The sequence below is a fragment of the Mesorhizobium sp. Pch-S genome, assembly GCF_004136315.1.
In the GTDB taxonomy this organism is placed as follows: domain Bacteria; phylum Pseudomonadota; class Alphaproteobacteria; order Rhizobiales; family Rhizobiaceae; genus Mesorhizobium.
Genome location: NZ_CP029562.1, coordinates 799881 through 853531 on the forward strand (window position 1 = coordinate 799881; position 53651 = coordinate 853531).

60 protein-coding genes (2 of these 60 cut by a window edge) are annotated in these 53651 nt (G+C 63.8%); 31 read left to right on the forward strand and 29 right to left on the reverse strand.

Translation table 11 applies throughout. The annotated features are described in order from the left end of the window. The 15 genes from C1M53_RS03750 to ureG form a co-directional block, all read left to right on the forward strand. On the forward strand, positions 1 to 174 hold the end of the coding sequence (locus C1M53_RS03750; protein ID WP_129411014.1) for an ABC transporter permease. The gene continues 810 nt to the left of window position 1, outside the view; 174 of the gene's 984 nt are visible here — the last part of the coding sequence; its start codon lies beyond the left edge, outside the window; it ends in the stop codon at positions 172 to 174. A 17-nt stretch (positions 175 to 191) separates the two neighbouring features. Beyond that, positions 192 to 1172: a sugar-binding transcriptional regulator gene (locus C1M53_RS03755; protein WP_129411015.1), complete on the forward strand. Its 981-nt coding sequence runs from the start codon at positions 192 to 194 to the stop codon at positions 1170 to 1172. Continuing rightward, positions 1169 to 2164, forward strand: a complete 996-nt coding sequence (locus C1M53_RS03760; RefSeq protein WP_129411016.1) for an aldo/keto reductase — start codon at positions 1169 to 1171, stop codon at positions 2162 to 2164. Before C1M53_RS03755 ends, C1M53_RS03760 begins: the two co-directional genes overlap by 4 nt. A 19-nt stretch (positions 2165 to 2183) precedes the next feature. Beyond that, the gene (locus C1M53_RS03765; protein WP_129411017.1) at positions 2184 to 3902 is read left to right on the forward strand and encodes a glycerol-3-phosphate dehydrogenase/oxidase; all 1719 of its coding nucleotides are present in this window, start codon (positions 2184 to 2186) and stop codon (positions 3900 to 3902) included. Continuing rightward, a complete protein-coding gene (locus C1M53_RS03770) occupies positions 3893 to 4732 on the forward strand; it encodes a class I fructose-bisphosphate aldolase (protein WP_129411018.1) in 840 nt (279 codons plus the stop codon). The genes C1M53_RS03765 and C1M53_RS03770 overlap by 10 nt, the downstream gene beginning before the upstream one ends. Positions 4733 to 4782: 50 nt before the next feature. Further along, complete coding sequence (locus C1M53_RS03775) at positions 4783 to 6297, forward strand: FGGY-family carbohydrate kinase (protein ID WP_129411019.1); 1515 nt, start codon at positions 4783 to 4785, stop codon at positions 6295 to 6297. Further along, complete coding sequence (locus tag C1M53_RS03780) at positions 6294 to 7901, forward strand: GMC family oxidoreductase (RefSeq protein ID WP_129411020.1); 1608 nt, start codon at positions 6294 to 6296, stop codon at positions 7899 to 7901. Before C1M53_RS03775 ends, C1M53_RS03780 begins: the two co-directional genes overlap by 4 nt. 259 nt (positions 7902 to 8160) lie before the next feature. Beyond that, positions 8161 to 8997 (forward strand): urease accessory protein UreD, encoded by an 837-nt coding sequence (locus C1M53_RS03785; protein ID WP_129411021.1) that lies wholly within the window; start codon positions 8161 to 8163, stop codon positions 8995 to 8997. Between the two features lie 24 nt (positions 8998 to 9021). Then, positions 9022 to 9324 carry an urease subunit gamma gene (locus tag C1M53_RS03790; RefSeq protein WP_054313566.1) on the forward strand — a complete coding sequence of 101 codons (303 nt, stop codon included), beginning with the start codon at positions 9022 to 9024 and terminating at the stop codon, positions 9322 to 9324. Between the two features lie 34 nt (positions 9325 to 9358). Further along, the gene (locus C1M53_RS03795) at positions 9359 to 9949 is read left to right on the forward strand and encodes a HupE/UreJ family protein (RefSeq protein WP_129411022.1); all 591 of its coding nucleotides are present in this window, start codon (positions 9359 to 9361) and stop codon (positions 9947 to 9949) included. 7 nt (positions 9950 to 9956) lie between these two features. Further along, on the forward strand, positions 9957 to 10262 hold the full coding sequence (locus C1M53_RS03800) for an urease subunit beta (protein ID WP_129411023.1): 306 nt from the start codon (positions 9957 to 9959) through the stop codon (positions 10260 to 10262). Positions 10263 to 10317: 55 nt separating this feature from the next. After that, a complete protein-coding gene (gene ureC / locus C1M53_RS03805; RefSeq protein ID WP_129411024.1) occupies positions 10318 to 12030 on the forward strand; it encodes an urease subunit alpha in 1713 nt (570 codons plus the stop codon). Positions 12031 to 12051: 21 nt separating this feature from the next. After that, positions 12052 to 12561: an urease accessory protein UreE gene (gene ureE, locus C1M53_RS03810; protein WP_129411025.1), complete on the forward strand. Its 510-nt coding sequence runs from the start codon at positions 12052 to 12054 to the stop codon at positions 12559 to 12561. After that, complete coding sequence (locus C1M53_RS03815; RefSeq protein WP_129411026.1) at positions 12506 to 13219, forward strand: urease accessory protein UreF; 714 nt, start codon at positions 12506 to 12508, stop codon at positions 13217 to 13219. The genes ureE and C1M53_RS03815 overlap by 56 nt, the downstream gene beginning before the upstream one ends. After that, complete coding sequence (gene ureG, locus C1M53_RS03820; RefSeq protein WP_129411027.1) at positions 13216 to 13854, forward strand: urease accessory protein UreG; 639 nt, start codon at positions 13216 to 13218, stop codon at positions 13852 to 13854. Before C1M53_RS03815 ends, ureG begins: the two co-directional genes overlap by 4 nt. Before the next feature lie 8 nt (positions 13855 to 13862). On the opposite strand, the gene C1M53_RS03825 is transcribed toward ureG, so the two are convergent. Then, the gene (locus tag C1M53_RS03825) at positions 13863 to 14732 is read right to left on the reverse strand and encodes a LytTR family DNA-binding domain-containing protein (protein WP_165358031.1); all 870 of its coding nucleotides are present in this window, start codon (positions 14730 to 14732) and stop codon (positions 13863 to 13865) included. A 200-nt stretch (positions 14733 to 14932) separates the two neighbouring features. Between C1M53_RS03825 and C1M53_RS03830 the strand changes: the two genes are divergently transcribed. Continuing rightward, a complete protein-coding gene (locus tag C1M53_RS03830; RefSeq protein WP_129411029.1) occupies positions 14933 to 16729 on the forward strand; it encodes an FAD-binding oxidoreductase in 1797 nt (598 codons plus the stop codon). A gap of 15 nt (positions 16730 to 16744) precedes the next feature. Here C1M53_RS03830 and phnN read toward each other — a convergent pair whose 3' ends face one another. The 13 genes from phnN to phnG all read right to left on the reverse strand — a co-directional run bounded on the left by phnN (position 16745) and on the right by phnG (position 27471). Further along, entirely contained in the window at positions 16745 to 17317 is a 573-nt protein-coding gene (gene phnN, locus C1M53_RS03835) for a phosphonate metabolism protein/1,5-bisphosphokinase (PRPP-forming) PhnN (RefSeq protein WP_129411030.1), read from the reverse strand. Next, entirely contained in the window at positions 17310 to 18449 is a 1140-nt protein-coding gene (locus tag C1M53_RS03840) for an alpha-D-ribose 1-methylphosphonate 5-triphosphate diphosphatase (protein WP_129411031.1), read from the reverse strand. Before C1M53_RS03840 ends, phnN begins: the two co-directional genes overlap by 8 nt. A gap of 1 nt (position 18450) precedes the next feature. After that, positions 18451 to 19056, reverse strand: a complete 606-nt coding sequence (locus C1M53_RS03845; protein WP_348630025.1) for a DUF1045 domain-containing protein — start codon at positions 19054 to 19056, stop codon at positions 18451 to 18453. 118 nt (positions 19057 to 19174) lie between these two features. Further along, entirely contained in the window at positions 19175 to 19993 is an 819-nt protein-coding gene (gene phnE, locus C1M53_RS03850) for a phosphonate ABC transporter, permease protein PhnE (protein ID WP_129411032.1), read from the reverse strand. 174 nt (positions 19994 to 20167) lie between these two features. Further along, positions 20168 to 21160, reverse strand: coding sequence for a phosphonate ABC transporter substrate-binding protein (gene phnD, locus C1M53_RS03855; RefSeq protein ID WP_207213066.1), 993 nt, complete (start codon positions 21158 to 21160; stop codon positions 20168 to 20170). A 27-nt stretch (positions 21161 to 21187) separates the two neighbouring features. Further along, on the reverse strand, positions 21188 to 22039 hold the full coding sequence (gene phnC, locus C1M53_RS03860) for a phosphonate ABC transporter ATP-binding protein (protein ID WP_129411033.1): 852 nt from the start codon (positions 22037 to 22039) through the stop codon (positions 21188 to 21190). 126 nt (positions 22040 to 22165) lie between these two features. Continuing rightward, positions 22166 to 22864, reverse strand: coding sequence for a DapH/DapD/GlmU-related protein (locus C1M53_RS03865; protein WP_129411034.1), 699 nt, complete (start codon positions 22862 to 22864; stop codon positions 22166 to 22168). Positions 22865 to 22866: 2 nt separating this feature from the next. After that, positions 22867 to 23574, reverse strand: coding sequence for a phosphonate C-P lyase system protein PhnL (gene phnL, locus C1M53_RS03870; protein ID WP_129411035.1), 708 nt, complete (start codon positions 23572 to 23574; stop codon positions 22867 to 22869). Positions 23575 to 23583: 9 nt separating this feature from the next. Then, positions 23584 to 24399, reverse strand: a complete 816-nt coding sequence (gene phnK, locus C1M53_RS03875) for a phosphonate C-P lyase system protein PhnK (protein WP_129411036.1) — start codon at positions 24397 to 24399, stop codon at positions 23584 to 23586. Beyond that, positions 24396 to 25295 carry an alpha-D-ribose 1-methylphosphonate 5-phosphate C-P-lyase PhnJ gene (locus tag C1M53_RS03880; RefSeq protein ID WP_129411037.1) on the reverse strand — a complete coding sequence of 300 codons (900 nt, stop codon included), beginning with the start codon at positions 25293 to 25295 and terminating at the stop codon, positions 24396 to 24398. The genes phnK and C1M53_RS03880 overlap by 4 nt, the downstream gene beginning before the upstream one ends. Next, positions 25292 to 26401, reverse strand: a complete 1110-nt coding sequence (locus tag C1M53_RS03885) for a carbon-phosphorus lyase complex subunit PhnI (RefSeq protein WP_129411038.1) — start codon at positions 26399 to 26401, stop codon at positions 25292 to 25294. Before C1M53_RS03885 ends, C1M53_RS03880 begins: the two co-directional genes overlap by 4 nt. Before the next feature lie 3 nt (positions 26402 to 26404). Beyond that, a complete protein-coding gene (gene phnH, locus C1M53_RS03890) occupies positions 26405 to 27016 on the reverse strand; it encodes a phosphonate C-P lyase system protein PhnH (RefSeq protein WP_129411039.1) in 612 nt (203 codons plus the stop codon). Continuing rightward, a complete protein-coding gene (gene phnG / locus C1M53_RS03895) occupies positions 27016 to 27471 on the reverse strand; it encodes a phosphonate C-P lyase system protein PhnG (RefSeq protein ID WP_129411040.1) in 456 nt (151 codons plus the stop codon). The genes phnH and phnG overlap by 1 nt, the downstream gene beginning before the upstream one ends. Before the next feature lie 103 nt (positions 27472 to 27574). On the opposite strand from phnG, the gene phnF reads away from it, so the two are divergent. The 3 genes from phnF (at position 27575) to C1M53_RS03910 (ending at position 30798) form a co-directional block, all read left to right on the forward strand. Beyond that, positions 27575 to 28312 carry a phosphonate metabolism transcriptional regulator PhnF gene (gene phnF / locus C1M53_RS03900; RefSeq protein ID WP_129411041.1) on the forward strand — a complete coding sequence of 246 codons (738 nt, stop codon included), beginning with the start codon at positions 27575 to 27577 and terminating at the stop codon, positions 28310 to 28312. A gap of 450 nt (positions 28313 to 28762) precedes the next feature. Further along, positions 28763 to 29701, forward strand: coding sequence for a 2-hydroxyacid dehydrogenase (locus C1M53_RS03905; RefSeq protein WP_129411042.1), 939 nt, complete (start codon positions 28763 to 28765; stop codon positions 29699 to 29701). Positions 29702 to 29898: 197 nt separating this feature from the next. Further along, entirely contained in the window at positions 29899 to 30798 is a 900-nt protein-coding gene (locus tag C1M53_RS03910; protein WP_129411043.1) for an alpha/beta hydrolase, read from the forward strand. Positions 30799 to 30856: 58 nt separating this feature from the next. Here the strand turns inward: C1M53_RS03910 and C1M53_RS03915 are convergent, their stop codons facing one another. Next, a complete protein-coding gene (locus C1M53_RS03915; RefSeq protein WP_129411044.1) occupies positions 30857 to 33178 on the reverse strand; it encodes a Tex family protein in 2322 nt (773 codons plus the stop codon). Between the two features lie 192 nt (positions 33179 to 33370). Between C1M53_RS03915 and C1M53_RS03920 the strand changes: the two genes are divergently transcribed. After that, the gene (locus C1M53_RS03920) at positions 33371 to 34237 is read left to right on the forward strand and encodes an ABC transporter ATP-binding protein (protein ID WP_165358032.1); all 867 of its coding nucleotides are present in this window, start codon (positions 33371 to 33373) and stop codon (positions 34235 to 34237) included. Between the two features lies 1 nt (position 34238). On the opposite strand, the gene C1M53_RS03925 is transcribed toward C1M53_RS03920, so the two are convergent. The 5 genes from C1M53_RS03925 to C1M53_RS03940 form a co-directional block, all read right to left on the reverse strand. After that, a complete protein-coding gene (locus C1M53_RS03925; protein WP_129411045.1) occupies positions 34239 to 34625 on the reverse strand; it encodes a hypothetical protein in 387 nt (128 codons plus the stop codon). Positions 34626 to 34687: 62 nt separating this feature from the next. Further along, positions 34688 to 35752, reverse strand: coding sequence for a DNA topoisomerase IB (locus C1M53_RS03930; RefSeq protein WP_245488436.1), 1065 nt, complete (start codon positions 35750 to 35752; stop codon positions 34688 to 34690). 208 nt (positions 35753 to 35960) lie between these two features. Next, positions 35961 to 36137, reverse strand: coding sequence for a hypothetical protein (locus C1M53_RS31590; protein ID WP_165358033.1), 177 nt, complete (start codon positions 36135 to 36137; stop codon positions 35961 to 35963). Positions 36138 to 36154: 17 nt separating this feature from the next. Continuing rightward, positions 36155 to 36319 carry a DUF3309 family protein gene (locus tag C1M53_RS03935; protein ID WP_129411046.1) on the reverse strand — a complete coding sequence of 55 codons (165 nt, stop codon included), beginning with the start codon at positions 36317 to 36319 and terminating at the stop codon, positions 36155 to 36157. A gap of 86 nt (positions 36320 to 36405) precedes the next feature. Beyond that, complete coding sequence (locus C1M53_RS03940; protein WP_129411047.1) at positions 36406 to 36834, reverse strand: low affinity iron permease family protein; 429 nt, start codon at positions 36832 to 36834, stop codon at positions 36406 to 36408. A gap of 161 nt (positions 36835 to 36995) precedes the next feature. Here C1M53_RS03940 and C1M53_RS03945 point away from each other — a divergent pair, with 161 nt between their 5' ends. Further along, positions 36996 to 37433 (forward strand): CBS domain-containing protein, encoded by a 438-nt coding sequence (locus tag C1M53_RS03945; protein ID WP_129411048.1) that lies wholly within the window; start codon positions 36996 to 36998, stop codon positions 37431 to 37433. Positions 37434 to 37522: 89 nt separating this feature from the next. Here C1M53_RS03945 and ligD read toward each other — a convergent pair whose 3' ends face one another. Together ligD and C1M53_RS03955 are read right to left on the reverse strand one after the other, a co-directional pair. Further along, on the reverse strand, positions 37523 to 38392 hold the full coding sequence (gene ligD / locus C1M53_RS03950) for a non-homologous end-joining DNA ligase (protein WP_348630026.1): 870 nt from the start codon (positions 38390 to 38392) through the stop codon (positions 37523 to 37525). A gap of 95 nt (positions 38393 to 38487) precedes the next feature. After that, a complete protein-coding gene (locus tag C1M53_RS03955) occupies positions 38488 to 39015 on the reverse strand; it encodes a DUF4142 domain-containing protein (RefSeq protein ID WP_129411050.1) in 528 nt (175 codons plus the stop codon). 63 nt (positions 39016 to 39078) lie between these two features. On the opposite strand from C1M53_RS03955, the gene C1M53_RS03960 reads away from it, so the two are divergent. Then, complete coding sequence (locus C1M53_RS03960) at positions 39079 to 39591, forward strand: DUF982 domain-containing protein (RefSeq protein WP_165358034.1); 513 nt, start codon at positions 39079 to 39081, stop codon at positions 39589 to 39591. Positions 39592 to 39614: 23 nt separating this feature from the next. Here the strand turns inward: C1M53_RS03960 and C1M53_RS03965 are convergent, their stop codons facing one another. Next, positions 39615 to 40526 (reverse strand): cytochrome c3 family protein, encoded by a 912-nt coding sequence (locus C1M53_RS03965; RefSeq protein ID WP_129411052.1) that lies wholly within the window; start codon positions 40524 to 40526, stop codon positions 39615 to 39617. A gap of 205 nt (positions 40527 to 40731) precedes the next feature. Between C1M53_RS03965 and C1M53_RS03970 the strand changes: the two genes are divergently transcribed. From C1M53_RS03970 to C1M53_RS04000, 7 genes are all read left to right on the forward strand, one after another. Continuing rightward, entirely contained in the window at positions 40732 to 41751 is a 1020-nt protein-coding gene (locus C1M53_RS03970) for an AraC family transcriptional regulator (RefSeq protein WP_165358035.1), read from the forward strand. Positions 41752 to 42040: 289 nt separating this feature from the next. Next, positions 42041 to 43198, forward strand: coding sequence for an amine dehydrogenase large subunit (locus tag C1M53_RS03975; RefSeq protein WP_165358036.1), 1158 nt, complete (start codon positions 42041 to 42043; stop codon positions 43196 to 43198). Positions 43199 to 43203: 5 nt separating this feature from the next. After that, positions 43204 to 43770, forward strand: coding sequence for a MauE/DoxX family redox-associated membrane protein (locus tag C1M53_RS03980; RefSeq protein ID WP_129411055.1), 567 nt, complete (start codon positions 43204 to 43206; stop codon positions 43768 to 43770). Then, entirely contained in the window at positions 43770 to 44369 is a 600-nt protein-coding gene (gene mauD, locus C1M53_RS03985; protein ID WP_129411056.1) for a methylamine dehydrogenase accessory protein MauD, read from the forward strand. Before C1M53_RS03980 ends, mauD begins: the two co-directional genes overlap by 1 nt. Positions 44370 to 44400: 31 nt before the next feature. Next, complete coding sequence (locus C1M53_RS03990; protein ID WP_129411057.1) at positions 44401 to 44940, forward strand: methylamine dehydrogenase light chain; 540 nt, start codon at positions 44401 to 44403, stop codon at positions 44938 to 44940. Beyond that, positions 44933 to 45439: a cytochrome c gene (locus C1M53_RS03995; protein WP_129411058.1), complete on the forward strand. Its 507-nt coding sequence runs from the start codon at positions 44933 to 44935 to the stop codon at positions 45437 to 45439. Before C1M53_RS03990 ends, C1M53_RS03995 begins: the two co-directional genes overlap by 8 nt. A 2-nt stretch (positions 45440 to 45441) precedes the next feature. After that, positions 45442 to 45885, forward strand: coding sequence for a cytochrome c (locus tag C1M53_RS04000; RefSeq protein WP_245488565.1), 444 nt, complete (start codon positions 45442 to 45444; stop codon positions 45883 to 45885). A gap of 61 nt (positions 45886 to 45946) precedes the next feature. On the opposite strand, the gene C1M53_RS04005 is transcribed toward C1M53_RS04000, so the two are convergent. The 5 genes from C1M53_RS04005 to C1M53_RS04025 all read right to left on the reverse strand — a co-directional run bounded on the left by C1M53_RS04005 (position 45947) and on the right by C1M53_RS04025 (position 50820). Next, on the reverse strand, positions 45947 to 46213 hold the full coding sequence (locus tag C1M53_RS04005) for a hypothetical protein (RefSeq protein ID WP_129411060.1): 267 nt from the start codon (positions 46211 to 46213) through the stop codon (positions 45947 to 45949). Between the two features lie 33 nt (positions 46214 to 46246). Next, entirely contained in the window at positions 46247 to 47422 is a 1176-nt protein-coding gene (locus tag C1M53_RS04010) for a GGDEF domain-containing protein (protein ID WP_129411061.1), read from the reverse strand. Between the two features lie 177 nt (positions 47423 to 47599). After that, on the reverse strand, positions 47600 to 47998 hold the full coding sequence (locus C1M53_RS04015) for a GFA family protein (RefSeq protein WP_129411062.1): 399 nt from the start codon (positions 47996 to 47998) through the stop codon (positions 47600 to 47602). 154 nt (positions 47999 to 48152) lie between these two features. Continuing rightward, positions 48153 to 49070, reverse strand: coding sequence for a LysR family transcriptional regulator (locus C1M53_RS04020; protein WP_129411063.1), 918 nt, complete (start codon positions 49068 to 49070; stop codon positions 48153 to 48155). Between the two features lie 190 nt (positions 49071 to 49260). Continuing rightward, on the reverse strand, positions 49261 to 50820 hold the full coding sequence (locus C1M53_RS04025) for an FAD-dependent monooxygenase (RefSeq protein ID WP_129411064.1): 1560 nt from the start codon (positions 50818 to 50820) through the stop codon (positions 49261 to 49263). Between the two features lie 95 nt (positions 50821 to 50915). Here C1M53_RS04025 and C1M53_RS04030 point away from each other — a divergent pair, with 95 nt between their 5' ends. Continuing rightward, on the forward strand, positions 50916 to 51542 hold the full coding sequence (locus C1M53_RS04030; protein ID WP_129411065.1) for a TetR/AcrR family transcriptional regulator: 627 nt from the start codon (positions 50916 to 50918) through the stop codon (positions 51540 to 51542). 377 nt (positions 51543 to 51919) lie between these two features. Here C1M53_RS04030 and C1M53_RS04035 read toward each other — a convergent pair whose 3' ends face one another. Next, the gene (locus C1M53_RS04035) at positions 51920 to 52294 is read right to left on the reverse strand and encodes a GNAT family N-acetyltransferase (RefSeq protein ID WP_129411066.1); all 375 of its coding nucleotides are present in this window, start codon (positions 52292 to 52294) and stop codon (positions 51920 to 51922) included. A gap of 422 nt (positions 52295 to 52716) precedes the next feature. Between C1M53_RS04035 and paaA the strand changes: the two genes are divergently transcribed. Then, on the forward strand, positions 52717 to 53651 hold the 5' portion of the coding sequence (gene paaA, locus C1M53_RS04040; protein ID WP_129411067.1) for a 1,2-phenylacetyl-CoA epoxidase subunit PaaA. The gene runs 64 nt beyond the window's last position; only the first 935 of its 999 coding nucleotides appear in the window; it begins with the start codon at positions 52717 to 52719; its stop codon lies off the right edge, out of view.

Here is a 53651-nt window from a genome sequence, read left to right on the forward strand (position 1 = left end):
AAAGGTGGCTCGGGCACGATCTTCGGCGCCATACTCGGCATCGCGCTGCTATCGGTGGTGACCAGCTCGCTCATCCTGCTCGACATCTCGGTCTACTGGCAGGATATGATCAAGGGCTGCATCCTTCTGGCGGCGGTCTCCGCCGACCACTTCCTGCACGCCAAGAAGTCGTAAGGGGCGACGAAGCAATCATGGCCCCTCCCAGCACACGCGACGACATCTCGACCGTGCGCCAGATGCACCAGGCGCTCGTCCTCCACTACATGGAGAGCAAGACCCAGGCCGAGATCGCCAAGGAACTCGGCATCTCGCATGCGACGGTGAACCGCCTGATCAAGCGCGGCCATCAGCTCGGCCTCGTCGAGATCAAGATCAAGTCGCCGATCGACCATCTGGTCGACCTCGAAACAAGGCTGGTGGGGCTTGGCGGCATCGAACGCGCGGTGGTGGTGCCGACGGTCTCGGAAAACCCGCAGACGGCGTTGCAGCGCGTCGGCGAAGCGGCGGCCAGTCTGCTGCTTGAAACGATCAAGGACGGCGACACCATCTCGATCACCGGCGGCAAGGGTGTCAGCGCGCTGGTCGCCGGCCTCAAGCCCGGCCGCAGCTACGATGTCGAGGTGATCCCGGCGACCGGACTGGTGCAGGGCAAGCACTACACCGACGTCAACCACGTTGCCTCGCTGATGGCCGACAAGCTCGGCGGCCGCGCCTACCAGATCCATGCACCGCTGTTCGCCGATACGCCGGAACAGCGCGAGATGCTGATGGGCGTGCGCGCCGTCGCAGATGTGTTCCGTCGGGCGCGCGAAGCCACCATCGCCGTGGTCGGCGTCGGCTCGATCCTGACCGACGATTCCTCCTATTACGACCTGCACCCCTCCTCCAGCGCCGACCGCCAGGCCATCGAGCGTTCCGGCGCCTCGGGCGAACTGCTGGCGCATCTGATCGACAGAGACGGCAGGCTCAGCGACTACACGCTGAACCGTTCGCTGGTTTCGCTGACGCTGGACGAATTCGCCACCATCCCGCGCTCGATCGGCATCGCCAGCGGGCCGAGCAAGGTCGCGCCGATCCTGTCCGCGATGCGCGGCAACCATCTCGACATCATCGTCACCGACGAGGCCACCGGCCTCGGCATCCTCGACCTCGCCGAAAGAGAAGCAGCATGAGTTCCAGACAGATCCAGCGCGCCATCGGCGCATCCGGCATCCAGGCCTCCGCCGTCGGTCTCGGAACCTGGGCGATCGGCGGCTGGATGTGGGGCGGCACCGACGAGCAGGCTTCCATCAAGGCCATCGAAGCTTCGATCGATGCCGGCGTCAGCCTGATCGACACGGCGCCGGCCTATGGCCTCGGCCGCAGCGAGGAGATCGTCGGCAAGGCGATCAAAGGCAAGCGCGACAAGGTCGTCATCGCCACGAAATGCGGCCTGAACTGGCATTTCGGCAAGGGCAACCACTTCTTCGACCAGGACGGCAAGCCGGTGCACCGCTATCTCGGCGCCGACGGCATCGCCTATGAGGTGGAGCAGAGCCTGCGCCGGCTCGGCACCGACCATATCGACCTCTACATCACGCATTGGCAGGATCCGACGACACCGATCGAAGAGACGGTTGCCGCGTTGGAGAAGCTGAAGGCTGCCGGCAAGATCCGCGCGATCGGCGCCAGCAACGTCAACGCCGAAGAGCTCAGGCAATACGTCGCCGCGGGGCAGCTCGATGCCATCCAAGAACGCTATTCGATGATCGACCGCGAGATCGAAGGCACGCTGCTGCCGATCACGCAGAAAAACGACGTTGCGACGCTCAGCTATTCTTCGCTGGCGCTCGGCCTGCTCACCGGCTCGATCGATCCCGGCCGGGCCTTCTCGGGCGACGACCAGCGCAAGGACAATCCGCGCTTCTCGGCATCGAACCGGCAGAAGGTTGCGGCGCTGAAGCAGGCGATCCAGCCGATTTTGGATCAGCACAAGGCTTCGATGGCGCAGATCGTCATCGCCTGGACGCTGGCGCAGCCCGGCATCACCTTCGCGCTGTGCGGCGCCCGGAATCCCGAACAGGCCCTCGACAATGCACGCGCCGGAGAAGTCAGGCTCAATTCAGCGGAACTGGCCGCCATCGACAAAGCGATAGCCTCGCATCTGACCCAGTTGGATGCCTGATTAAGCGAGACATTCTGCCATGAAGCGCAATGAAACACTCGCCGCGCTGCGAGAGCGGCCGGATATTGCCGTGCTGGTGATCGGCGGCGGCATCAACGGCATCAGCGTCTTCCGCGAGCTGGCCTTGCAGCGCGTCGACGTGCTGCTGGCCGAAAAGGGCGACTATTGCGGCGGCGCCAGCGCGGCGCTGTCGCGCATGGTGCATGGCGGTCTGCGCTATCTGGAAAACGGCGAATTCAAGCTGGTGAAGGAATCGCTGCTCGAGCGTGACCGGCTGCTGCGCAATGCTCCGCACTATGTCGCGCCGCTGCCAACCACCGTGCCGATCTTCGACATCTTCTCCGGCATCGCCAACGGCGCGGTGCGTTTCCTCGGCCTGACCCGGCGCCCGAGCCGGCGTGGCGCACTCGTCATCAAGGCGGGACTGACGCTCTACGACGTCTTCACCGCGTCGCGCCGGCTGATGCCGGTGCACAGTTTCCGCGGCGCCCGGAAAACGCTGGCGACGTGGCCAGCAATCAATCCGGCGACGCGCAGCTCCGCGACCTACTACGACGCCTGGGTGAGCCGGCCGGAACGGCTGGGCCTCGAAATGCTGCACGATGCGATGGCGGCCTCGCCCACGGCGCATGCACTCAACTATGCACAGGTCGGTTCCGATGCGGACGGCCTTACGCTGACCGACACCATCTCCGGTGAGACGCTGCCGGTGCGCCCCCGCCTGATCATCAATGCCACCGGCGGCTGGATCGACCTCACCAACAGGTCGATCGGCGTGTCTGCGCCGACCATGATGGGCGGCACCAAGGGGTCGCACATCATCGTCGACAGCCAGGAGCTCCACGACGCGCTCGCCGGCCAGATGATCTACTATGAGAACGAGGACGGGCGCATCTGCATCCTGTTCCCCTATCTCGGCAAGGTGCTGATCGGCTCGACCGACATCCGCGTCGACGACCCCGACCAGGTGCGGTGCGAGGATGACGAGCTGGCCTATATCCTGCAGTCGCTGGCCTTCGTCTTTCCGTCGATCAGAATAGCCGAAGAAGAGATCGTCTTTCGCTTTTCGGGGGTACGGCCACTGCCGGCCAGCGAGGACAGTTTCACCGGCCGCATCCCGCGTGACCATTTCTGTGAATTCGTCGAACCGATCGGCGCGTTGCCGGCAACGCTGTGCATGATCGGCGGCAAATGGACCACCTTCCGTTCCTTCGGCGCGCTGGCCGCCGACATGGCCCTGGAGCGCCTCGGCCTGACGCGTGAAATCGGAACCGAAGAGCTGGCCATCGGCGGCGGGCGGGATTTCCCGGCGGATACCGCGACCTGGTGCGCGGCCCTGGCCTCCGAATACAAGATCAGCAAGGCGCGCGCACAGACGCTGCTCGAACGCTACGGCAGTTCAGCCCGGACCGTCGCCGACGAGATCTCGAAGACGACAGACACCATGCTGCCGGGCTACGGCTACAGCCATAATGAAATCCGGCTGATCGTGGAGCGCGAGCAGGTCGAGACGCTGGCCGACATCTTCCTGCGCCGCACCACCATCGCCATCACCGGCGGCCTCACGACCGAGCTTGTCGACGCGGTGCTCGATATCCTTGCCACCCACAAAGCGTGGAACGCCAAGCAGGCGGCGCAGGAGCATGCCGCGTTTGTTGCCTTGCTCAAACATCAGCACGGCGTCGACCTCTCCAATCCCTCCGAGACAGACAACAAAAGGAGCGCGATATGCGCGTGAACAAAAAAGTCCGCATGAACAGGCTGTTCGGCAACGGCCGTTGCCTCGACGTCGCCATCGACCATGGCGTGTGCAACGAGCCGAGCTTCCTGGTCGGGCTGGAGGACATGGCCGGCGTGGTGGACAGACTGGTCAAGGCCGGCCCCGATGCCATCCAGATGAATTACGGCCAGTCCGACCTGCTGCAGGATGTTCCAGGCAAGGACAAACCGGCACTGGTCATGCGGATCGACATGGGCAACCCCTATAACCGGATCCGCCATCGGGCGATGTGGGCCGTGCTGCAGAACGAGGCCGAGCCACTGATCGGCGCCATCGAAATGGATGCAGCCTGCGCGGTCGTGAACCTGTTCATGCTGCCCGACGAGCCCGACCTGTTCAAGCAATGCGTGCAGAACATCTCCCGCGTGCGCGCCGACTGCGAAAAATACGGCATGCCGCTGATGATCGAGCCGCTGGCCATGCTGCCGGTGGAACAGGGCGGCTACATGGTGGATGGCGATGCCGAGAAGATCGTGACGCTGACCCGCCTGGCGCGCGAGATGGGCGCTGACGTGGTGAAGGCCGATCCCACCACCCGGGCGGAAGACTTCCATCGTGTCGTCGAGGCGGCACGGTGCCCGGTTCTGGTGCGTGGCGGCGGCAAGGAGGATCTGCGCGCGGTGTTCGACAAATCGGCGGCGCTGATGGCGCAGGGTGCGCTCGGCATGGTCTACGGCCGCAACATCTACCAGCACGCCAATCCGAGCGCCGTCGTGCGCGGCCTGATGGCGATCATCCATGACAACGCGGATGGCGCCACGGCCTGGGACCTGTACAACCAGGCGTGATGCCTTCCCTTCTCCCCTCGCGGGAGAAGGGAACACCTCGGGAGGAGCCGATGGCTAGCTACATTTTGGGCCTTGATGCCGGCAACACCGTCATCAAGGCCATCATCTTCGACACGGATGGCCGGGAGCTGGCGGTTGCCGCGCTCGACGGCCGCTCATCGATGCCGAAGCCCGGCCATGTCGAACGCGATCTCAATGAACTCTGGGCCAATGCCGTCACAGTGGTCCGCCGCTGCATCGAGCAGGCCGGCATCGATGCAGGCGACATCGTCACGATCGGCTGCGCCGGGCACGGCAACGGCCTCTACGCTCTGGACCGTGACGGTGCGCCGCTGATCGGCATCCAGTCGCTCGATACACGCGGGGTCGGCATCGTCGCCGAATGGGCAAAAGACAATGTCGGCGACCGCACTTACCCCTACTGCCTGCAGCGACCCTGGGCGGCGCAGACGCCGACACTGCTTGCCTGGATCAAGCGTTTCGCACCCGAGCTGTTCCAACGCATCGGCACCGTGTTCCTGTGCAAGGATTTCGTCGTCAACCGGCTGACCGGCGCGCGCTCGAGCGATACAACCGACATGTCCGGCTGCGGCCTGCTCAGCATGCCGGCGCGCCGCTACGAGCACGGCCTGCTCGCCGCCTACGGTCTCGACGATTGCATGGAGCTGTTGCCACCGGCACTGGAGTCCGCGGAGATCGCCGGCCATGTCACGGCACAGGTGGCAGCGTTGACAGGGCTGAAAGCCGGAACGCCGGTGATCGCCGGCCTGTTCGACGTGGTGGCTAGCGCCATCGGCTCGGGCGTGACCCGCACGGGCGCCGCCTCGATCATTGCCGGCACCTGGAGCATCAACCAGGTCATCACCGACGAGCCGATCCGCGACCCGTCGATCTTCATGCTGTCGACCTTCGACCCGCAGCGTTACCTGGCGATCGAATCCAGCGCCACTTCGGCGGCCAACCTCGAATGGATCGCGCGCGAATTCCTCGAACACGAAGCCGGCGACGGAAGATCGCCGTTCGAACACGCCAGTGAGCTGGTCGCTTCCGTCGATCCGGCCGGCGACGTACCGATCTACCACCCCTTCCTCTACGGTTCGCAGCAGAACGGGCGCGCGCGCGCCGGCTTCTACGGCATCGCCGGCTGGCACAGCCGCGCGCACATGCTGAGGGCGTTGTTCGAGGGGGTTGCCTTCGAACACAAGCGCCATGTCGAGACACTCTACCGCGCCGGCGCGCATTTCGACGAGGCGGTGCTGTCCGGAGGCGGCTCGCGCAGCGGGGTCTGGGCGCAGATCTTCGCCGATGTGCTCGGCGTGCCCGTCACCGTAGCGCGGAGCCGCGAGACCGGTGCGCTGGGCGCGGCGATCGCCGCCGGCACCGGCGTCGGTATCTTCACCGACGTCGCGGCCGGCGCCGCAGCGATGACCTCGGCTGCGCGGCATTATACGCCCAATGGCTCGATTGCCCCTGCCTATGCCGCGCGCTACCAACTCTATGGCGAGATCAACCAGGCGATGAACCCGATGTGGGAACGCATCGCCAAGATGCAGGCGCAGCCGTGACCGAACCCGCTTCCTTCGGCGAATTCGACTTCGTGATCGTTGGCGCGGGTTCCGCCGGCTGTGTGCTGGCGAACCGCCTGTCGGCCGACCCGCGCAACAGGGTGCTTCTGCTCGAAGCCGGTGGCAGCGACCGTTACCACTGGGTCGATATTCCGATCGGCTATCTCTACTGCATGGGCAATCCGCGCACCGACTGGCTGATGAAGACCGAGCCGGACGCCGGGCTCAACGGACGCAGCCTCAACTATCCGCGCGGCAAGGTGCTCGGCGGCTGCTCGTCCATCAACGGCATGATCTACATGCGCGGCCAGGCCGCCGACTATGATGGCTGGCGCCAGGCCGGCAATGGCGGCTGGGGCTGGGACGACGTCCTGCCCTATTTCCGCAAGTCCGAGGATTATCACGGCGGCAACAGCGCCATGCACGGCGCCGGTGGCGAATGGCGGGTGGAGAAGCAGCGCCTGTCCTGGCCGATCCTCGATGCCTTCCGCGATGCCGCCGAGGAGCTCGGCATTCCGCGTACCGAAGACTTCAATAGCGGCACCAATGAAGGCTCCGGCTATTTCGAGGTCAACCAGAAGAAGGGCGTGCGCTGGAACACCTCCAAGGCGTTCCTGCGCGGCATCGTCGACCGCCCCAACCTGCGTGTGCTGACTGGTGCCGAGACCGAACGGCTCGTCTTCGATGGGCGCCGCGTCACCGGCGTGATCTTCAGCCATGAAGGCAAATCGCAGTTCGCCAAGGCCGGCGAAACGATCCTGGCCGCAGGCGCCATCAACTCGCCGAAGATCCTCGAACTGTCCGGTATCGGCCGGCCGGACCTGCTGTCCGGTCTCGGCATCGAGACGCGGCATGCCTTGCAGGGCGTCGGCGAAAACCTGCAGGATCATCTGCAGATCCGCACCGTGTTCAAGGTGAAGAACGCCGATACGCTGAACCAGCGCTACCACAATCTCGTGCGCCGCGCGGCGATGGGTGCGGAATACGCGTTGTGGCGCAGCGGCCCGCTGTCGATGGCGCCGAGCCAGCTTGGCATCTTCGCCCGCTCCGATGCCAGGCTCGCAACGCCGGATCTCGAATACCACGTGCAGCCGCTCAGCACCGACCGGCTGGGCGAGCCGCTGCATCGTTTCCCGGCAGTGACCGTTTCGGTCTGCAACCTGCGGCCCGAAAGCCGTGGCAGCGTGCATATGGAAAGCGCGGATGCGAAAGCGGCGGCGAAAATCCGGCCGAACTATCTTTCGACCGAAGGCGACCGATATGTCGCGGTCGCCTCGATCGAACACGCGCGCCGGCTGATGAAGGCCAAGGCGATCGCGCGGTTCGTGCCGGAGGAGATGCTGCCTGGGCCGCAGATCACCGACCGGGACGATCTGGTGCGCAAGGTGGGCGACATCGCCACCACGATCTTCCACCCCGTCGGCACCTGCAAGATGGGTTCGGACGACATGGCCGTGGTCGATGAGCGGCTGCGCGTCCACGGCCTCGGCAGCCTGCGCGTCGTCGATGCCTCGATCATGCCGACGATCGTCTCCGGCAACACCAATTCGCCCGTCATCATGATCGCCGAGAAGGCATCGGAGATGATCCTGCAGGATCGGTAGACAAGTCCCCGCACTCTCTTAAAGTGGCATGCGACTGGAGCGTTTCCGTTTTTCACGGAAACGCGGAAACGCTCTAAGTTTTGTTTTAGTCGCTGGAGCGCTGCGCGTCCCCGGACGCGCAAAGGGCGCTCTGGCACTTTGATTTTGCGCATGACGGGTGGCGCAAGCTACCCAGGGTGGCGCATGCCACCCTGCCTTTCCGAAAATCGATGCCGATTTCGGAAAGGATCATGCGACAAAGCCGGACAGGTGGGCACGCATGCTGACGAAGAACGAAAGCCTGACGGAGCTTGCCCAGCAACGCGCCGTCGGACACGGCGCCATCCAGGTGGAGTGGCGGCATGGGCGATCACGCATCGCCCGCCTGTTCCAGGAGGGCTGCGCCAAGATCCGCATGCCGCGTGTGACACGCGACCCGTTCGAAGCCATCCTCATCAACACCGCTGGCGGACTGACCGGCGGCGATCGCCTGGACTGGACCGTCCGGGCCTGCGAAGGCACGTCGGCGGTTATCACCACCCAGGCCTGCGAGCGCATCTACAGGTCGCCTGAAAGTGCAGCCGTCGTCGAAACGCGGCTGACCGCTGAAAAAGGCACGCATCTTGCTTGGCTTCCACAAGAGACGATCCTGTTCGACCGTTCGGCCCTGTCACGGCGGCTGGACGTCGACATGGACGGCAGCGCCACGGTGCTTCTGGTGGAGGCGGTGGTGTTTGGAAGGCAGGCGATGGGAGAGATCGTGACGGAAGCACGTTTCCATGACCGCTGGCGGGTCCGTGTCGATGGACAACCGATCCACGCCGAGGATTTCCGGCTTGGTCCTGATCTCGGCACGCAACTGGCTCGCGCGGCCATGGCAGCCGGCCAGCGCGCGCTGGCGACCGTGTTGCTGGTCGGTCCCCAAGCCGAGCGTCATCTGGAAGCGGCGCGTGCGATCGTCGGCGACGATGGCGCAGTCAGCACCTGGCAGGTCGGCGGCGTCGACAAGCTGCTGGCGAGGCTCCATGCGCCGGACAGCTACAGCCTGCGCAAGCGACTGGCACCCCTGCTGCGCTTACTGAATGGGCAGTCGCTGCCTAAAGTTTGGTCGATCTAGAACAACGAACGGTCCGGTTGAATCATGAATCTGACACCTCGGGAGAAGGACAAGCTCTTGGTCGCCATGGCGGCGATGGTTGCGCGCCGACGGCTGGAACGGGGCGTCAAGCTCAACCATCCGGAGGCGATCGCGCTGATCTCCGACTTCCTTGTCGAAGGCGCGCGCGACGGACGTTCCGTCGCCGACCTCATGGAGGCCGGCGCGCATGTCATCTCCCGCGCCCAGGTGATGGAGGGCGTGGCGGAGATGATCCACAACGTGCAGGTCGAGGCGACATTCCCGGACGGCACCAAGCTGGTGACCGTGCACGAACCGATCCGTTGAAAACGGGCAGAAGCCAAGAGGAGAGACGACGGTGATGAAGAAGACGACCCTGTTGACCACGATCGCGCTCAGCCTGGCGGCAAGCCCGGCTTTCGCCCATCTCAACCCTGCCGAACATGGTTCCTTTGCCGCCGGCTTCAGCCATCCCCTGTCCGGTCTGGACCACATCCTCGCCATGGTGGCGGTGGGCCTGTGGGCGGCGATGCTTGGCGGGCGGGCACTGTTCGTGGTACCGGCAGCCTTCGTCGGCGTCATGCTGCTGGGCTTTGTCGCCGGTCTCTACGGCATGCCGCTGCCATTCGTGGAGCCGATGATCCTCGCATCGGTGGTGGTGCTGGGCCTGCTCGTTGCGCTGGCGCTGCGGGTGCCGGCGGCAGCCGGCGCGATCATCGTTGGATTCTTCGCCTTCTTCCACGGCCATGCGCATGGTGCCGAGATCGGCGCCGCGGCATTCGCCTCCTATGCCGCCGGGTTCGCGATCTCGACTGCCCTGCTCCATGGCGCCGGCATCCTGGTCGGCCTCGGCCTTGGTCGCCTGGGCGCGCGCGACAAGGCGCTTGTGGCAATGCGCATCGCCGGGGGTGCGACAGCGCTCGCCGGCATCGCGCTTGCGATCACCGGGTGAGGCCGCGATGATCCCGGGAGAAATCATAACGCCCGACATCGATATCGAGCTGAACCAGGCTGCCGAGGCCCTTATCCTCAAGGTCGCCAATACAGGCGACCGGCCGATCCAGGTCGGCAGCCACTATCACTTCTTCGAGGTCAACGCGGCTTTGCGCTTCGACCGTGAAAAGACGCGGGGGCTGCGGCTGGACATTGCTGCCGGTACGGCCGTGCGGTTCGAACCGGGGCAGGAACGCGACGTATCGCTGGTTCCGTTCGGCGGCGAACGCGTCATCTACGGCTTTCGCCAGATGGTGATGGGAAAGCTCTAAGTTTGCGGCCGGTTCGCCGGCCTCCGCAACAGACATCCCCAGACGGAGACGTTCGATGCCAGCAAGGATAAGCCGCGCCACCTATGCGCAGATGTACGGGCCGACGACCGGCGACAGGGTGCGGCTGGCCGACACCGAACTCTTCATCGAGGTGGAGCGGGATTTCACGACCTATGGCGAGGAGGTGAAATTCGGCGGCGGCAAGGTGATCCGCGACGGCATGGGACAAAGCCAGGTCTCGCGTGCCGAGGGCGCCATGGACACGGTGATCACCAACGCGCTGATCGTCGATCATACCGGCATCTACAAAGCCGATGTCGGGCTGCTGGACGGGCGTATCGCCGCGATCGGCAAGGCCGGCAATCCCGATACCCAGCCCGGCGTCACCATCGTCATCGGACCGGGCACGGAAATCATCGCCGGCGAAGGGCGGATCCTGACCGCCGGCGCCATCGACAGCCACATCCATTTCATCTCGCCGCAGCAGATGGAAGAGGCCCTGACTTCGGGCGTCACCTGCATGATCGGCGGCGGTACCGGACCGGCGCATGGAACGCTTGCCACCACCTGCACCCCAGGCCCTTGGCACCTCGCGCGCATGATCCAGGCTTTCGACGGCATGCCGATGAATCTCGGCCTGTTCGGCAAGGGCAATGCCTCGCTGCCCGGCGCGCTCGAGGAGATGGTGCTCGCCGGCGCCTGTGGCCTGAAGCTGCATGAGGACTGGGGCACCACGCCCGCGGCCATCGACAATTGCCTTGCCGTCGCCGATCGCTTCGACGTGCAGGTCGGCATCCACACCGACACGCTGAACGAGAGCGGCTTCGTCGAGGACACGATCGCGGCCTTCAAGGGCCGGACGATCCACTCCTTTCATACCGAAGGCGCCGGCGGCGGCCACGCGCCCGACATCATCCGCGTCTGCCAGTATCCCAATGTCCTGCCGGCTTCGACCAGCCCCACGCGCCCCTATACGATCAATACCGTGGCCGAACACCTCGATATGCTGATGGTCTGCCATCACCTGTCGCCGTCGATCCCGGAGGACATCGCCTTCGCCGAAAGCCGCATCCGCAAGGAAACGATCGCGGCCGAGGATATCCTGCACGACATGGGCGCCTTCTCGATCATCTCCTCCGACAGCCAGGCGATGGGACGCGTCGGCGAGATGGTGATCCGCTGCTGGCAGACCGCCGACAAGATGAAGCGTCAGCGCGGATCGCTGGCCGAGGACGATGCCGGCAACGACAATTTCCGCGTCCGCCGCTATGTCGCCAAATACACGATCAATCCGGCCATCTCCCACGGCATTGCGCATGAGGTCGGCTCCATCGAGATCGGCAAGCGCGCGGACCTCGCACTGTGGAGCCCGGCCTTCTTCGGGGTGAAGCCCGACATGGTCCTGCTCGGCGGGATGATCGTGACGGTGCCGATGGGAGACCCGAATGGCTCGATCTCGACGCCGCAACCGGTGCATTACAGGCCGATGTTCGGCGCCTTCGGCAAGGCGCGCAGCGCAAGCTCGGTGACTTTCGTGTCGCAGCCCGCGCTGGCATCAGGCCTGCGCGAGAAGATCGGCGTCGAAAAACAGATGGTGGCGGTCGCCAACACGCGGGGCGGTATCGGCAAGCGCTCGATGGTGCTCAACGACGCGATGCCGGTCATGGAAGTCGACCCCGAGACCTATGAGGTGCGTGCCGACGGCAAATTGCTGACGTGCCCGCCCGCGGAAACCGTGGCGCTGGCACAGCGCTATTTCCTGTTCTGATAGCCAAAGGGAGAGCCCACCATGCGGGCCATCGAGATCATCCGTGCCGGTGAGACGCACCGTCAGCGGCCCCCTGCCGATCATGCCGTGCTGGAGCGCGACGAACGGCATCTGCGCCGCAAACTCATCCTGCTGGCAAGCGGCGAGAAGCTGCTGGCCGACTTCACCGCGCCGGTCGTGCTGGAACATGGCGACAGGCTGCTGACGGAAGACGGCCGCGAGATCGAAATCCGGGCGGCGCGGGAGCCTCTGCTGGAGATCCGCGGGCGCGACGCACTGCATATTGCGGAACTCGCCTGGCACATCGGCAACCGGCACCTCGCCGCACAGATCGAAGGCGACCGCATCGTGATCCTGCGCGACCACGTCATCAAGGCGATGCTCGAGGGGCTGGGGGCAACGGTGCACGAGATCGACGCCATTTTCAGTCCGCTGCGCGGTGCCTATTCCGGCGGGCATCATCACCACCATCACGATGACGACCACCATGATCATCATCACGGCGGGGGCCATGACCACCACCACGACTGATCCCGGCCATGCGCTGCCGAGGCTGCTGGCCTGGCTCTCGCCGGTCTTCCCGGTCGGCTCCTACAGCTACAGCCATGGCCTCGAACAGGCGGTGCATGACGGGCTGGTCGTCGACACCGGCAGCCTGGAAACCTGGCTGGGCGATCTCGTCGAATGCGGATCGGCCTGGAACGACGCCTTGCTGCTCGCGGAAAGCTGGCGACTGGCGCGCGAGAGCAACGATCTCGCCGGCGTCGCGGCGCTGGCGGAGGCCCTGGCCGGCGGCCGCGAGCGCCATCTGGAAAGCCTCTCTCAGGGTTCGGCCTTCCTTGAGGCCGCGCAAAGCTGGCCCTGCGCCGTCCTGCAGCGCTTGCCGCGTCCCTGCGCCTACGCTGTCGCCGTCGGCGCCGTCGCGGCCGCCCATGACATCGCGCTGACCAGCACGCTCACCGCATTCCTGCAGGCCTTCACGCTCAACCAGCTGCAGGCTTCGATCCGGCTCTCGGTGACCGGCCAGAGCGGCGTTACGGCATTGATGGCCAGGCTGGAACCCGTTGTCCTCGATACTGCGCGACGCGCGGCGCACGCGACCCTTGACGATCTCGGCTCGGCGACGTTCCTTGGCGAGGTCATGGCCATCAGACATGAAACCCTGCATTCGAGGCTTTTTCGCTCATGACACAGAAAAACGGCCCCCTGCGTGTCGGCATCGGCGGACCTGTCGGTTCCGGCAAGACGACGCTGACCGAGAAGCTCTGCAAGGCACTGCGCGACCGCTATTCGATCGCTGTGGTGACCAACGACATCTACACGCGGGAAGACGCCTTGATCCTGGCGCGACACCAGGCATTGCCGGAAGACCGTATCATGGGCGTGGAAACCGGCGGCTGTCCGCACACTGCGATCCGCGAGGACGCGTCGATCAACCTGCAGGCGATCGCCGAGATGAACCGGCGTTTTCCCGATCTCGACATCGTCTTCATCGAATCGGGCGGCGACAATCTAGCCGCCACCTTCTCGCCCGACCTGGCCGACCTGACGCTCTACGTCATCTCGGTCTGCCAGGGTGAGGAAATCCCGCGCAAGGGCGGTCCGGGCATCACCCGCTCCGATTTCCTGGTGATCAACAAGAGCGATCTCGCGCCCTACGTCCATGTCGATCTCGACGTGATGGAAGCCGATGCCGCCAGGATGCGCGGCAAGCGCCCGTTCGTCTTCACCGACCTGCATCGCGGCAAGGGCCTGCAGGAGGTCATCGACTTCATCGTCGAGCATGGTGGCCTCAGCGAAGACGCGACAAGACTTTCCGCCTGAGGCGCAGATCAGGCCACGCGGGCGTCCGGCTTCTCGCCGTTTGCCGCATCCAGCAGGTGCCGGTAGCGCCGCGATCCCCTAATCTCCGTCCCTTCACTGGTCCGGATCCGGACATCCCCGTCACCCAGTGGCACGATCTCGACAATCCTGGCGCGGTTGACGATCCAGGAGCGGTGCACACGCACCGCGTCGACGCCGGCCGCGTGCAGCTGCGCCTCAAGCGCAGAGAGGCTGATACGCACAAGATGCGTGCTGCCCCTGGCATGCACGTCGACATAATTGGCGGCGGCACGTGCCCACTCGACTGCATGCGCATCGAGAAGAATGGTACGGCCACCTGATTTCAGCGTCAGGCGTGCGGGCTCGCCTTGTCTTTCCTGGCGAGAGTGACGGCGATTGAACTCGATGCTGCGCACCAGTGTCAGCATCAGCAGGATCACGGCATAGGTCAGCGCATCCTTGCGATATTCATAGGCAAGGTCGGTCAACGGCTCATCGAAGAAGCCATAGGCCTGTCCCAGAGCGACGGCGAAGACGACCTTGCGCAGCAGAACCATGCCGGCGACATGCAGGGCCGAAAAAACGATGCTGCCGGCAACATGGGCACCAATCGCGCGTGGCAGACCGGGCATGGCGAGCCGGAAGCGCCGCTCCCACAACGCCACCAGCGGCACCAGCACGATGATCACGACCGCACTCGAATATTCCTCGATCCAGGGAATGCGGCCATCCAGGACACGCCCGCTGCGCATGGCGTCGGTGTTCAACGTCGTTGCGTTGACGAAGGCAATGACAGCCAGAAAGGCGGCGGCCAGCAGCAAAACGCGCAGCAGGATGCGGCGATCGAGGTCGATCCGGTCGGCAGGCGGTTGCGTCATGGCAGCGATCATGCCCGACCGGATCGAACCGGAAAAGACCGATGTTCGGCACTGGTCCCGGCAGGGCCGCCGGTCGTCCCTCGACATCGTTTCGCTGCCGCCGCTCGTCCCATCGGGCCAAGCTTCGTCCCCTGCCTGTTCCCCGCCGCAGGCCATCCGCTGTAGCTCTCCTGCCCGCAGCTGGCACGGAGACGATGGACATGAACAGGCGGGATTTCCTGCAGATGATGGCGGCGACCGCTCCCATCGCCCTGGGCGGATGGGGTGATGCCTGCGCAGGCACTGCACCAGCCAGAGTGCGTCCGGGCGATGCCGGCTGGCCATCGCAGCAGGCGTGGGAAAAACTCAGCCAGGACGTCGGGGGCCGGCTGATCAAGCTGGCGTCTCCTTTCGATGCCTGCATTGGCTCACCGGACGGTGTCGGCTGCACGCAATTCTGGAGGAGCCTTCACAATCCCTTCTTCCTCGGCGATGACCCGGCGCTGACCCAGACGCTCGGCTGGGTTGACGCCTGGACGTCCAGACCGAGCGCCTATGCGGTTGCGGCGCGTTCGACGACGGATGTGGTGGCAGCCGTGAATTTCGCCCGCGGCAACCAGTTGCGGCTGGTGGTCAAGGGCGGCGGCCACAGCTACCAGGGCACGTCCAATGCGGCGGACTCGCTGCTGATCTGGACCCGCCACATGGATGAGGTGACCATCCACGACAGCTTCCTGCCATCAGGCTGCGAAGGAGAAGCCGTGCCCGCTGTCTCGGTCGGGGCCGGTGTGTTGTGGGGCAAGGCCTACAATGAGGTCACCACCAAGGCTGGTCGTTATGTGCAAGGCGGCGGCTGCCTGACGGTCGGTGTCGCCGGCCTGATCCAGAGCGGTGGCTTCGGCAGCTTCTCCAAGGCCTATGGGCTCGCCGCAGCGAGTCTCCTGGAAGCGGAAGTGGTGACCGCGGACGGTCAGATCAGGATCGCCAGCGCCTGCACCAATCCCGACCTCTACTGGGCGATCAAGGGCGGTGGCGGTGGCGGCTTCGGTGTCGTGACGCGGCTGACCTTGCGCACCCATGCCTTGCCCGAGTTTTTTGGCGTCGTGTCGATGACCGTCCAGGCAAGTTCGGATGAGAGCTACAAGCGACTGATCGCTCGCGTCATGGACCTCTATGCGGATGCCCTGTTCAACCCGAACTGGGGCGAGCAGATCATCTTCCGCTCCGGCAACGTACTTGTCATCAACATGCTGTTCCAGGGCATCGAGCAGAAGCGGGCCGAGGCCATCTGGCAGCCTTTCCTCGACTGGCTGCAAGCCGCAAGGCAGGATTTCCAGCTGCAGGCCGGCCCCGTCTTCATCGCCGCACCGGCACGCCACTTCTGGGATCCGCGCTTCCTGGAGAAGGTCCCTGGCGCCGTGCTGTTCGACGATCGCCCTGGTGCCTCCGCCGACAACATCTTCTGGGCCGGCAATCTCAAGGAGGCCGGCCAGGTGCTGCACGGCTATCAGTCGGCCTGGCTGCCCGCCTCGCTGCTTGCCAGGGAGCGCCGTGAAGCGCTGGCTGCAATGCTGTTTGCCTCCAGCCGCCACAGGAGCGTTTCACTGCACACCAACAAGGGGCTTGCCGGGGCTCCGCCGGCGATCATCGAACAGGCGCGCGATACCGCGATCAATCCGGCGGTGCTGGACGCTTTCGCGCTGCTGATCAGTGCCGCTGAAGGACCACCCGCCTATGCCGGCATAGCCGGCCATGAACCCGACGCCACCAAAGCGAGGAGGAATGCCGAAGCCATCGGCAAGGCGATGGACGAGGTTCGGCACGTCGTCCCGCGCCCTGGCTCCTACGTCGCCGAGAGCAACTTCTTCGAGGAACATTGGCAGGAGGCATTCTGGGGCGCGAACTACCCTCGGCTGCTCGCCGTGAAGAATCGCTACGATGCGGATGGGCTTTTCATCAGCCATCACGGTGTCGGCAGCGAGCGCTGGAGCGCCGACGGCTTTACGAAAAAACCCTGACGCCCGTCACGCCGCTTACGACGCCAGCGAGAGCCGGCCGGTGATGATCGATATCAGCGCCTCACCCGCCGTCTGGAGCTCGGCGCTGTTGTCGATGGTGATGTCCTGGCCATAAGCGCCGAGCTTCAGGCCCCGCTCGACACGACGGGTGATCTCTTCAGCCGTCTCGCGTCCCCGCGCCGAAAGCCTGGCCGCGATGATCTCGGGCCTGGCCGTAAGCCCGACCACGATGACATTGGCGAAGGCCGCACGAATGTCCTCGATTGCGCCGCGGGAACCGTTGGCGATGGCAGTGCCGCCACGGCCAAGATGATCCATGGTGCTGCCCGGCAAGGCATAGCTCAACCCGTTCGCCTGCCAGCTCACGGCGAAATGGCCCGCCTTCCTTGCTTCGTCGAAGGCGGCTTCACTCACGCTGTCATGGTCTTCCGTCCCAGCTGTCGCTTCGCGCGTGACGATGCGGCGCACGAACAGGACGTCGCTGCGATCGGCCAGGCGCTCACGTGCATAGCCGATGACGCTGTCCTTGCCGGCACCGCTGGGGCCGACCACGACAACGAGCGTTCCTTGCAATCTTGCGTCAGGCAACGCGACGACCCTCGCGCCAGACCGAGCGCACGACAGGAACGCCCTTGCTGTGGCGCACGCGCACGACGTCGCCACGCAATCCCGGTGCAATGCGGCCGCGGTCGGTCAGGCCGACCGTGCGCGCCGGCGCGGCGGTGACCAGCCTGATCGTCTCGTTGAGCGGCCTGCCTTGCGGACCGTCGGCCAGGATGAACGGCGCCTGCATCAGGCTGAACGGCACATAGTCGGACGACAGCACGTCGAGCACACCTGCTTCGGCAAGCTCTCTCGCCGCGATGTTGCCGGAATGCGACTTGCCGCGCACGATGTTGGGCGCACCCATCATCACCGAGATGCCGGCGTCATGCGAAGCCCTGGCAGCTTCCATGCTGGTCGGGAATTCGGCCAGCTTGACGCCGAAGGCGATCGATTCCTCGACATGTTCGATCGTGGCGTCGTCATGGCTGGCGAGTGCGATGCCGCGTTCACTGCAGGCTTCGACAATGGTCTTGCGGTGGCCTGCGGAATATTTCTGCGAAGCGGCGACGCGCTTGGCCATGAACCGTTCGAAAGCCGCGTCGTCCAGCCCGCGCTTGGTCTTGTAGTAGAGCGCGTACTGCTCCAGTGTCTGGAATTGCCGCTGGCCAGGCGCATGATCCATCAGAGAAGCGAGTCGGACGAAACCGTCGGTCTTGAAGTCTTCGTACTGGTCGAGCACATCGGCAGCCGAGACCTCGCAACGCAGGTGGATGAGGTGGCTGGCACGCAGCCGGTCTTCGGCAACGGCGACCTCGATGGCATCGGCGATGGCGCGCATCTCGCCCTTCTGGAAACCACCATCCTCGTCGGAGCCAAGACGCAGGCAGTCGAAGACAGTGGTGATGCCCGACGCAACCACCTGCGCGTCATGCGCCTGCAAGGCAGCTATGGAATCCCAGCGCACGCCCGGGCGCGGCGAATAGTGGGCTTCGAGATGGTCGGTGTGAAGTTCGACAAGACCTGGGACGACATAATCGCCCTCGCAGTCTTCGCCGGTTGCCGCCGCACCGCTGTCGATCGCAGCGATCTTGCCGTCGCGCAACAGGATCGATCCGTTGACGATCTCGTCCTCGAGGACGACGCGGGCGTTTTTCAGGACGATATCTTGGGACATCTCAGGCAGTCTTTCTGGCTTCAAGTGGCCGCAGCGGCCGATAGGAATGCACGGTGAAGGGCGCGCCGGCTTCGCGCTCGATAAACAGGGCAAGACCGTCGATGGCGAACGGGCGTCCGGTGAAGGCCTCGAAGCGGCGTTCCAGCGCCGGCTGCACCCGCGCCAGCGTCTCCTCCGGCAGGCGCTCGCTCAGCGTCATGTGGAAACGGAACTCGTCCATCACGAAGGGGTAGCCGTGACGCCTGAGGTAGGCGGCCTGGCGTGTGGTGAGCTTCGAAGGATCGCGGCGCTCGATCTCGGCTTCGGTCAGCGCTGCCCGCACCGGTGCGAAATGCAGGACTGCATCGGCGGCGAAGGCGGAAAGCTGGTATTCCGCTTCCGTCGGCAACAGCGCCAGGAAGGAGCCGAGCTGTCCCAATGGGCCCAGCTGCCCGATCCGCAGGCCCTCGATGAAGAACGAGGCCGTCTTGGCACAGAACCGGTCGAAGCTCTCTTCGAGATCGGCCAGGCCGACACCGTCGGCGAGCCGGAACGGCGCAACGATGGTGCCGTGGAAGCCGTAGCGGCGCGGTTCTCCCGTGAGGCTGGAGATCTCCTCGGCTGGCAAGCCGTCGAACGACGGCGCTGCAAGCAGTTCGCCGGAGAAGCATCGCGGCCGAGCCAGTTGGCCGCCGCCTTGGTCAGCGGATCGTCCTCGGAAGGTGTGAAATAAACCGCGTAGCGCATCACAGGAACAGCTTTCGCAGTTGCTGCGAGATGACGTCGATCAACGACACCGTCACCAGCATGATGATGAGCATTGCGGCGGCTTCAGGGTAGTAGAAGCCACGGATGCTCTCGAACAGCACCTGGCCGATGCCGCCGGCGCCGATCACGCCGAGCACGGTGGCGGCGCGCACGTTGGATTCGAAACGATAGAGCGCGTAGGACATCCACAGCGGCAGCACCTGCGGCACCACGCCGAAGACCACTTCCTGCAGTCGTGTCGCGCCGGTGGCACGGATCGCCTCGACCGGCCGCGGGTCGATCGCCTCGACGGCTTCCGAGAACAGCTTGGCCAGGATGCCGGTGGTGTGGATGAACAGTGCCATGACGCCAGCAAAAGGCCCGAGGCCGACGGCGACGACGAACAGCACCGCATAGACGAGCTCATGGATGGAGCGGAACAGGTCCATCAGCCGGCGCACCGGCTGGACGATGTACCAGGGCGCCATGTTGGAAGCCGAAAGGATGCCGAACGGAACCGCCAGGATAGCCGCCAGGAAGGTACCCCACAGCGCGATCTGGATGGTGACCAGCATCTCCTGCAGGTAGTAGCGCCATTCCCCGAAATTCGGGTGTGAGAAACCGGCCGCATATTGCGCCATGTTGCCGGCGTCGGTGAACAGATAGGTCCAGCGGAACATCTCGGCCGGCGCCCAGCTCCAGATCAGGAGCACGGCCAGACCGAGCCAGGTGACGGCGGTCCAGGCATCACGGGTCCAGTCGCGCCCAATCTCGGGACGTGGTTTCTCGTTTTCACCGATATGCGTCGTTTGGGTCATCGTCGTGCTCGCTGGAGCATGATCCCGAAAAGACTTTTCCGGACAAAGATCATGCGACAAAAGATGAGGGTCGAGCGGAATCCATCTTCATCACATCCCGCTCCCGGGGTCATGCCGGGCGTCAGCCCGCCCGGCATGGTGTGTCGAGGCCGAGACAGATCGGCCCGGAGCCGATCAGCTCTGGCCCTTGGCCTTGATCTTGGCTTCGTAACCGGCCTTCTCGGCGTCGATCTTCTCGATCTTGGCCTTCTTGTCGGCATCCGAGAGGTTGGCGTCGGCTTCAATCTTGGCCTTGGCCTTGGTCAGCTCCATGACGCGGATCGGCAGCAGCTGGTCATTGTCCGAGGCGCGGAACGGCGCCCACTGCAGGCCGGCGAGGATTTCCTTCTCCTTGGCGACGTCACCCTTCGACTTGTCGGTGCCGTAGGTCAGGATGAAGTTCTTCAGCTTGTCCTTGGTTGCCTGCGGCAGTTCCTTGCGCCAGACGATCGGGTCGGACGGGATCAGCGGCGACTTCCAGATCACCTTGATCTTGGCGAAGGCTGCCGGCTGGTTCTTCTCGATGAGGGCCATGTTCTCGGTGTTGTTGGCGGCAGCGTCGAGCTGGCCGTTGGCGACGGCCATGGCATTGGTCTCGTGGTTGGCGTTGGTGACCGCCTTGAAGCAGTTCTTCGGGTCAACCTTGTTGGCCGCGAAGACGAAGGTGGTCGGAACCAGGAAGCCCGAGGTCGAGTTCGGGTCGCCGAGGCCGAAATTCAGCGTCTTGTCGCACTTCAGCAGGTCTTCGACGGTGTTCAGCTTGCTGTCCTTCGGCGCCAGGATCAACGACCAGTAGCCGGGGTTGCCGTCGACGGAGACGGTCTGGGCGAAGATCTCGCCGTCGGCGCGGTCGACGGCTTCCATGGCCGACTTGTTGCCGTACCAGGCCATCTGAACCTTGCCGAAACGCATGCCCTCGATGACGCCGGCATAATCAGAAGCGAAGAACGGCTTCACGTCGAGGCCAGTTTCCTTCTTCATGTCGGCGAGGAAGGGCTCCCACTTCGGCTTGAGGTTCTGCTGGGACTCGGTCGAGATGATGCCGAAGTTGATCTCTTCGGCATAAGCGGCACCGGTGAGGGTGAAGGCGATCGCCGTGGCGGCGATGGCCTTGAGCATAGCGTTCATGTCAACGTCTCCTGTTGGTTTTTAAGTTCAGGCGAAAGCCGGCGCCATGTCCGGGTTCTTGGTGGTTGCAGGTTCCGGGTATTCGGGGACGAAATCCGGAACAGCCTCGGGCAGGATCAACTCCTCGGAATTCGAGCCGTAGAGTTCGACCAGTGTTCTGTGGGTGAGCCTGGAGGACGGGCCGTCGAACACGACGCGGCCGTCCTTCAGGGCGATGGTGCGCGGGCAGTAGCGGCGCGCGTATTCGACCTGGTGCAGCGACACCACGCAGGTGATGCCGTCCTCGCGGTTGACGCCGGCCAGCACTTCCATGACCCGGCGCGCGGAAGACGGATCGAGCGAGGCTATCGGCTCGTCGGCGAGCAGGATGTTGGAGCGCTGCACCAGCGTGCGGGCGATCGCCGCGCGCTGCTGCTGGCCGCCCGACAGTGTCGAGGCGCGCTGCCATGCGACCTCCGGAATGCCGACCTTGGCCAGCGCTTCGCGGGCGAGCCGCTTTTCCTCGGCGCTGAACAGGCCGAGCGTACCGCGCCACACCGGAATGCGGCCGAGATTGCCGATCAGCACGTTGGAGAGCACCGAGAGCCGGCTGACTAGGTTGAACTGCTGGAAGATCACGCCGATGTTGCGCCGAAGCCCACGGGCGCCACCGGAGAGCCGGCCATTGGTCTGCAGGCTGGCGCCGAAGATCTCGATCGTGCTGGAGCCCGTCTGCCCTGTCTCCAGTCCGCAGATGTGGCGCAGCAATGTGCTCTTGCCGGAGCCGGAGGCGCCAATCAGCGCAACCATTTCGCCCTTGCCGATGTCGAGACTGACGTTGTCGAGTGCACGCTTCTTGCCAAAATTCTTCGACAGGTTGCGTATGCTGATGGCGTTCATGAAATCGCTCCTGGTTTGGGCCTGCGGCCCCAGCACCAATTGAGTGGTCGTCGATGGACGCGTGTTGCTCGGCTGTCCGGGTGCGCGACCGCGACCGGCAAGGCCGCGTCGCCCAGCCGGAATTCGCTACCCGGTTACTGCTTCTCGATGACGGTCCGATGTACCGTTCGTGTCAGCTGTGTGACCATTCACCGGTATCGCGCCGCCGGACCGGCCTTCGTAGCGTTCGAGGAAGGCTTCGGCGCTCAGGTTGCGGAAATCGTCGAGTGCCGCACGCAGCGCGGCGTGATCCCAATCCCACCAGGCCAGTGCCTGCATGCGCTCCGCGATCGCCGGTTCAAAGCGGCGGCGCATGAACCTGGCCGGCACACCGGCGACGATCGTGTAGGGTTCGACATCCCTGGTGACGACGGCACCGGAGCCGACGACCGCGCCGTCGCCGATGGTCACGCCGGGCAGGATGGTGACGCCGTGACCGATCCAGGTGTCATGACCGATCACAACGCGGTTGGCGCGGCGTGCTGCAAAGAAATCATCCTCATGGGCGGCGTCCTCGAAATAGTCGCCGGCACGATAGGTGAAGTGATGCAGCGTGGCGCGCGACATCGGATGATTGGTGGCGTTGATGCGCACCGAAGCGGCAATGTTGGCGAATTTGCCGATGGTCACGCACCAGGTCTGGCCGTCCTGCATGATGTAGGAATAGTCGCCGAGTTCTGTTTCGGTGAGACGGCAGCCCTCGGTGACTTCGGTGTAGCGGCCGAGCGTGCAGTTCTCGAGGCGGGCGGTCGGATCGACAAACGGGGTTTCCGAAAGGCGCGGCATGGTCAGGCTGCCTTTCGGTCCGGCGCGAAGCCGGTGACGTCGATCACGATGTCGGCAACAGCATTGCGCACGTCGGCATCATGGAAGATCCCAAGCAGCGCCACCCCTGCCCGCTTCTTCTCCGCGATCATCTCGACGACGACGGCACGGTTGGTGGCGTCGAGCGATGCGGTCGGCTCATCGAGCAACAGCACCGGATGCTCGGTGATGAAACCACGCGCGATGTTGACGCGCTGCTGTTCGCCGCCGGAGAAGGTCGCGGGCGGCAAGGCCCAGAGGCGCTCGGGCAAATTGAGGCGGCCCAACAACTCACGCGCCTTGCCGGCAGCCTTGCTGCGGTCGATGCAGCGCTCGACCAGCGGTTCCGCCACGATGTCGAGCGCGCTGACGCGCGGCACGACACGCAGGAACTGGCTGACATAACCGATCGTCTCGCGGCGGATCTCCAGCACCGTGCGCGGAGCGGCTGATGCCAGGTCGACCATGCGGCCACGATGCAGGATCTCGATGCTGCCCTGGTTCACGGCATAGTTGCCGTATAGCATCTTCAGGATCGAGCTTTTGCCGGCGCCGGACGGGCCGCCGAGGACGGCACATTTGCCGCCTTCGAGCACGAAGGCAGCATCCACGATTACCGGCAGTTCGATACCGCCGCGCAGATGCATGGTGAAGGTCTTGGCAAGACCGGAAACATTGAGAAGTTGCGTCATCACCGCGCCTCAGACTTGCAGGATCGAAGAAACGAGCAGTTGCGTGTAGGGCGCCTGCGGATCGTCGAGCAGACGGTCGGTCAGCCCGTGTTCGATCACCCGGCCGTCCTTCATCACCATCATGCGGTGGGACAGCAGGCGCGCGACCGCGAGATCATGCGTGACGATGATGACGGCGAGGCCGAGATCGTGAACCAGGCCGCGCAGCAGGTCGAGCAGGCGCGCCTGCACCGAAACGTCGAGGCCACCGGTCGGCTCGTCCATGAAGACCAGGCGCGGCGCGGTGACGAGATTGCGCGCGATCTGCAGGCGCTGGCGCATGCCGCCGGAGAAGGCGCGCGGCTGGTCGTCGATACGGTCGGCATCGATCTCGACACGGCCGAGCCAGTCGGTGGCAGTGGCCCGGATGTTGCCATAATGCCGGTCGCCGACCGCCATCAGCCGCTCGCCGACATTGGCGCCGGCAGAAACCGTCATGCGCAGGCCGTCGGCCGGGTTCTGGTGGACGAAACCCCAGTCGGTGCGCAGCAGAAGCCGGCGTTCAGCCTCGCCCAGGCCATAGAGGTCGCGCATCTCACCGTCACGCATGCGATAGGACACCGTCCCCGTCGTCGGTGCGAGGCGCGTGGAGATGCAGTTGAGCAGCGTCGTCTTGCCCGAGCCGGATTCACCCACGATCGCCAGCACTTCGCCCGGCCAGATATCGAAATCGACATCGGCGCAGCCGATGCGCTGACCGTAATGCTTGCTCACCGACCGGACCGACATCAGCGGCAGATTGTCGGTTTCGACCTCGGAGCGGTCGATCCTCACCGAAACAGTCATGACAGGGCCTCGCCGGATATTTCATTGCCATGGCCTGCGGCCTGGTCGCCGCGATGGCCCGCGGCCTGGCGGCTTTCGCAATGGTGGGTGTCGGAGCAGACGAACATGCGCCCGCCGCGATCGTCGAGCACGACCTCGTCGAGATAGACCTGCTCTGCGCCGCACAGCGCGCAGGGCTTGTCGAAACGCTGCACCTCGAACGGGTGATCCTCGAAGTCGAGGCTGATCACCTCGGTATGCGGCGGCACCGCATAGATGCGCTTCTCGCGTCCGGCGCCGAACAGCTGCAGCGCCGGCGACATGTGCATCTTCGGATTGTCGAATTTCGGCGTCGGCGACGGATCCATCACGTAGCGGCCCTCGACCTTGACCGGGTAGGCATAGGTGGTGGCGATGTGGCCGTTCCTGGCGATATCCTCGTAGAGCTTCACATGCATGAGGCCGTATTCTTCCAGCGCATGCATCTTGCGGGTTTCCGTCTCGCGTGGTTCGAGGAAGCGCAGCGGCTCGGGGATAGGTACCTGGTAGACCAGCACCTGGCCCTCCTGCAGCGGCGCCTCGGGGATGCGGTGGCGGGTCTGGATGATCGTCGCGTCCTGCGTGCTCGTGGTCGTCTCGACGCCGGCAACCTTCTGGAAGAATTTGCGGATCGAGACTGCATTGGTGGTGTCGTCGGCGCCCTGGTCGATGACCTTCAAAACGTCGTCCGGCCCCAGGATCGAGGCCGTGACCTGCACGCCACCGGTACCCCAGCCATAAGGCATCGGCATTTCACGGCTGGCGAACGGCACCTGGTAGCCCGGCACGGCGATCGCCTTGAGGATGGCGCGCCGGATCATGCGCTTGGTCTGTTCGTCGAGATAGGCGAAGTTGTAGTTTGATGCCTGCGCGTTCATTCGGCGGCTTCCCTTGTTTCAAGAACCGCCTCGCCGGTGCGCTGCTCGTATTCGGAGCGCATGGTGCGAACCAGGCCGAGCTCGGCCTGGAAATCGACGTAGTGCGGCAGTTTCAGATGTTCGACGAAGCCGGTGGCCTGGACGTTGTCGCAATGCGACAGCACGAACTCCTGGTCCTGCGGCGCCGCGACCAGATCCTCGCCCAATTCCTCCGCGCGCAAGGCACGATCGCACAGCGACATCGCCATCGCCTTACGTTCGGACTGGCCGAAGACCAGTCCGTAGCCGCGTGTGAACTGTGGCGGCGCCTTGGCCGATCCCTTGAACTGGTTGACCATCTGGCATTCTGTCACCTGGACGCGGCCGACCGGAACGGCAAAGCCGAGTTCCGGCATGAACACCTCGACATCGACCTCGCCGATGCGAACCTCGCCGACAAAGGGATGGCTGCGGGCATAGCCGCGCTGGGTCGAATAGCCGAGCGCCAGCAGGAACCCTTCGTCGCCGCGCGACAGCGACTGCAGCCGCATGGCGCGCGACATCGGAAATTCGGTCGGCGTCTGGTTGATGTCGCCGGGCTCAAGCGCCGGATCAACGAAGCCGTCGTCCTCGATCAGGCCTTCCTGTCCGAGGATGTCGGCCACGCGCATGACCGGTTCCTGGGCACCACCGCGCAGCGCTCCGGTTTCGATCTGCGGATCGCCTTCGAGTTCTTCATCGAGCAGGCGGTGCGTGTAGTCGAATGTCGGTCCGAGCAACTGGCCGCCGGGCAGATCCTTGTAGCAGGCGGACACGCGCCGCTCGACCAGCATGGCGCCGGTATCGACGGGCTCGCTATGACCGAAGCGGGGCAGCGTGGTGCGGTAGGCGCGCACCAGGAAGATCGCTTCGATCAGGTCGCCGCGCGCCTGCTTGATGGCGAGCGCCGCCAGCCGGCGATCGTAGAGCGAGCCTTCGCTCATGACACGGTCGACGCCGATGCTCAGCTGTTCGGTGATCTGCTCGAGCGTCAGCGCCGGCACCGACCTGTCGCCGCGACGGCGATCGGCCAGCAGGCGGTGGGCATTGTCGATGGCGGCCTCGCCGCCCTTGACTGCAACATACATTGATCAGCCCTCCATCTCGACGAGGCGCACTGAGCGCGGCAGGCAGGCGATGGCATCGCCCGTGGTGAGGATGAGGTCGACGCCGCGCGGGAAGCGCTTGCGGTTGGCTTTCCATTGCGCGGCGAAATCCTGCGGCAGGCCGCGCGGTGCCAGCGTGACACGATCGCGGATGCCCGGACCTTCGAACGTCAGCGGCATACCACCTTCCAGGCTGGGCACCTGCAGCATCAGCGTGGCGGAACGGTCGGGATACTCCTGGGTGCCTTGAGCAAAGCGTTCCAGCGGCGGCATGGTCAGCGGAGCGCCGACCAGGGCGAAAGCAACGTCGCCGCAGGTCGCCATCTCGCGGGCGCCGGTATGGAAGGCAAGCCAGGCGCGCAGCGCGGCATGTTCAGCCAGCGAGGCATCCAGCCAGAACGGCGTATCGGCATCGATCAGGGCACAGGCCACGGCGCCGGCGGCCCGACCGAGCGGCGCCGGTGGCTTCACCACCGCATCGACCTCGACGATCGTCGCAGGCTTGGCCATCGCGTCCATGACGGCACGAAAGACGGACTGGGCGTTCAGGACCGGATTGGAGAACCCGCCCTCGAGGGCAGTCGCTTCGTTCTGCATCAGTCCTCTCCTCGCACCATGGTGAAGAAGTCGACGCGCGTGGCTGCGGTCTGCTGGCGGCGCGCCTCATCGGCCTGGTCGAGCTCGCGCCGGATCGGCTGGATCAATTCGGCATCGATGCGCGCCGCGGTCTCGGCATTGCGGCAGAGCGCGTCGATAACCGCCGAGAGCCGCGCCTTGGCATGATCGCGGCCGAGAGCCATGGCATGACCGACCGAACCGTCCTCCAGCTTGACGCTGGCGCGGGTGACGGTCGCCTCGCCGACATTGAACGGCTCACCGGTGCCGCCGACCCGCCCGCGCAGCATCACCAGGCCCGCCTCGGGGCCACGCAGAGGGGTGTGCCTGGGCTGCAGCCCGAGCGTCGCCCACAACGCGCTCAGCCGCTCGCCGCTGCAGCGCGCCAGGACCGCCATCCGGTCCCGTCGCGCGGTTTGATCCGCCGTGATGTTCATGCCAACCTCAAATTTGTCTATTGATCTAGACAACTAGATAACTTATTCTGTCTTAGACCCGTTGAATGACGGAAGAATGACAACGATGTTGCTGTGAGGAAAAATGTCGAAGTCGGCACTGCATCGAGGGGTCGGCGTCGCGTTGTGGCGGCAGATCGGCGACGAGATCCGGCGTGGCATCGGCGCCGGTCTTGCCGACCAGAACGGTCGCCTGCCGGCCGAGGCCGAGCTGGCAACACGCTTCGGCGTGAACCGGCATACGGTGCGCGCCGCGATCGCCGCCCTGGTCCATGAAGGCGTGCTTCGCAGCGAACAGGGACGCGGCACCTATGTGCGGCGCCAGAAGCGCCTCACCTATCCGATCGGCGCCAGGACCCGCTTCTCCGCCGGGCTCGAAGGCCAGGCGCGGGACCGTCAGATCGAACTGCTCGACCAGGCCCGTGAGCCTGCCAGTGCCGCGGTTGCCGCAGCACTGGGGCTTGAGGTCTCCGAAGAGGTGATCCGCCTCGAAATGCGCGGCCTCGCCGACGGCGTTCCTGTTTCACGTTCCACTGCCTGGTTTCATGCCGCACGTTTCCCCGAAATCGCGCGCCATTTCGCCAGCACTCATTCGATTACCCAGGCCCTCGCACTCTCTGGCATCACGGACTATCGCCGCGCCTCGACGACCATCGAAGCACGGCATGCTGATGATACCGACACGCGTGATCTTCAGCTTTCACCCGGCGCCATCGTGCTGGTCGCGCGTGGCATCAATATCGATAGCAGCGACAAGCCGATCCAGTATTCGCAGACGCGCTTCTCGGCGGATCGCGTCGAACTGACCGTCAGTCCCGACTAGAGCGCCGCGCGTCCTTTTGGACGCGCAAAGGTCGCTCTAGCACTTTGATTTGGCGCATGATCCTTTCCGAAAATCGATCCCGATTTTCGGGGTCATGCGCTAGGCGCTCAGCCCCATAGCATCAGGGCGACCCAGCAGCCGATGATGACGGCGGCTGCGATCGGGACACCCCAATCCGAAAGGAAGTGTGCGGGACGGTTTGTGTCGAAGTGGAGGAATGCCATAGCATGCCCTCCTCTGACGGGCTGGATGTCGCCCTCTGCAGCCGAGCCCTGTTTCGGCTGTCGACTGCGGTGATTATACACCCTGGTGGCATTCTCCACCAAACGAATCGTGGACCTGCGTATCGGCCCGAAAATCGGAGTCGATTTTCGGAAAGCACGATGCGCAACAGAAAAGTTAGAGCGTTTCCGCGTTTCCGCTAAAACGGAAACGCTCTATGGAGACCAGATGAAACCGCATCTCCTGCTCGTTGAACCGATGATGGCCGAGATCGAAGCCAGGCTCGATGCCGGCTATCAGGTGCATCGCCTCTTCGACGCCGCGCAGCGTGACGGGATCGAAACAGCGCGCAGCGACATTCGTGCCGTCGTGACCGGCGGCGGCACCGGTCTTGGCAATGACTGGATCAACCGGCTGCCGGCCCTCGGCATCATTGCCGTCAACGGCGTTGGCACGGACAGGATCGATCTGGCTTACGCTCGCCAGCGCAACATTCACGTCACCACCACGCAGGGCGCTCTGACCGACGAAGTTGCCGACATGGGGCTGGCTCTGATCCTTGCCGTGCTGCGCCGGATCGTCGAAGGCGACCGGTTCGTGCGCAGCGGCCGCTGGCAGGCAGGCGAACCGTTTCCGCTCGGCTCCAGCCCGCGCGGCAAGCGGCTGGGCATCCTGGGGCTTGGCCAGATCGGCCGCGCGCTGGGCACCCGCGCCGAGCTCTTCGGCATGGCCGTGCGCTATTCGAACCGGACGCACTATCACGACGTCGCCTGGCCGCATTTTGCCGACGCGGCAGCGCTTGCCGCCGACAGCGATGTGCTCGCCGTCTGCGTCGCAGCGACATCCGACACGCGTCGCGTCGTCGATGGCGCTGTGCTCAAGGCGCTCGGCCCGCAAGGCGCGCTGATCAACATCGCGCGCGGCAGCGTCGTCGACGAGGACGCGCTGGTGGCAGCCCTGCGCGACGGCACGATCGCCGCGGCTGGCCTCGACGTGTTCGAGAACGAACCGGCCATCCGCAATGATTTCCTCGACCTGCCCAATGTCGTGCTGATGCCGCATCAGGCCAGCGCCACAGTCGAAACACGCCGCACCATGGGCAACATGGTGCTGGCCAGCCTCGACGCCTATTTCACCGGAAAGCGGCCCGAAAACACCGTGAACTGAACAGTTCCAGCAAGCAGATCATCTCTGGGGGTTGCACTGGCGCGCTCATGCCGCGACCGTCGACAATATTACCCGGGCAATATTGACGTGATAATTTCATCCGGGTAATAAATAACCTGCCGGCCGCTGACGACAGGCACGCACCGGCTGCAATCGAAACTCGTCTTCCTCAATCACATGATCCCCGGAACGTCATCATGGCTATTGTCAGAACCAATGCGATCGATCTGGCCTATGACAGCTTCGGCAGCGAGGCCGACGAAACGATCCTGTTGATCGCCGGGTTGGGCACGCAGATGATCCGTTGGACGGTTCCGTTCTGCGAAGAACTGGCAGCGCGAGGCTATCGCGTCATCCGCTTCGACAACCGCGACGCCGGATGTTCGACACATTTCCGCGACCTCGCTCCACCGGATTTCGGCGCCCTGGCCGCGACGCTCATGGCCGGACGGCGACCGGATGTTCCCTATACACTCGGCGACATGACTGCGGACGTGGTCGGATTGCTCGATGTGCTCGCCATCGACAGGGCTCATGTCGTCGGGCGGTCACTGGGTGGGATGATCGCGCAGATCGTTGCGAGCGAATATCCCGGGCGGGTGCTGTCCTTGACGTCGATCATGTCGAGCACCGGCAATCCGAACCTGCCCCAGGCGGCGCCCGACGTCATGGCGCTGATGATGCGCCCCGCGCCGGATCCGGCCTCGGACGAAACCGGCTTTGTCGCACACAGCCTTGCCTTCGCGCGTCGCATCGCCGGCGGCGGCCATCTGTTTGATGAAGAGGCCTGTCGCGTCCTGATACTGGAAGAAATCCGGCGCGCCTATGATCCGGGCGGCTTCGGTCGACAGATCGCCGCTATTGCCGTGACCGGTGACCGTCGTTCACGACTGGCGACGATCACCGCACCGACGCTCGTCATTCATGGAAGCGAGGATCCGCTCATCCCTCCGGCTTGCGGCGAAGACACCGCAGCATCCATTCCGAATGCGGATTTCATGCTGATCGACGGGATGGGACATGATCTGCCGCCCGCCTTGTATGGCACGGTTATCGATGCGATCGATCGGACGGCAGGACTGGCGTCAACGCACTGAATGATGCGTGGGCAGTGGGTGGCGGACGAGCCGCCAACCAATTGCCCATGCATGCGCGTCACCGCTTCTTGAACGCCTCGGCCAGCGCCGCGCCAAATGCCCCTTGCGACGGTGGCGCCTTGTCCGGCCTGCCCCTGCCCTGCTGCGGCATGGCGGGTTTTCTCGGACCGTCCTGACGCGCCGGCCTGGCCGAACCACCATCGCCATCACGCCGCATGGTCAGGCCGATGCGCTTGCGGGCAATGTCGACATCGACCACACGCACCTTGACGATGTCGCCGGCCTTGACCACGTCATGCGCGTCCTTCACGAACCGGTCGGCGAGTTGCGAGACATGGACCAGGCCGTCCTGGTGCACGCCGATGTCGACGAAGGCACCAAAGGCGGCGACATTGGTGACCGTGCCTTCGAGCAGCATGCCCGGCTTCAGATCCTTGATGTCGTCGACACCGTCGGCAAAGGTCGCCGTCTTGAAACCCGGACGCGGATCGCGGCCGGGCTTTTCCAGCTCGGCGATGATGTCGCGCACGGTCGGCAGGCCGAAACGCTCGTCTACGAAAACGCGCGGGTCCAGGGCCTGCAGCATGGCGCGGTCGCCCATCAACGCCCGCAGATCGCGCCCGCAGGCGGCAACGATCTTCTTGGCGACGCCATAGGCTTCCGGGTGCACCGAGGACGCGTCCAGCGGCTCGGCACCGTTCGGAATGCGCAGGAAGCCGGCGCTTTGTTCGAAGGCGCGCGGCCCGAGGCGAGACACCTTGAGCAGTTCTTGCCGGCTGGGGAACGGCCCATTGGCATCGCGATGGGCAACGATTGCTTCCGCCAGCGAAGCGCCGAGCCCTGAAACGCGGGCCAGCAGCGGCGCGGAAGCGGTGTTGAGGTCGACACCGACGGCGTTCACCGCATCTTCCACCACCGCGTCGAGCGAACGCGCCAGCCGGTACTGGTCGACATCGTGCTGGTATTGTCCGACGCCGATCGACTTCGGCTCGATCTTGACGAGTTCTGCCAGCGGGTCCTGCAGCCGGCGGGCAATGGAAACGGCGCCACGCAGGGAAACATCGAGGCCCGGGAATTCGGCGGCAGCGGTTTCAGAGGCGGAATAGACCGATGCGCCGGCCTCGCTGACGATGACCTTCAGCGGCTTAGGCGCCGGCATGTCACCAAGCAGGTCGGCGACCAGCTTCTCGGTCTCGCGGCTCGCCGTACCGTTGCCGATCGCGATGAGCTCGACATTGTGCTGGCGCATCAGCCGGGCGAGTTCGGCCTGGGCGCCGCGCACATCGTTCTTCGGCTGGAATGGATAGACCGTTGCCGTCTCCTTGAGCTTTCCGGTGCCGTCGACCACCGCCACCTTCACACCGGTGCGGATGCCCGGGTCGAGCCCCATGGTGGCACGCGAGCCGGCGGGCGCAGCCAGCAGCAGGTCCTTGAGGTTGCGGGCAAAGACGTGGATCGCCTCTTCCTCAGCGCGTTCGCGCAGGTCGCGCATCAGGTCGAGCGACAGATGCAGCGACAGCTTGACCCGCCAGGTCCAGCCGGCAACCTCGGTCAGCCATTTGTCGCCCGGCAGCATGTTGCCGATGCCCAGCGTCTGCACGATGATGCGCTCGACCGGCTTCACCGGCGAGGTGTCGTCGGCGTCGACTTCGATGGCGAGCGAGAGCACGTCCTCGTTGCGGCCGCGCAGCATCGCCAGCGCCCTGTGGCTGGGCGTCGTCGCCCAGCGCTCGCCATGGTCGAAATAGTCGGAAAACTTGGCGCCTGCCTCCTGCTTGCCGTCGACGACACGCGAGCGCAGGAAGGCACGGTCCTGCATATAGGTGCGCAGCTTGCCGACCAGGTCGGCGTTCTCGGCGAACTGTTCGGAAAGGATGTCGCGCACGCCCTCCAGCGCCGCCTTCGTGTCCGGCACCTCTTCGGTGATATAGCCTTCGGCCAGTTGCAGCGGCACTGCGGCGCGGTCGGCCATGATCGCCTCTGCCAGCGGACCGAGCCCGCGCTCGCGCGCGATCTCGGCCTTGGTGCGCCGCTTCGGCTTGTAGGGCAGATAGATGTCTTCGAGCTCGGCCTTGGTCGCTGCCGCGGCGATCTTGAGCTTCAGCTCGTCCGTCAGCTTGCCCTGTTCGCCGATCGATTCCAGGATCGCAGCGCGCCGTGCGTCGAGCTCGCGCAGATAGACGAGGCGTTCGGCAAGCTGGCGCAGCTGCGTGTCGTCGAGACCGCCGGTCACTTCCTTGCGGTAGCGCGCCACGAACGGAACCGTCGCGCCTTCGTCGAGCAGGGCGATCGCCGCCGATACCTGCTGCGGCCTGGCCGCGATTTCAGCCGCGATGACGGAAGCGATCCGTTCCTTGCCCGCCTGTTCTGCGCCACTCATGCGTTACTTCGTCTCCAACCATCGAGTCGGCGCACCATATTCAAGTGCGCGAGGGGCCGCCACGCTGTTGGCCGGGCGAGCCTGTTTCTCCACAGCGAGCGGAAACGGCCGACAAACTGCGGAACCGATCGGCGGCTCATGCATTCCCGACCTCAGGGGCGGCACCGCAGAATGTGGGAGAATGTGCCCTCGATGAACAAGACCCTTCTTCAGGTCCAGCACCTGACCATGGAGTTCGGTGGCCTGGTCGCCATCGGCGACCTGTCCTTCGAGACCAGGCGCGGCGAGATCACCGCGCTGATCGGTCCGAACGGAGCCGGCAAGACGACGGTGTTCAATTGCATCACCGGTTTCTACAAGCCGACCGAGGGCATGATCCATTTCACCGGCCAGGATGGCTCGGAGTTCCTGCTCGAACGCATGGCGGACTTCCAGATCACCGCCAGGGCCAAGGTGGCCCGCACCTTCCAGAACATCCGCCTGTTTCCTGGCCTCACGGTGCTGGAGAACATGCTGGTCGCCCAGCACAACAAGCTGATGAAGGCGTCGGGCTTCCTTGTCCTGGGCCTGTTCGGCTTCGGCAGCTATCGCCGCGCTTCCACGGAATCGGTGGAATTGGCGCAGTACTGGCTGGAAAAGGCCGGGCTCATCGACCGTGCCGACGACCCTGCCGGCGACCTGCCCTATGGCGCACAGCGCCGGCTGGAGATCGTGCGCGCCATGTGCACCGGCCCGGAATTGCTCTGCCTCGATGAGCCCGCCGCCGGTCTCAATCCGAAGGAATCACTGGCGCTCAACGAACTGCTGATGGATATCCGCGACACCAACGGCACATCGATCCTGCTGATCGAGCATGACATGTCGGTGGTGATGCAGATTTCCGACCACATCGTGGTGCTGGAGTATGGCCGCAAGATCTCCGATGGCGATCCGGCGTTCGTCCGCTCGGATCCCAGGGTCATCGCCGCCTACCTCGGCGTCGACGACGAAGAGGTCGAGACCGTGCTCACCGATGTCGGCGACGCCAAGGTCATCGAGCAGCTCGACACGGATCGCTAGCTTACGCCGTTTCCTGGATAACCAGCGTGAGCGTACCGGTTTCATCTATCGTTGCCGCCACCACCTGGGTTGCGTCCAGGCCACTCTGGGCCAGCATCATCACCGCCATCGGTGAAGCCTGGATCGATGTCTGTAGTTCGCGCAACTCAGCCACGCTGGTCTCGTTCAGCTTGGTTTCCACCTGCGCCTTGTCCGGCGGCGGCAGTTCCTCGACCCTGACGATGTTGATCGCCGTGACTTCCTGATCGGGCGACAATCCGGGCATTGGCACCGATTGCTGCGGCGAGTGATCCGGCGCAATTTCGGGTAGTTTCTGGTCTGGTTGCGCCAGTGCAGGTGCAGAGGCGGCCATCACCGAAAGGGCCGTAACGAGCGTCAAGATACGCATCGGTTTCTCCTTTCATGACAGCAGAACCCGGTCACCGGCGATGGGTTCCGAATTTTGACCTGCTAGGCCTGCGTCTCCACCAGAAGCAGCCACGCCAACGTCCGGGCTTCATCGCGGTCGAGAAAATCCTTCCGCCTGAGCCGCCCCGCCGTTTTCAGTTCTTTCGACAACTCTCCGCTTTCCCATGACGCGATGATCCGGGGATGGATATAGCCGCTGCGACAGACCGCGCGTGTGTTGCCAAGTCTTGCGGCCACCTTGTCGATGACGTGGTTGCGAAGCTCTGCTACTCCCTTCCCGGTTTCGGGCAAGGGTGTCTGCGCGAACAGGGACAGGGCCTGCACCGTGGCGCCCCAGGTCCTGAAATGCTTCGAACTGAAACCGCAGATGTCGCCGATATAGGCGTTGACGGCATGCGATGTCACCGCCGAGCGGTCGCCGTTCTCGTCCAGATATTGGAACAGGGTCTGGCCCGGCAGATCCTGCGTGTGGCGAACGATGCCTGCGATACGCCGGTCAGTCAGTTTCAGCTTCCATTCTTTGCCGGACTTGCCCTTGAAGACAAAGCGTAGGGTCGAGCCGGCGATGTCGACATGTCTGTCCCGCAGCGTCGTCAGGCCGAAACTGCCATTCTCCCGCGCATAGGCCGGATTGCCGATCCTGATCAGGGTGTTGTCGAGCAGCCAGACGACCACGGCCAATACGCGCTCGCGCGGCAGGCCATGCCGGCGCAGGTCACGATCGACCTGCTGACGCATCGAAGGAAGCGCCCGGGCAAACGGGATCAGGCTCGAAAATTTTGCTTCGTCGCGCATCTGGAGCCAGTCCGAATGATAGAGATACTGGCCACGGCCGCGGGCGTCCCGGCCGGTTGCCTGGATATGTCCCTTGTCGTCGCGACAGATCCACACCTTGGTCCAGGCTGGCGGTATCGCGAGCGAACGGATACGCGCCAGGTCGGATTGGCTGCCGACCTTGTGGCCTCTAGCATCCTCGTAGCGAAATCCACGCCCTGCCCGGCGCCGATGGATGCCGGGCTCGCCATCCGCTACATAGCGCAGCGAAATTGCATGCGCCGCTTCGGCACCATCCCGCAAGATTTCCCGTGTCGTCTCCGGATTGTCCAAGCAGGTTCCCTCCTCGGCAGCAACCCGTTTGTCGGGCAGCGGTTCCCGTTTTCAGGTTTTGGAACTGACGGCGCTGCTGAATGACAACGATCCGCAATGGTTCACCCATCGCGGACCGGCCCTCGGTGCGCTGATATCCGTGCCTGCTACTTATTACTTGTCACTTTCCTCGCCCCTGTTTTCATCACCAGACAGCGCATGATGCTCGCTAAGGTTGGCTGCGTGTGACCGTCGGGGTCGATCCGGCATCCGAGCTCGTACGCCCATAAATCTCCGCGGCACCCCATGCGATCAGCGCGAGAAGCAGACTGATCACCAGGATCCACAACACATGGATTCCCTTGCGCCCTTGCTTGGCCTTTTCTTCCGGAATCTTCTCGGACATAGCGCCGGTCCTTCGCGTCAAACGCGTCCCAGCAGCACCAGGATGACAATGATGATCAGCAGCAGAGACAGTCCGCCGCCGCCATAATAACCGGTGCCATAAAACGGCCCGCCGCCAAAACCACTGAAACCACCGAGCAGGAGAAGAATGAGGATGATGATCAGGATTGTGCCGAGGCTCATGGTGCTCTCCTTCCGAAATTCTTGAATCGAACCCGGACTTCCGGGCCGACCAAATTCGAACGCTCCCGAAGGTGAGCTCGTTCCAATTATCTGGTTTCGCCACGGTGCCTGGATTGCGCTCCTTCCTCCGGAAGCCGCCCGTGCCCGCCTTTCGCACGTGCCCGCACCTTCCGTTCTATATCCTTGCGCAGCTGGTCGACCTCGTTTTCGGTCAGATGTTCTATGCCGACCAGCCGGTTCCTGGCTTCCGAAGCCCGGATCAGTTCATCCAGCTTGGTCTGGATCGCCGCATTGTCGCGGTTCTGCGTGTTCTGGATCAGGAAGACCATCAGGAAGGTGATGATGGTGGTGCTGGTGTTGATGATCAGCTGCCAGGTGTCCGAATAGTCGAAATAGGGACCGGTCACCGCCCATGCCAGCACCGCCAGAACGCAAAGCCCGAAGGTCACCGCCTTGCCGGCCGCATGGGACACCGTGTTCGCAACATGGGTGAAGATCAGTTCCGGTTTCACCATCTCGTTTCCTCCTCGCCATCGGTGCGACAACGGGGCGAGGATCGTCCCGTTCCGAGAAACTGCCGGTGGCCGGGGCGACTTTCATCGGAACGTTTTCGTCGCCCACCCATTGGGCTTGCATCACCTGATCGGCGTGGGGCGTCGAACTGCGGGAGACCACCATGAGAGTACGAGACTGCATGACCAAGGACGTACGCATCGCCATGCCGGACGCAACCCTGCGTGACGTCGCGCAAGCCATGGCCACCCTCGACGCAGGCCTGCTACCTGTGGCCGACGGCGATCAGCTGATCGGCATGGTCACCGATCGAGATATCGCGGTGCGCGGTGTTGCCTTGGGCAAGGGGCCGGAAACACCGGTCCGCGAAGTGATGACGTCGGATGTCAAATATTGCTTCGACGACGAGGAAGTCAGCGCCGTCCTGCAGAACATGGGCGACATCCAGGTGCGTCGCCTGCCGGTGCTCAACCGCGACAAACGGCTGGTGGGCATCGTCTCCCTGGGCGATCTCGCCACGAATGGCGAGGCCATGCATGCCGGCGAAGCGCTCGGCGGCATCTCGCAGCGTGGCGGAGAGCATTCGCAAACCACTCACTAGCAAAGACAGCCGAAGTCGCCCGATTGTGGGCGGCTTCGGCCCAACCGTGTAATCCTTACGCTATCCTGCCGGCTCCGGGCTCAATCGGCTCACCTCAGCTTCAAAGCGACTTCTGCCTTGCGAAAATCCTTCCAGGGATCGGTCATGCCGAATCGGTTCGCAGCGTTGTTCACGGTGAAATGTGCCGGACCGATCGAAGGACCGAGCTCGTCCCAGTCGAGCGGCATGGAGACGGGTGCGCCGGCGCGTGCCCGGCTGGCGTATGGCGCGATCGCCGTCGCGCCACGCTGATTGCGCAGATAGTCGATGAGGATATGGCCGACGCGCTTCGACTTGGTGATGGTCGCGACATATCGATCAGGACTGTCCGAAGCCATGTCATCCGCAATTGCCTTGGTGAATTCCTTCACCTCGTTCCAGCCGGTGACCGGCTTGAGTGGCGCTACGACATGGATGCCCTTGCCGCCGGTGGTCTTGACGAAGGTTTGGAGGCCGGCTTTTTCCAGGCGGGTTCGAACCTCCAGCGCGCCATCGATCAGGTCCTGCCATGTGATGCCCTCTCCCGGATCGAGATCCATGACGATCTGGTCCGGATGTTCGAGATCGGCCAGGGCAGCCTGCCAGGGGTGGATCTCGAGCGCCGCACCCTGGACGAGCCCGATCACGCCATCGAAGCTGTCGATCGCAAGGATGGGCTCCTCGGAATTGTCGTTGGGGTCCTGCACGGTGAGGACCTCCCTGGCATGGCCTCGCCACGCATGTTTCTGGAAGAAGCACTGGCCTGCGGTCCCTTCCGGGCAACGCAGCAGGGCCAGCGGCCGGTTGGTCACAAATGGCGCCATGCGCGGCCATGCCTTGGCATAGTAGTCCGCGAGGTCGGCCTTGGTGACACCGGCATCCGCCCAATAGACGCGGTCGGGATGGGTAAGTTGAACAGCGGATCTGTCGGCTGATGTCATGACTGCTCCCACATGATCGTGGCCATTGTCCAATGGTAACGCAGGCCACGACCGACAGCATGACGCACGGCCCGTCGGCGGTCCAGCCGTAGCCGCTACCTGTTCAGCTCCTTGGCCATGTCGAGATGGCGCTGCAATGTCGGCAGCGTGCTTGCGGCCCATGTCCGGATCGCGGTCTGCTCGCCCTTCTCGCCATAACGCTGGAACAGGTCGACGGCATCCGCATGCGCCTTGACCTGATCGGAGTGGTAGCGACCGCTGAACTCCGGTCCTTGCAGTTCCTGAAGCTTGGCCAATGTCGCCTTCTGGTCTTCCGTCATCTCGGTCGGGATGGCGACGGTGACCGCCTGCTGCTCCAGCAGCTGTTTCAACTCGCCGGCGAGCCGCTCATGATCGCGCACCATCCCTTCGGCAAAGGCCTTGGTCGCCGGATCGCCCCGCTCGACTGCAAGCCTGCTCGCCGCAATTTCAAAGAGACCGCTTGTCGCGGTTTTCGTCACGAAATCAGCCGTGGAAGGGGCAACGCCGAGCAGCGTGTTCACGCCGGTCTTTTCCGTGACGGACTGAGCCAGCACGGGCGTGGTCGCCAAGGCAATGGCAGCAGCGAGAACAAATGGCTTCATCGGTTTTCTCCTATGTCGGAAATCCGAACGGAAGCACGCTTCGATCGTTCCATAAAACACCGGATGGAAGTTGAATGGGAACGGAAAACCCCGATCTTCGAGTTTCTCCGGCTGCACCCTTCAAACAAAGTGTTTGAGAGCGAAACACTCTGTGTTGGAACGGGCTTCCATCAAAAGACTTATCCACCCCGATGCGGATTTTCACTGAGGATCAACGATCGCCTGCATGGAAGCAATCTTTTGATCCATGCGCAAAACGAGAGGAGATCACGACACATGGCTTGTTTTACACCAGTAACCTTCAAGACTTCTTGTGGTAGCAAATTCATGATCCGCAACATCAGGGACATGTCTGACGCCATGCGGCGTTCCTGGCCCGACAAGGATTGCGAGAGCTATCTGCGGGCCGTCGAGTTGATCAAGCGCTCGCAGGATGGCGAATGCAGCCCTCGTGCTGCCTTTGGTGCCTTCATGGAAGCGGCCAGCAAGCAGGACCGGATCGTCCGCAATCGTCACCGTTTTCCCAAGGAAGTCGCCAGCACGCTCGCTGACATCACGAAATTCGTGGCATCATAGGACGCAGCCACCATCGCCGGCCGTCATCTTCCATGGCAGCCATTGCAATCGTCGATCGGTCCGAATTTCCTGCCCACCTGCTTGTCCCTGCGATGGCAATCCGAGCAAAAAGCGTGGAACATGCCGTCGATGCGAGTGGTCTCGGACACAGAGATACGCTTGTGGCAGGTCAGGCAGTTCTCGCTGCCGGTCCGGTCGACGAAATTGTGATGGCAACCTGCACATGCCAGTCCGGTGTGGTCGGTATGCAGGAATCGGGCATGGTCGATCGGCGCCTGTCGCAGGCTGGCCAGCCGGGTCTCGGCCATCGACCCCATCGCCAGCCATGCAATTGCGCCAACGAACAGCCCCAGCGTGATCGCCAGGCGCAAGATATGCCGCTCGCGCAGCAGGCCTTCGACGAGCAGAAATGCGAGCCCTGCGAGCAAGGCCGCGGCAGCCAGCATGACCATTCCGGAAATCAACGCGATGTGGATAGCGGCAGCGGCCATGAGCAGGTAGCCGGCGGTGCGGTGCACCGACAGGCTGGCAAAGGGACCGAGCCGTCGGCGTATCACTCGGGACCGCTGCACGAGCAGCACAACGAGAAAGGCCAGCAGAGCTACGATGCCGGCGACGATCTCGATCGGGACCGCCGACGACAGCCAGCGCCAGAAGACGGGCTGGAAAGCCGTGGTCATGGTGACATGACCGACGAGCGCAGCCAGTGCGGCCCAGCCGAAAATCCGGTGCAGGGGGCGTCGGCCCGGAGTCGGCCGCAGGAAGAGCGTGCTGGCCGTCAGCATCAGGGCAGCGGCACCGAACAGCCGTGCGGCCCACCATCCTGCATCGGTCGGTTGCCACAAAAGCACGACAAGGCCGAGCGTCAGCGACACCAGCCCTGCCCGGCCGGCATGGCTGGCCAGCATCTGCAGCCACCTCGCGCGCAGGCTCATACCACAACAGTCCCCGGCGAACCGTCGTCAGGCTAGTGCCTTGGCCGCCAAAGGGCATGTTCGACTTCAAGGCAATTGACAGGCCCCTGCCGCGATCCAACAATTCCCGCAGAAATCCCACCAGGGCATGAGAGGGATGCTCCTGGCGAAAACGACGAGTTGGAGCGTTTCCGCGAAAAACGGAAACGCTCTGGAGAGGTTCGGGATGCAGGCAAGCGGAACGATCGCGCCGCAGGCGACGACACTGCTGCTCGACGCACTGGCCAGCAAGGGTCAGGAGCCGGAGAGCATCCTGGCGCGGCTCGGGCTTACACGCTCGAGTATAGCGGAAAGCAGCGACAGCACGCCGCTGGCGATCTTCACCACCATCCTGGAAGCCGCGGCGCGCGAGAAAGGCGACATCACCTTCGGCCTGAAGCTCGGCCGCAGCTACAACCTGCCGGCGCTGGGCTCCATCGCCACCGTCTTCTTCACCGCGCCGACACTCGGCTGGGCATTTTCCAAATTCACCAGCTACTTCTCCAGCCTGCAGAGCAACACCGAGGCGCGGCTGGACGTCTCGGGTGACCTCGCCAGGCTGAGCTATTCGATCTCCGATCCAACCGTGCGGCTTCGCCACCAGGATGCCGACTTCACCGTCGCGCTCGAGCACAAGATGCTGACCGACATCATCGGGCCACGGCGCGCCATCTCGCATGTCGACCTGGAGCATGACTGCGCAAGGGATGTCGATGCCTATCGCAGCTATTTCGGCTGCGCGGTGCAGAGCGGACGACCCCGCAATGCCATCTATTTCCCCGCCGCCTATCTCGAGCACAGCGTTCCCGGTGCTGATCCCGTGGCCAACGCGAAGGCTGAGGGAGAGCTTCAGGAAAAGCGCTCCACGCTGCAGCAGGAGGTCGACCTGGTCACCGCCCTGCAGGCGTGGATGAGCGCCGCGATTGCGCGTGCCTTCGACGCGGATGTCGAACATGCCGCCGCCGATTTCGGCGTCTCGCTGCGCACCTTCCAGCGGCGCCTGGCCGAATGCGGCGTGAACTTCCTCGATATCCGTAACAAGGTGCGCGTGCAGATCGCCAAATGCATGCTGGTGGCCACCGACATCCCGTTGACGACGATTGCACTGCAGCTCGGCTACAGCGAGCCCAGTGCTTTCTCGCGCAATTTCAGAAGCCAGGTCGGCGAGACGCCTGCCGACTACCGCACCCGGGAAAGGCATATCTGATCGCAGGGCGGCCGATCGCCTGCATTTTGGCGCATTCTGTCAAGCGGGTCGCCGAATTGGCGATGCAAAGTCCCAGTCGAGAGCCTGTAGCTGCCCAGGGAGGAGCGGAGAGGGGCTGCGGAGGGGGACGCCGGACGAGCAGAAGCACGACGGCAGACCTTGTCGACATCATCCGTGGCCGCGATCCTTTCTGCCACCTCCAGTTTAGCACGCATCCCTGTCGGTACGGCATGGTTGCAGCACATCGATGGGCCGGCGCGGAAGGAACGAGCAAAGGGGAGGACCACCAATGCGTTTGGGTCTGTTCGCAGCGGCCTTGCTGGCCGGTACGGCGATCTTGCCTGCCTACGCCCAGGAGGCGGCCAAGGAAATCCAGCCGGAGGAGATTACCAACGTCAAGATTCCGGCCGGAACCGAAATGCTCTTTTCCATGGACCTCGCGCTGAACCACGTGGTGGACGGGCGGATCTATGCAATGGATGCCAAGACGCTGAAGCCGATCGGCATCATCGGCACCGGCAGCCTCGGCATGGCCCAGTTCCCGCAGGGTTCGAAAGACATCTATGTCGCGACGACGCATCTTTCGCGCACGACGCGCGGCGAGCGGTCGGATTTTGTCGAGGTCTATTCCGGCGAGGATCTTACCTTCAAGGAGGAGATCCCGATCTCCAAGAACAGGGCGCAGGCGCTGAACTATCGCTCGCTGTTCCAGCCGTCGGCCGAAATCAAATATCTCTTCGTGCAGAATGCCACCCCGGCAACCTCGGTGACGGTCGTCGATCTCGCCGCCAAGAAGCAGATCGGCGACATTCCCAACCCCGGCTGCTACGGCATCTTCCCCTCGGCCAAGACCGCGACACGGTTCGCGACCCTGTGCGGTGACGGCACCGTCGGCACCATCGACGTCAAGCCGGACGGCACCGGCGAGATGAAGCCGTCTGAAACGATCTTCGATCCGGACAAGGATGCCATCTTCACCAGCGCCTATCGCTGGGGCGATTATTGGGTGTTCCCGTCCTATGGCGGCAACATCTATGTCATCGACGTCGAAGGCGACACCGCCAAGCTGGTCGACAAGATCGAAGCGGCCAAGGATGTCGAAGGCAACTGGCGCCCAGGCGGCTACCAGCCGCTGACGGTGCACGACAAGAACGGCATCGCCTACATGCTGATGCACTCCAACGGCACGGAAGGCAGCCACAAGAACCCCGCCGAAGAAATCTGGGCGATCGACCTCAAGGCCAAGAAAGTCATCGGTCGTTCGAAATCGGTGCCGGCCATCGGCCTGACCGTCAACCAGGGCGACAAGCCGGCGCTGTTCGCGATCGACGGGCTCAAGGCCGAAATCGTCCGTTACGACCTGCCGGAAGCAGGCAAGGATTTCGCGCTGACGCCTTCGGCCACAGCCTCAGGCGGAGACCTGCCTGACCAGGTCGAGGTGCGATAGCCGCCATGGTAGCGCTGCACCCGATCCTGGTGGTCATCGCGGCGGGCACGCTGGTCTGCGTCTTCGCCCGCGCCGCCATGCACAAGGTCACCGACCTCACCATGTTCGTGCACACGATGGGCGGCTATCGCCTGTTGCCCGCAGCACTGCTGAGGCCGGCGGCGCTCGGCCTGCTGGTTATCGAAATCGCGGTGATCCTCGGCCTGATCGTGCCGGCGACCCGACCGTTCGCGGCAGGCATCGCGCTTGTCCTGCTCGCCATCTACGCCGGCGCCATTGCCGTCAACCTGGTGCGCGGCAACACGCATATCGACTGCGGCTGCGGTGGCGCAGGGCAAGGCCTGTCCTGGTATCTGGTGGCGCGCAACGCAGTACTGGTCATGCTTTGCCTGGTGGCGATGGCTTCCCTGCTTCCGGTCGAGATGACTGCCGTGGCCTGGCTGAGTGCCGCGGCCGGCATCCTCTCCGCCATCCTGCTTTTCGCAGGCATCGAAAAACTCATCGACAACTGGTCCTGGCTGCAGGCGTCCAACCGCGCGTTCGAGCAGCACAATCACGAGGGGCACGACTGATGGATCCGCTGGTTGTAGCCGTGATCGTCCTGTGGGCGATCGTCATAGTCCTCCTGGTCGTCGTCTTCGCACTGGCGCGACAGGTCGGCATCCTGTTCGAACGCGTGGCGCCAATGGGTGCGCTGATGACAGACGCCGGCCCGAAGATCGGCGAACAGTCGCCACGCTTCGACCTGCTCACCCTGGACGGCAAGCCACTGACGCTCGGGCCGGCGGCCCCGAAGAGCACGCTGGTGTTCTTCCTCTCGACCACCTGCCCGGTCTGCAAGAAGCTGTTGCCGGTTCTCAAGTCGCTGAAGCAGGCGGAAGCGCAGAAGCTCGGCATTGTCATCGCCTCCGACGGCGATGCGCTGGAACACGCCGAATTCCGCCGCGCCGCCGGCCTGGCCGACTTCCCATACGTGCTGTCGCGCGACCTCGGCATGACCTACCGCATCAACCGCCTGCCCTTCGCGGTGCTGCTCGACCCGCAGGGCGTCGTGCGCGGCAAGGGGCTGGTCAATTCGCGCGAGCAGCTGGAAAGCCTTCTCAATGCGCAGGATCTCGGCCAGGCGTCGATCCAGAACTGGATCGAAGCCGAAGTCGCCCATCGCAGCTAACGAGACGGGTTAGAATTAGGGGAGACACGTTATGTCGAAACTGATCGACAAACTCTTCGGTGCCATCGACCACGTCACGGAGCGGGGATCGCGGCAGATGGCGCACCGACTCGGGCGCCGCACCTTCCTGTCCTTCGTCGGCAAGGTGGCCGTCGGCGGCGCGATCATGCCGCTGCTGCCTTTCGACCGGGATGGTGGCGGCACTGCCCGTGCCGCCGCGGAAAAGACCGACCAGGAATGCGAATACTGGCGCTATTGCGCACTCGACGGCTTCCTGTGCACCTGCTGCGGCGGCACCATCAACCAATGCCCGCCCAATGCGCAGATTTCCGCTGTGACCTGGGTCGGCACCTGTCAGAATCCGGGCGACGGCAAGGATTATCTGATCAGCTACAACGACTGCTGTGGCGTCGCTTCCTGCGGCAAGTGCCTGTGCAACTTCAATTTGCGCGAACGGCCGGGCTATCGCATGGGCGTACACAACGACATCAACTGGTGCATGGCCAACACCCAGACCAACTACCACTGCACCGTGGCGGCCGTTGTCGGTCTCGGCAACAGCAATGGCTGAAGCAATTCCAGCGAAAGCGCATGGCGGTTCTGCGTCCGGAATTGTGCTCAGACAGGGAGCTGCAACCGGCTTCGCCGTGGCGCTGGCGATGCTGGTCACGGGCAGCGCACTGGCCGACGATGCGGCCCTGTTCACACAGACCTGCGGGGCCTGCCATGGCAAGGGCGGTGTCGGCATACCTGGCATGGCGCCGCCGCTCGCCGGCGCCGACTGGGCAAAGGGCGGAAAACCGGACAGCCGGACTTATGTGCCGACCGTCATCCTGAACGGCCTCTCCGGAAAACTTACGGCCGCCGGCCGCACCTATCAGAGCGTCATGCCGGCGCAGAAACAGCGCAAGGACGACGAGATCGCGACGCTGGCCAACTATGTGCTTGCGACACTGAACACCGCCCCGGCCGACTTCAAGCCGTTGACCGCCGCGGATGTGACGGCGCTCCGCGCCAACAAGGTCGATCACAAGGCGCTGCTCGGGACGCGCTCGCAGCTGGTCCAGTGACAATGAGACGTGCCGCCTTCGCCTCCCTGATCCTCTCGATGGCTTTCGCCGGCATCAGCCCGGCCGTCGCCTCGGAGAGCGGCCAGATCCTCTACCGGCTGCACTGTTCGGGCTGCCATGGCGCGCAAGGCAATGCGGCCACGGTCGGCCGTATCCCGGCACTCGCCGGCAATGTCGGCACCTTCATGAAATCGGCGGAGTCGCGGACCTTCCTCACCCAGGCTCCAGGCATCATGAATTCCGGCCTCAACGACAAGGATGTGGCGACGTTGATGAACTGGCTGGTTCCGGCGCTGGCGAAGGAGTCGCTGACCGAGCCGTTCAAGCCTTACTCGGTCGACGAAATCGCGCATTCGCGCGCCAGCCGCCCGCCGGATTTCTTTGTCGCGCGGCGCAAGGTGGCCGAGAACCTGCAGAAACAGGGCTATGCGCTGCCGAACTACTGAATGGCCAGCATGAATACCAACCCACCGGCCCTGAACATGAACGGAAACTGTCGATCTCAGCTTACCGGAATCCAACCAGTTTTTCGTGGATCAGTACACACAGCAAAACGATCACGACGCCTGCCGCCAAGACGACAATGGACTGAGTGGAAAAATCTCCATCCAGATACATCCCCCCGGCACCGGCGAACACCATCATGCAGCCTATCGCGCCGATTGCCCACGCGATCCATGCGGCCCCCCAGCGAGCCATTGCTTTGAAAAGGCTGACTATTTTCTTATTCATGGCAACCGCAATCCGAACAGCTAATCGTATCGCTTCAACCATGATCCGTGCTGGACAACAATCGCACCCCGCACATCAGGCCTTCGGCACCACCAGGTTTTTGGCTAGCTTCTCATCCACCTCGACCCGATCGCGACCCTGCCGTTTGGCGCGATAGAGCGCGGCATCGGCGCGCGCTGTCATTTCGCCGAGGCCTTCACCATGCCGTGCCGAAGCGACGCCAAAACTGGCCGTGAGTTGATGGCTTTGTGGCAACCCATCAAAACGGTTCCTGCGCACATTCTCCCTCAGCCGCTGCGCAAAGACATGCGCACCGGCGGCGTCGCAATTTGGCAGCAGATAGGCAAACTCCTCGCCGCCGAGCCGACCACAGACGTCGACCTGGCGCATCGCATCGTGCAGCAGATGGCCGAATGCCTTGAGAACCGCATCGCCAGCCGGATGCCCGAAGGTGTCGTTGATGGTCTTGAAGTGGTCGATGTCGACCAGGATAAGGCTGATCGGCCAGTTGCGCGCGTCGGCAAGAAGTTCATGCGCCCGCTCGTCAAAGCCGCGCCGATTGAGCACTCCGGTCAGGGGATCGACGGCGCGTTCGTGACGCAGGTCCGCGACCATGTCGCTGACGGTCACCGCAAACAGTGCTAGCGCCAGCATGACACCCAAAACCGCGAGCGAAAACTGCAGTGCCAGCCAGAAGGGCGAGGTACCGAATGTTCCGGCCGATGGCGCCACCGTACCGACCGTCAGCACCGTACGCGGGAAGAAATGCAGCGAAAACGCAAGCAGGACCCAGAACAGGACCTTCTCGGCGAACATGCCCGCACGCAGCTGGCGCAGCCGCCAGGCGGTGGCAAGACAGACCAGCCCGTAGCCGAAGTTCAGGATGTAGATGCGAACGATCAGCTGGCGGTCGACATAGAAGAAATAGGCGATGCCGCCGCAGATCAGGACGAGAACGGCGAGATAGCCGACCAGGCTCAAGCGCTGGCCGGAACGCCGGAGCAGCCCGTCATTGAGCAGAAGCACGCTCAGCGTATAGAGGAAGGACGACGCCATGGCGTTGGGGCCGTGCCCGTCCGGCACGGCCAGGATCTGCGACAAGGTGCCCAGGCAGAAGAAAACGCAGGCAGCGCAAAAGAACAGCAGATATCGAAGCCGCCGGTCGCGCAGCCAGATCGCCACGAAACTCGCGGCGAAAACCAGCAGGATGGCGGGTCCGATCAGGACAAGGGGATTGGAAGGGACGCGCATGGCAGCTCGGCGGTCCTGGAACGCGGCGAAGCTTTCGCATAGAAGCCGGCCCCTCGCAACGATCGAAGCCGAGTCAGGTTAGCGCCTCGTCAATGCCAGGCCGTAAAATCATGGAATATGGCGGCTGCCCTAAACTCGTCTCGGTCCGCGCCTTGCAACGCGACACAGCATCCGGAACTAGTCTTTCGTGTAGTCAGGCCCGACACGCGTCGGCAAACCATCGGCGAGTATCAGCCAAGGGAGCTTCTCCTCAAAAGCGACATGCAGCGTGGGTTCGAATTTTTCTGGCTCCTCCATGGCTGCGACAAAAAAGTGCATCACGTCGGACATCTTCTTTGAGCGGAAGGACAGCGGCGAGCCGCAGTGATCGCAAAATGTTCGTTCCACACCAGGAGAAGAATTGAACGCCTTTGGCTGTTTGCCCAACCATCGCCATTGGCCGTCCTGGACGCCAATGTAAGCGGTCATTGGCGCAGAACATTGCCGCCGGCAACTCTCACAATGACAGACAACGCAGGCCTGTGCCGGACCATCGACCTCAAAAGCAATGGCGCCGCACAAGCAATGACCACGCATGAGAATTCTCCCCAAGTCGAGATGGACAAGGTAGTACCGCGCGTGAGGGAGGTCACCGTGAAATGCGCCGAGGTGGCGCCCGATTCCGACATCTGGTGCCAACGTTCTGCTCGCCTTGCTTCCAGGAAACCTTTCGGGCCTTCAGCCGAGGAAGCTATTCCGCGAGGCCCATTGCCCGCACGAGCCACGTCCGGAAAGCCACGACCTCCGCGCGCTTTCGTTGCGCCACTGTGGAGACGAGATAATACTGCAGGTCCGATCTGACCGTTTCCACGAAGGCTTGCACGAGTTTTCCGGCCGCGAGCCTGTCCGCGACCAGGCTGGTGCGAACCAGGGCAAAACCTTCACCGGCCTCGCAGGCGCCAATCATGTCGGCGAATGTCGGAAAACACGGCCCGCTGTCGAAGCCGATCGGGCCTTTGCCTTGTCCCGCCGTCCCGCCATAAAGCTGCCCGTGCCAACGCTCCCAGTCCAGGACGGTGTGCCTGGCGCCCCCATAGCGGAGCAGCGGTGCCTCCAGCAGCGCGTCGCTGGCCGGTAACTTGGCCAGCAGACCGGGCGAACAGACGACGAGTTCGTAGTCATCCGTCAACCGGAGGGCACCATCATGGGCCGGCGCCCCCATCAGCCAGATCGCCACGCCGACATTTTCGGCATCCAGCTGCGCACGGCGGTATTCGATCGTGACACTGACGTCGATCGCCGGATTGGCCGAACAGAAACCCGGCAACCGTTGCTGAAGCCACTGCGTCGCGAATTCCGATGTGGTCGAAATGCGCAGCTTGCGCGCCCCCTCTACCGACCTCGCCTCGTCGAGCACGCGCAGCAATCCTTCCACGGCTTCCGTCACCTTGGGGACGATCGTGCCCGCTTCAGGGGTCAGTTCGACACCGGCTCGTCCGCGCAGGAAAAGCGTGCAGCCCAGCCATCTCTCCAATTGCGCGATCTGATGGCTGACGGCGGTCTGGGTCAGGCCGAGGTCCAGCCCCGCGCGTGTGAAGCTGCGCTGCCGATACACGGCCAGCATTGAAAGCAGGCTTTGCAGTGAAGGATATGTCCTGCTGCTTTGCATTCAAATTCTTCATGCAATGGATACGGTGGTTTCATTGTACCGGCGACACCGCCTAATGCAACTGTCAGCCCCATGAGATACTCACGCACAATATACATGAAAATGATTGCTGATCGGCTCTTCGCACGACCGCGAACCCGCGGGATCGATCCGCGGGATCTCGACGACTATCTGATGCGCGACATCGGCCTCATGCGACCCGCCCGCCGGGCGCCGTATTTCGAGTATCTGTGAGGCATGAAGCACCGAACCATCGCGTCGCCGCCCGTGCAGCCTGATCGATATCGGGAGCGCCACCGGCGGCCCAGGCGACAAATCCATCGGGGCGCACGAGCACGGCCCTCAAACCGAGGCAATCCCTTGGCAGACCGGCCACATAGGCAATCCTGCCATCCCAGCGGTTTGCGAGTGTCTGGAGAAGCGTGCTGGCATCAAAATCCAGCAACAGGCCCTTGCCTGCCCTGAGGAGATCGCCAACCTTCCTTCCGTCGGCCAGCTCGAAATCGGGAACGCTATGTCCCACCAGCGGATGGCTGTCGCCAAGATCATAGTGAAGAGAGACGCCCCAAACGCGCTCGGCAAAATATGTCGCCCCGTCGCGCGTGGCGATGAGGTCACGGATGATGGCTTCGAGCGCACGCGAACTGCGGCTTGGCCGCATCAGCGCGACCTGGGCGCGTGACCAGTCCAAAACCTGCGCACCGACGGGATGCCGCTCGCTGGTGTAGCTGTCGAGAAGACCGGCTGGCGCATCGCCATAGATGGTGGAAGCCAGCTTCCAGCCAAGGTTCATCGCATCACCGAGCCCCAGATTGAGGCCCTGGCCGCCGAGGGGAGAATGGATGTGAGCGGCGTCGCCGGCCAGCAGCACCCGTCCCTTGCGGTAGGAGGTTGCCTGATAGGCCCGATCGGTCCAGGTGGTGGCCAGACGAAGCGAGGTCAGGGAAACATCCGTGCCGGACACCCGACGCAACACCGCCTGCGCATGATCGAGCGTGACGGGCTGGCTTCTGTGGTAGGCACCACCGTCGAAGTCGACCATCCCAATGGTTCCGGGCTGCGCGTAGGTATACATGCCGGTCGCGGTGTAATGACGACCCTGCTGCAGCTTGTCCGGATCGGCAAGCTCGACTTCAAGCGAATAGCCGGTGAATTCGGCATCGGTGCCGACGAATTCGAAGCCACCCGCCTTGCGCACCCTGCTGCGCCCGCCATCACAGCCGACCAACCAACGCCCGCGGAACGTCTCGCCGCCAGCGCGGACGACCACGCCGTCGTCGGACTGATCGAAGCCTTCGACGCCGAGGCCGCGTTTGATCTCGACGCCCGCGGTGCCGGCATGGGTTGCCAGGACTGTTTCCAGGGATTGCATCTCGACGGCCATGCCCGTGCCGCTGGGGCTCGGCAGCCGATATGGCCACTTCGCGGTATCGATATGGTCATGAAAGAACTGGATGCCCGCGAAATGGCCTCCCGGGCGATGCGGCTGTCGCGCCCAGTGCGCAACCGCAGAGGCATTGTCCTTGGCCGCACCTTGCGCGGCTGCAACATCATCCAGCAAACCGCGCCGGTAAAATGCGTCGAGCGTGGGCACTGAAAGACCCCGCATGCCGAATGGAAGGCGCTTCAAGGGTGAACCCGGGTCTTCGGCTTGCTCAAGCACCAGCACGGAAAGGCCTGCGAGGCGCAGTTCGCCGGCGAGGAACAGGCCGACAGGGCCGGCCCCCGCAATGACGACATCATAGATCATGGAGAAATCCTCCCGGACTTGCGGCGCCGCTCATTTCAGCGCGAAACCAATATTTTTACACTCAGTGTAAGCTTATTTATGATATAGGGCTCGACATGTCAAATCCGCCAGGCCTGCGAGATCGCAAGAAACAAGAGACGCGTCAGGCGATCTCCAACGTAGCGACGCTCCTGTTCGTCGAGCACGGCTTCGACCAGGTCTCCGTCACGGACGTAGCGCGCGAGGCCGGCGTCGCAAGAAAGACGGTGTTCAACTACTTCGCCCGCAAGGAAGACCTGGTCTTCGATCGCGAGGACGAAGTGCGGGAGCTGGTGCGTACGGCGCTTGCCGATCGGGGCGGACAAGCGCCAGTCCGCGCCTTCCAGAGCTTGATGCGGAGGCTGGTCGACCAGCAGCATCCCGTGTTCAGGATCACCGATCGACCCATCCGGTTCTGGCGCATGGTGGCCGAGAGCCCGGCACTGACGGCACGCGCCTGCGAACTCCAGGTGACACTGGCCGACGATCTCGCGGCGATGATGGCCGATGCTGCGGGCGGACCGCGCTCAGACCCTGCCGCGCATCTGGCAGCGACAATGCTGATGGCCACGCTGGTGGTTGGCTATCGCGAGGCCCTGCGCGCCTTTCGCGCGAACCAAAAACCTGAAGCAGCTTTGCTGCACGTCATGCAACGGGGTTTTGCCGGCGTCGACGCCGCACTCGCCGGCACGCCGTACATCTGACTTCAAAAAGCGACGCCTCCACCGGCGCATCGACCAGTGCGGGTCGCCATCCCAACGATGTATTTAACACGCTAAGCATGACAAGCTGGCAAAGGTAGGCTATAGATGCGGCCTGCGTGCCTTTGTCATTTGGGGTCCATTCCGGCGACGGACCGGAGACCCCACCCACCGACCGGGACGGCCCATGTATCGGCTTGACGATCGTCAGCGAAAGAAGCTGGAGAGCATTCGCAAGGCCCTCGTCCTGCAGATCGACGAGGCGGCGCGGGATGGCCACGATTTGCTTGCGCATCTGCTGGAAATGGCGCGTAGGAGGTCTCCGCGATCCTGAGCGACACCCCGAGGGCGAAACACTAGGCGGAGTGGCGCGCCCGAATCTAAGTCAGGCTTTTCGAAAACCGCAGGCCGCTATGTTCGTATCCGAGCCGGGCGTAGAGGCGGTGCGCGTCTTCACGATGTCTGCTCGGCTTCACCGTAACGTAGCCAATGCCGTTCTCGCGAAACCATTTCTCTCCCCGCTCCACCAGCAGTGCGCCGATCCCACGCCCGCGGAAGCGAGAGGAAACGACCAGTGCGATGATCGCACCCTGCGGATCGTTGCTGAAAAGTGATGGTGAAGCAGAGACCGCAACCATCCCGGCGGCAACGGCTTCATGGACCATCACGAACACCGCATGATCTGCCCGGCCGGCCAGGGTTGCCATCCGAGCCGCCATTTCGTCGATTGAGGTCGGATAGCCGAGTTCGGTCATCAGATGCGCCAGGCATGGGGCATCCCCCGGGACAGCGTGTCTTGTCTCCACCTCGATCCCCGCGATTTGTTTGCCGGCGCATGCCCAACATAGGCAGCGCGCATGACGGGGACGCGACGGGTTGCCATTCAGAACCAGAATTTACCACATCAAGTCACCCGCCGCCGCCTTGCCGCAGTTTCCGGTTGATCCGGCGGCCATTTTGTGCAATTAAATGACCGACCGGTCGGTGAATTACATAAGCACTACAGATCGACGGGGAGGAACGCGTGCGAGCAGCTCTGGTCCGCAGTGCAGCTGGCGCATCGACAAGCAGCCATGCCCACGCGCCGTCGCTGGTCCGTGCGGAGCATCTGGCGTCCCTTCCTGTCACCACATCGATCCTCCAACGCTTCTGACGCGGTCAGGAAGGAGACGTCGCCATGTACGCACAGATGGTCAAGACGGACGCGGCCCGGGTGAAGAGCCTGGACGAGATGGAGCCGCAGGAGCGTGCCTTCCAGGAGCGGATCGATGCCGGCCAGAAGATCGAGCCCAAGGAATGGATGCCGGAGGCCTATCGCAAGACGCTGATCCGGCAGATTTCCCAGCACGCCCATTCCGAGATCGTCGGCCAGCTGCCCGAAGGAAACTGGATCACGCGCGCGCCGACGCTTGAACGCAAGGCGATCCTGCTGGCCAAGGTGCAGGACGAGGCCGGCCACGGCCTCTACCTCTACTGCGCGGCCGAGACGCTCGGCATCAGTCGCGACGAGATGTACGAACAGCTGCATTCCGGCAAGGCGAAGTATTCCTCGATCTTCAACTATCCGACGCTGAGCTGGGCCGATATCGGCGCCATCGGCTGGCTGGTCGATGGTGCCGCGATCATGAACCAGGTGCCGCTGCAGCGCTGTTCCTATGGGCCTTACGCACGCGCCATGGTTCGCATCTGCAAGGAAGAAAGCTTCCACCAGCGCCAGGGTTTCGACATCCTGACCGTGCTCTGCAAGGGCACGCCCGAGCAGAAAGCGATGGCTCAGGACGCGCTGAACCGCTGGTGGTGGCCGTCATTGATGATGTTCGGCCCTTCCGACGATGCCTCGGTGCATTCGGCGCAATCCATGGCTTGGAACATCAAGCAGGATTCGAACGACGAACTGCGACAGAAATTCGTCGACCAGACCGTGCCGCAGGCAAAATTCCTCGGCCTCACCGTCCCCGATCCGGACCTTAAGTGGAACGAGGAGAAGGGCGGCCATGATTTCGGCGAGCCGGACTGGACCGAATTCTTCGAGGTGATCGCCGGCAACGGCCCCTGCAACCGCGAGCGGCTGGAAGCCCGCCGCAAGGCCTGGGGCGATGGCGCCTGGTTCCG

What these genes read in the sequence shown, in the direction of transcription:
- C1M53_RS03755 (WP_129411015.1), top strand. Translation starts at nt 192, where the DNA reads ATGGCCCCTCCCAGCACACGCGACGACATCTCGACCGTGCGCCAGATG.
- C1M53_RS03760 (WP_129411016.1), top strand. Translation starts at nt 1,169, where the DNA reads ATGAGTTCCAGACAGATCCAGCGCGCCATCGGCGCATCCGGCATCCAG.
- C1M53_RS03765 (WP_129411017.1), top strand. Translation starts at nt 2,184, where the DNA reads ATGAAGCGCAATGAAACACTCGCCGCGCTGCGAGAGCGGCCGGATATT.
- C1M53_RS03770 (WP_129411018.1), top strand. Translation starts at nt 3,893, where the DNA reads ATGCGCGTGAACAAAAAAGTCCGCATGAACAGGCTGTTCGGCAACGGC.
- C1M53_RS03775 (WP_129411019.1), top strand. Translation starts at nt 4,783, where the DNA reads ATGGCTAGCTACATTTTGGGCCTTGATGCCGGCAACACCGTCATCAAG.
- C1M53_RS03785 (WP_129411021.1), top strand. Translation starts at nt 8,161, where the DNA reads ATGCTGACGAAGAACGAAAGCCTGACGGAGCTTGCCCAGCAACGCGCC.
- C1M53_RS03790 (WP_054313566.1), top strand. Translation starts at nt 9,022, where the DNA reads ATGAATCTGACACCTCGGGAGAAGGACAAGCTCTTGGTCGCCATGGCG.
- C1M53_RS03795 (WP_129411022.1), top strand. Translation starts at nt 9,359, where the DNA reads ATGAAGAAGACGACCCTGTTGACCACGATCGCGCTCAGCCTGGCGGCA.
- C1M53_RS03800 (WP_129411023.1), top strand. Translation starts at nt 9,957, where the DNA reads ATGATCCCGGGAGAAATCATAACGCCCGACATCGATATCGAGCTGAAC.
- ureC (WP_129411024.1), top strand. Translation starts at nt 10,318, where the DNA reads ATGCCAGCAAGGATAAGCCGCGCCACCTATGCGCAGATGTACGGGCCG.
- ureE (WP_129411025.1), top strand. Translation starts at nt 12,052, where the DNA reads ATGCGGGCCATCGAGATCATCCGTGCCGGTGAGACGCACCGTCAGCGG.
- C1M53_RS03815 (WP_129411026.1), top strand. Translation starts at nt 12,506, where the DNA reads ATGACGACCACCATGATCATCATCACGGCGGGGGCCATGACCACCACC.
- ureG (WP_129411027.1), top strand. Translation starts at nt 13,216, where the DNA reads ATGACACAGAAAAACGGCCCCCTGCGTGTCGGCATCGGCGGACCTGTC.
- C1M53_RS03825 (WP_165358031.1), bottom strand. Translation starts at nt 14,732, where the DNA reads ATGACGCAACCGCCTGCCGACCGGATCGACCTCGATCGCCGCATCCTG.
- C1M53_RS03830 (WP_129411029.1), top strand. Translation starts at nt 14,933, where the DNA reads ATGAACAGGCGGGATTTCCTGCAGATGATGGCGGCGACCGCTCCCATC.
- C1M53_RS03840 (WP_129411031.1), bottom strand. Translation starts at nt 18,449, where the DNA reads ATGTCCCAAGATATCGTCCTGAAAAACGCCCGCGTCGTCCTCGAGGAC.
- phnE (WP_129411032.1), bottom strand. Translation starts at nt 19,993, where the DNA reads ATGACCCAAACGACGCATATCGGTGAAAACGAGAAACCACGTCCCGAG.
- phnD (WP_207213066.1), bottom strand. Translation starts at nt 21,160, where the DNA reads ATGAACGCTATGCTCAAGGCCATCGCCGCCACGGCGATCGCCTTCACC.
- phnC (WP_129411033.1), bottom strand. Translation starts at nt 22,039, where the DNA reads ATGAACGCCATCAGCATACGCAACCTGTCGAAGAATTTTGGCAAGAAG.
- C1M53_RS03865 (WP_129411034.1), bottom strand. Translation starts at nt 22,864, where the DNA reads ATGCCGCGCCTTTCGGAAACCCCGTTTGTCGATCCGACCGCCCGCCTC.
- phnL (WP_129411035.1), bottom strand. Translation starts at nt 23,574, where the DNA reads ATGACGCAACTTCTCAATGTTTCCGGTCTTGCCAAGACCTTCACCATG.
- phnK (WP_129411036.1), bottom strand. Translation starts at nt 24,399, where the DNA reads ATGACTGTTTCGGTGAGGATCGACCGCTCCGAGGTCGAAACCGACAAT.
- C1M53_RS03880 (WP_129411037.1), bottom strand. Translation starts at nt 25,295, where the DNA reads ATGAACGCGCAGGCATCAAACTACAACTTCGCCTATCTCGACGAACAG.
- C1M53_RS03885 (WP_129411038.1), bottom strand. Translation starts at nt 26,401, where the DNA reads ATGTATGTTGCAGTCAAGGGCGGCGAGGCCGCCATCGACAATGCCCAC.
- phnH (WP_129411039.1), bottom strand. Translation starts at nt 27,016, where the DNA reads ATGCAGAACGAAGCGACTGCCCTCGAGGGCGGGTTCTCCAATCCGGTC.
- phnG (WP_129411040.1), bottom strand. Translation starts at nt 27,471, where the DNA reads ATGAACATCACGGCGGATCAAACCGCGCGACGGGACCGGATGGCGGTC.
- phnF (WP_129411041.1), top strand. Translation starts at nt 27,575, where the DNA reads ATGTCGAAGTCGGCACTGCATCGAGGGGTCGGCGTCGCGTTGTGGCGG.
- C1M53_RS03905 (WP_129411042.1), top strand. Translation starts at nt 28,763, where the DNA reads ATGAAACCGCATCTCCTGCTCGTTGAACCGATGATGGCCGAGATCGAA.
- C1M53_RS03910 (WP_129411043.1), top strand. Translation starts at nt 29,899, where the DNA reads ATGGCTATTGTCAGAACCAATGCGATCGATCTGGCCTATGACAGCTTC.
- C1M53_RS03915 (WP_129411044.1), bottom strand. Translation starts at nt 33,178, where the DNA reads ATGAGTGGCGCAGAACAGGCGGGCAAGGAACGGATCGCTTCCGTCATC.
- C1M53_RS03920 (WP_165358032.1), top strand. Translation starts at nt 33,371, where the DNA reads ATGAACAAGACCCTTCTTCAGGTCCAGCACCTGACCATGGAGTTCGGT.
- C1M53_RS03925 (WP_129411045.1), bottom strand. Translation starts at nt 34,625, where the DNA reads ATGCGTATCTTGACGCTCGTTACGGCCCTTTCGGTGATGGCCGCCTCT.
- C1M53_RS31590 (WP_165358033.1), bottom strand. Translation starts at nt 36,137, where the DNA reads ATGTCCGAGAAGATTCCGGAAGAAAAGGCCAAGCAAGGGCGCAAGGGA.
- C1M53_RS03935 (WP_129411046.1), bottom strand. Translation starts at nt 36,319, where the DNA reads ATGAGCCTCGGCACAATCCTGATCATCATCCTCATTCTTCTCCTGCTC.
- C1M53_RS03940 (WP_129411047.1), bottom strand. Translation starts at nt 36,834, where the DNA reads ATGGTGAAACCGGAACTGATCTTCACCCATGTTGCGAACACGGTGTCC.
- C1M53_RS03945 (WP_129411048.1), top strand. Translation starts at nt 36,996, where the DNA reads ATGAGAGTACGAGACTGCATGACCAAGGACGTACGCATCGCCATGCCG.
- ligD (WP_348630026.1), bottom strand. Translation starts at nt 38,392, where the DNA reads ATGACATCAGCCGACAGATCCGCTGTTCAACTTACCCATCCCGACCGC.
- C1M53_RS03955 (WP_129411050.1), bottom strand. Translation starts at nt 39,015, where the DNA reads ATGAAGCCATTTGTTCTCGCTGCTGCCATTGCCTTGGCGACCACGCCC.
- C1M53_RS03960 (WP_165358034.1), top strand. Translation starts at nt 39,079, where the DNA reads ATGGAAGTTGAATGGGAACGGAAAACCCCGATCTTCGAGTTTCTCCGG.
- C1M53_RS03965 (WP_129411052.1), bottom strand. Translation starts at nt 40,526, where the DNA reads ATGAGCCTGCGCGCGAGGTGGCTGCAGATGCTGGCCAGCCATGCCGGC.
- C1M53_RS03970 (WP_165358035.1), top strand. Translation starts at nt 40,732, where the DNA reads ATGCAGGCAAGCGGAACGATCGCGCCGCAGGCGACGACACTGCTGCTC.
- C1M53_RS03975 (WP_165358036.1), top strand. Translation starts at nt 42,041, where the DNA reads ATGCGTTTGGGTCTGTTCGCAGCGGCCTTGCTGGCCGGTACGGCGATC.
- C1M53_RS03980 (WP_129411055.1), top strand. Translation starts at nt 43,204, where the DNA reads ATGGTAGCGCTGCACCCGATCCTGGTGGTCATCGCGGCGGGCACGCTG.
- mauD (WP_129411056.1), top strand. Translation starts at nt 43,770, where the DNA reads ATGGATCCGCTGGTTGTAGCCGTGATCGTCCTGTGGGCGATCGTCATA.
- C1M53_RS03990 (WP_129411057.1), top strand. Translation starts at nt 44,401, where the DNA reads ATGTCGAAACTGATCGACAAACTCTTCGGTGCCATCGACCACGTCACG.
- C1M53_RS03995 (WP_129411058.1), top strand. Translation starts at nt 44,933, where the DNA reads ATGGCTGAAGCAATTCCAGCGAAAGCGCATGGCGGTTCTGCGTCCGGA.
- C1M53_RS04000 (WP_245488565.1), top strand. Translation starts at nt 45,442, where the DNA reads ATGAGACGTGCCGCCTTCGCCTCCCTGATCCTCTCGATGGCTTTCGCC.
- C1M53_RS04005 (WP_129411060.1), bottom strand. Translation starts at nt 46,213, where the DNA reads ATGGTTGAAGCGATACGATTAGCTGTTCGGATTGCGGTTGCCATGAAT.
- C1M53_RS04010 (WP_129411061.1), bottom strand. Translation starts at nt 47,422, where the DNA reads ATGCGCGTCCCTTCCAATCCCCTTGTCCTGATCGGACCCGCCATCCTG.
- C1M53_RS04015 (WP_129411062.1), bottom strand. Translation starts at nt 47,998, where the DNA reads ATGCGTGGTCATTGCTTGTGCGGCGCCATTGCTTTTGAGGTCGATGGT.
- C1M53_RS04020 (WP_129411063.1), bottom strand. Translation starts at nt 49,070, where the DNA reads ATGCAAAGCAGCAGGACATATCCTTCACTGCAAAGCCTGCTTTCAATG.
- C1M53_RS04025 (WP_129411064.1), bottom strand. Translation starts at nt 50,820, where the DNA reads ATGATCTATGATGTCGTCATTGCGGGGGCCGGCCCTGTCGGCCTGTTC.
- C1M53_RS04030 (WP_129411065.1), top strand. Translation starts at nt 50,916, where the DNA reads ATGTCAAATCCGCCAGGCCTGCGAGATCGCAAGAAACAAGAGACGCGT.
- C1M53_RS04035 (WP_129411066.1), bottom strand. Translation starts at nt 52,294, where the DNA reads ATGACCGAACTCGGCTATCCGACCTCAATCGACGAAATGGCGGCTCGG.